This window comes from Cyanobium sp. Candia 9D4, assembly GCF_024346155.1.
Classification (GTDB): Bacteria; Cyanobacteriota; Cyanobacteriia; order PCC-6307; family Cyanobiaceae; genus Cyanobium; species Cyanobium minutissimum.
In genome coordinates, this window is the sequence record NZ_JAGQCK010000008.1 from 54,850 (window position 1) to 109,610 (window position 54,761).

The 54,761-nt window shown below is 66.4% G+C and carries 59 protein-coding genes, 1 tRNA gene and 1 pseudogene (2 of these 61 only partly in view); 33 read left to right on the plus strand and 28 right to left on the minus strand.

Features of this window, described 5'->3' with window-relative positions; genetic code table 11:
* The 4 genes from glyQ to hisF all read right to left on the minus strand — a co-directional run.
* Positions 1-758, minus strand: partial view of a glycine--tRNA ligase subunit alpha gene (glyQ, locus tag KBZ08_RS13785; RefSeq protein WP_254973707.1) — the 5' portion only. Its footprint begins 121 nt before the window's first position; only the first 758 of its 879 coding nucleotides appear in the window; its start codon is at positions 756-758; its stop codon lies off the left edge, out of view.
* A gap of 100 nt (positions 759-858) precedes the next feature.
* On the minus strand, positions 859-1,560 hold the full coding sequence (gene ubiE / locus KBZ08_RS13790) for a bifunctional demethylmenaquinone methyltransferase/2-methoxy-6-polyprenyl-1,4-benzoquinol methylase UbiE (RefSeq protein WP_254973709.1): 702 nt from the start codon (positions 1,558-1,560) through the stop codon (positions 859-861).
* A gap of 34 nt (positions 1,561-1,594) precedes the next feature.
* Positions 1,595-1,918 (minus strand): hypothetical protein, encoded by a 324-nt coding sequence (locus KBZ08_RS13795; protein WP_015109002.1) that lies wholly within the window; start codon positions 1,916-1,918, stop codon positions 1,595-1,597.
* A gap of 80 nt (positions 1,919-1,998) precedes the next feature.
* A complete protein-coding gene (gene hisF / locus KBZ08_RS13800) occupies positions 1,999-2,796 on the minus strand; it encodes an imidazole glycerol phosphate synthase subunit HisF (protein ID WP_106220569.1) in 798 nt (265 codons plus the stop codon).
* A 43-nt stretch (positions 2,797-2,839) separates the two neighbouring features.
* Here hisF and KBZ08_RS13805 point away from each other — a divergent pair, with 43 nt between their 5' ends.
* Genes KBZ08_RS13805 through KBZ08_RS13815 form a run of 3 tightly spaced genes read left to right on the plus strand, consistent with a single transcriptional unit; the run spans position 2,840 to position 6,268 of the window.
* Entirely contained in the window at positions 2,840-3,052 is a 213-nt protein-coding gene (locus tag KBZ08_RS13805) for a DUF2862 domain-containing protein (RefSeq protein ID WP_015109004.1), read from the plus strand.
* 13 nt (positions 3,053-3,065) lie between these two features.
* Positions 3,066-4,082, plus strand: coding sequence for a chlorophyll synthase ChlG (gene chlG / locus KBZ08_RS13810; protein ID WP_106220568.1), 1,017 nt, complete (start codon positions 3,066-3,068; stop codon positions 4,080-4,082).
* Positions 4,079-6,268 carry a transglycosylase domain-containing protein gene (locus KBZ08_RS13815; RefSeq protein WP_106220567.1) on the plus strand — a complete coding sequence of 730 codons (2,190 nt, stop codon included), beginning with the start codon at positions 4,079-4,081 and terminating at the stop codon, positions 6,266-6,268. Before chlG ends, KBZ08_RS13815 begins: the two co-directional genes overlap by 4 nt.
* Here the strand turns inward: KBZ08_RS13815 and KBZ08_RS13820 are convergent.
* Together KBZ08_RS13820 and KBZ08_RS13825 are read right to left on the minus strand one after the other, a co-directional pair.
* Entirely contained in the window at positions 6,265-7,683 is a 1,419-nt protein-coding gene (locus KBZ08_RS13820; protein ID WP_254973786.1) for a 16S rRNA (cytosine(967)-C(5))-methyltransferase, read from the minus strand. The genes KBZ08_RS13815 and KBZ08_RS13820 overlap by 4 nt on opposite strands.
* Positions 7,680-8,111 carry an MGMT family protein gene (locus tag KBZ08_RS13825; RefSeq protein WP_254973713.1) on the minus strand — a complete coding sequence of 144 codons (432 nt, stop codon included), beginning with the start codon at positions 8,109-8,111 and terminating at the stop codon, positions 7,680-7,682. Before KBZ08_RS13825 ends, KBZ08_RS13820 begins: the two co-directional genes overlap by 4 nt.
* Before the next feature lie 348 nt (positions 8,112-8,459).
* On the opposite strand from KBZ08_RS13825, the gene KBZ08_RS13830 reads away from it, so the two are divergent.
* The 4 genes from KBZ08_RS13830 (at position 8,460) to trmH (ending at position 11,390) form a co-directional block, all read left to right on the plus strand.
* Complete coding sequence (locus KBZ08_RS13830; RefSeq protein WP_254973714.1) at positions 8,460-9,158, plus strand: hypothetical protein; 699 nt, start codon at positions 8,460-8,462, stop codon at positions 9,156-9,158.
* Positions 9,159-9,280: 122 nt separating this feature from the next.
* Positions 9,281-9,832 carry a hypothetical protein gene (locus tag KBZ08_RS13835; RefSeq protein WP_254973716.1) on the plus strand — a complete coding sequence of 184 codons (552 nt, stop codon included), beginning with the start codon at positions 9,281-9,283 and terminating at the stop codon, positions 9,830-9,832.
* Positions 9,829-10,680, plus strand: coding sequence for a RimK family alpha-L-glutamate ligase (locus tag KBZ08_RS13840; protein WP_254973718.1), 852 nt, complete (start codon positions 9,829-9,831; stop codon positions 10,678-10,680). The genes KBZ08_RS13835 and KBZ08_RS13840 overlap by 4 nt, the downstream gene beginning before the upstream one ends.
* A gap of 20 nt (positions 10,681-10,700) precedes the next feature.
* Positions 10,701-11,390, plus strand: a complete 690-nt coding sequence (gene trmH / locus KBZ08_RS13845; protein WP_254973721.1) for a tRNA (guanosine(18)-2'-O)-methyltransferase TrmH — start codon at positions 10,701-10,703, stop codon at positions 11,388-11,390.
* Here the strand turns inward: trmH and KBZ08_RS13850 are convergent.
* Together KBZ08_RS13850 and KBZ08_RS13855 are read right to left on the minus strand one after the other, a co-directional pair.
* Positions 11,332-11,610 carry a hypothetical protein gene (locus tag KBZ08_RS13850; protein ID WP_106220560.1) on the minus strand — a complete coding sequence of 93 codons (279 nt, stop codon included), beginning with the start codon at positions 11,608-11,610 and terminating at the stop codon, positions 11,332-11,334. The genes trmH and KBZ08_RS13850 overlap by 59 nt on opposite strands.
* A gap of 60 nt (positions 11,611-11,670) precedes the next feature.
* On the minus strand, positions 11,671-12,489 hold the full coding sequence (locus KBZ08_RS13855) for an ABC transporter permease (protein WP_106220559.1): 819 nt from the start codon (positions 12,487-12,489) through the stop codon (positions 11,671-11,673).
* Between the two features lie 494 nt (positions 12,490-12,983).
* On the opposite strand from KBZ08_RS13855, the gene KBZ08_RS13860 reads away from it, so the two are divergent.
* On the plus strand, positions 12,984-13,679 hold the full coding sequence (locus KBZ08_RS13860) for a response regulator transcription factor (RefSeq protein ID WP_106220558.1): 696 nt from the start codon (positions 12,984-12,986) through the stop codon (positions 13,677-13,679).
* A gap of 2 nt (positions 13,680-13,681) precedes the next feature.
* A complete protein-coding gene (locus KBZ08_RS13865; protein WP_106220557.1) occupies positions 13,682-14,398 on the plus strand; it encodes a response regulator transcription factor in 717 nt (238 codons plus the stop codon).
* Here KBZ08_RS13865 and KBZ08_RS13870 read toward each other — a convergent pair.
* Positions 14,367-15,758 carry a sensor histidine kinase KdpD gene (locus KBZ08_RS13870; protein ID WP_254973723.1) on the minus strand — a complete coding sequence of 464 codons (1,392 nt, stop codon included), beginning with the start codon at positions 15,756-15,758 and terminating at the stop codon, positions 14,367-14,369. The genes KBZ08_RS13865 and KBZ08_RS13870 overlap by 32 nt on opposite strands.
* Positions 15,759-16,059: 301 nt before the next feature.
* On the opposite strand from KBZ08_RS13870, the gene KBZ08_RS16560 reads away from it, so the two are divergent.
* The 3 genes from KBZ08_RS16560 to KBZ08_RS13885 all read left to right on the plus strand — a co-directional run bounded on the left by KBZ08_RS16560 (position 16,060) and on the right by KBZ08_RS13885 (position 19,724).
* Positions 16,060-16,500 (plus strand): prepilin-type N-terminal cleavage/methylation domain-containing protein, encoded by a 441-nt coding sequence (locus KBZ08_RS16560; RefSeq protein WP_315861262.1) that lies wholly within the window; start codon positions 16,060-16,062, stop codon positions 16,498-16,500.
* A 264-nt stretch (positions 16,501-16,764) separates the two neighbouring features.
* Positions 16,765-18,945, plus strand: coding sequence for a hypothetical protein (locus tag KBZ08_RS13880; protein WP_254973724.1), 2,181 nt, complete (start codon positions 16,765-16,767; stop codon positions 18,943-18,945).
* Positions 18,942-19,724 carry a class I SAM-dependent methyltransferase gene (locus KBZ08_RS13885; protein WP_254973725.1) on the plus strand — a complete coding sequence of 261 codons (783 nt, stop codon included), beginning with the start codon at positions 18,942-18,944 and terminating at the stop codon, positions 19,722-19,724. Before KBZ08_RS13880 ends, KBZ08_RS13885 begins: the two co-directional genes overlap by 4 nt.
* Before the next feature lie 8 nt (positions 19,725-19,732).
* On the opposite strand, the gene KBZ08_RS13890 is transcribed toward KBZ08_RS13885, so the two are convergent.
* Genes KBZ08_RS13890 through KBZ08_RS16405 form a run of 4 tightly spaced genes read right to left on the minus strand, consistent with a single transcriptional unit; the run spans position 19,733 to position 21,726 of the window.
* A complete protein-coding gene (locus tag KBZ08_RS13890; RefSeq protein ID WP_254973727.1) occupies positions 19,733-20,308 on the minus strand; it encodes a type II secretion system protein J in 576 nt (191 codons plus the stop codon).
* A 32-nt stretch (positions 20,309-20,340) separates the two neighbouring features.
* Positions 20,341-20,835 (minus strand): GspH/FimT family protein, encoded by a 495-nt coding sequence (locus tag KBZ08_RS13895; RefSeq protein ID WP_254973728.1) that lies wholly within the window; start codon positions 20,833-20,835, stop codon positions 20,341-20,343.
* Positions 20,822-21,226 carry a hypothetical protein gene (locus tag KBZ08_RS13900; protein ID WP_254973729.1) on the minus strand — a complete coding sequence of 135 codons (405 nt, stop codon included), beginning with the start codon at positions 21,224-21,226 and terminating at the stop codon, positions 20,822-20,824. The genes KBZ08_RS13895 and KBZ08_RS13900 overlap by 14 nt, the downstream gene beginning before the upstream one ends.
* Entirely contained in the window at positions 21,223-21,726 is a 504-nt protein-coding gene (locus KBZ08_RS16405) for a hypothetical protein (protein ID WP_261359355.1), read from the minus strand. The genes KBZ08_RS13900 and KBZ08_RS16405 overlap by 4 nt, the downstream gene beginning before the upstream one ends.
* A 119-nt stretch (positions 21,727-21,845) precedes the next feature.
* Between KBZ08_RS16405 and KBZ08_RS13910 the strand changes: the two genes are divergently transcribed.
* From KBZ08_RS13910 to KBZ08_RS13920, 3 genes are read left to right on the plus strand one after another with little or no spacing between them, the layout of a single operon-like run.
* The gene (locus tag KBZ08_RS13910; RefSeq protein ID WP_106220549.1) at positions 21,846-22,448 is read left to right on the plus strand and encodes a hypothetical protein; all 603 of its coding nucleotides are present in this window, start codon (positions 21,846-21,848) and stop codon (positions 22,446-22,448) included.
* A gap of 36 nt (positions 22,449-22,484) precedes the next feature.
* Positions 22,485-22,715 (plus strand): DUF6364 family protein, encoded by a 231-nt coding sequence (locus KBZ08_RS13915; protein ID WP_254973732.1) that lies wholly within the window; start codon positions 22,485-22,487, stop codon positions 22,713-22,715.
* On the plus strand, positions 22,715-23,140 hold the full coding sequence (locus KBZ08_RS13920) for a PIN domain-containing protein (protein ID WP_254973733.1): 426 nt from the start codon (positions 22,715-22,717) through the stop codon (positions 23,138-23,140). Before KBZ08_RS13915 ends, KBZ08_RS13920 begins: the two co-directional genes overlap by 1 nt.
* On the opposite strand, the gene lepA is transcribed toward KBZ08_RS13920, so the two are convergent.
* Together lepA and KBZ08_RS13930 are read right to left on the minus strand one after the other, a co-directional pair.
* Positions 23,124-24,932 carry a translation elongation factor 4 gene (lepA, locus tag KBZ08_RS13925; protein WP_254973736.1) on the minus strand — a complete coding sequence of 603 codons (1,809 nt, stop codon included), beginning with the start codon at positions 24,930-24,932 and terminating at the stop codon, positions 23,124-23,126. The genes KBZ08_RS13920 and lepA overlap by 17 nt on opposite strands.
* 76 nt (positions 24,933-25,008) lie before the next feature.
* Entirely contained in the window at positions 25,009-26,574 is a 1,566-nt protein-coding gene (locus KBZ08_RS13930; protein WP_254973738.1) for a class I SAM-dependent methyltransferase, read from the minus strand.
* 120 nt (positions 26,575-26,694) lie between these two features.
* Here KBZ08_RS13930 and KBZ08_RS13935 point away from each other — a divergent pair, with 120 nt between their 5' ends.
* The 7 genes from KBZ08_RS13935 to serS all read left to right on the plus strand — a co-directional run bounded on the left by KBZ08_RS13935 (position 26,695) and on the right by serS (position 32,427).
* Positions 26,695-26,997, plus strand: a complete 303-nt coding sequence (locus KBZ08_RS13935) for a NifU family protein (RefSeq protein WP_219904102.1) — start codon at positions 26,695-26,697, stop codon at positions 26,995-26,997.
* Positions 26,998-27,198: 201 nt separating this feature from the next.
* Positions 27,199-28,809 (plus strand): hypothetical protein, encoded by a 1,611-nt coding sequence (locus KBZ08_RS13940; RefSeq protein WP_106220544.1) that lies wholly within the window; start codon positions 27,199-27,201, stop codon positions 28,807-28,809.
* Between the two features lie 6 nt (positions 28,810-28,815).
* Positions 28,816-29,421, plus strand: coding sequence for a prepilin-type N-terminal cleavage/methylation domain-containing protein (locus KBZ08_RS13945; RefSeq protein ID WP_254973740.1), 606 nt, complete (start codon positions 28,816-28,818; stop codon positions 29,419-29,421).
* Positions 29,421-30,008 (plus strand): Tfp pilus assembly protein FimT/FimU, encoded by a 588-nt coding sequence (locus KBZ08_RS13950; RefSeq protein WP_254973741.1) that lies wholly within the window; start codon positions 29,421-29,423, stop codon positions 30,006-30,008. The genes KBZ08_RS13945 and KBZ08_RS13950 overlap by 1 nt, the downstream gene beginning before the upstream one ends.
* 4 nt (positions 30,009-30,012) lie before the next feature.
* Positions 30,013-30,555 carry a type II secretion system protein J gene (locus KBZ08_RS13955; RefSeq protein WP_254973743.1) on the plus strand — a complete coding sequence of 181 codons (543 nt, stop codon included), beginning with the start codon at positions 30,013-30,015 and terminating at the stop codon, positions 30,553-30,555.
* Between the two features lie 11 nt (positions 30,556-30,566).
* Positions 30,567-31,115 carry a hypothetical protein gene (locus tag KBZ08_RS13960; RefSeq protein ID WP_254973745.1) on the plus strand — a complete coding sequence of 183 codons (549 nt, stop codon included), beginning with the start codon at positions 30,567-30,569 and terminating at the stop codon, positions 31,113-31,115.
* 25 nt (positions 31,116-31,140) lie between these two features.
* Positions 31,141-32,427 (plus strand): serine--tRNA ligase, encoded by a 1,287-nt coding sequence (gene serS / locus KBZ08_RS13965; protein WP_254973747.1) that lies wholly within the window; start codon positions 31,141-31,143, stop codon positions 32,425-32,427.
* On the opposite strand, the gene KBZ08_RS13970 is transcribed toward serS, so the two are convergent.
* The 6 genes from KBZ08_RS13970 to KBZ08_RS13995 form a co-directional block, all read right to left on the minus strand.
* On the minus strand, positions 32,369-34,018 hold the full coding sequence (locus tag KBZ08_RS13970) for a class I SAM-dependent methyltransferase (RefSeq protein WP_254973748.1): 1,650 nt from the start codon (positions 34,016-34,018) through the stop codon (positions 32,369-32,371). The two genes, serS and KBZ08_RS13970, sit on opposite strands and share 59 nt — an antisense overlap.
* A 1-nt stretch (position 34,019) precedes the next feature.
* Positions 34,020-34,673 (minus strand): prepilin-type N-terminal cleavage/methylation domain-containing protein, encoded by a 654-nt coding sequence (locus KBZ08_RS13975; protein ID WP_254973749.1) that lies wholly within the window; start codon positions 34,671-34,673, stop codon positions 34,020-34,022.
* The gene (locus KBZ08_RS13980) at positions 34,658-35,230 is read right to left on the minus strand and encodes a prepilin-type N-terminal cleavage/methylation domain-containing protein (protein WP_254973751.1); all 573 of its coding nucleotides are present in this window, start codon (positions 35,228-35,230) and stop codon (positions 34,658-34,660) included. Before KBZ08_RS13980 ends, KBZ08_RS13975 begins: the two co-directional genes overlap by 16 nt.
* The gene (locus KBZ08_RS13985; protein ID WP_254973754.1) at positions 35,227-35,805 is read right to left on the minus strand and encodes a hypothetical protein; all 579 of its coding nucleotides are present in this window, start codon (positions 35,803-35,805) and stop codon (positions 35,227-35,229) included. Before KBZ08_RS13985 ends, KBZ08_RS13980 begins: the two co-directional genes overlap by 4 nt.
* A 40-nt stretch (positions 35,806-35,845) precedes the next feature.
* The gene (locus KBZ08_RS13990; protein WP_254973755.1) at positions 35,846-39,067 is read right to left on the minus strand and encodes a hypothetical protein; all 3,222 of its coding nucleotides are present in this window, start codon (positions 39,065-39,067) and stop codon (positions 35,846-35,848) included.
* Between the two features lie 261 nt (positions 39,068-39,328).
* Positions 39,329-39,757 (minus strand): PilZ domain-containing protein, encoded by a 429-nt coding sequence (locus KBZ08_RS13995; protein WP_254973757.1) that lies wholly within the window; start codon positions 39,755-39,757, stop codon positions 39,329-39,331.
* 113 nt (positions 39,758-39,870) lie between these two features.
* Between KBZ08_RS13995 and rseP the strand changes: the two genes are divergently transcribed.
* The 6 genes from rseP to KBZ08_RS14025 all read left to right on the plus strand — a co-directional run bounded on the left by rseP (position 39,871) and on the right by KBZ08_RS14025 (position 44,970).
* Complete coding sequence (rseP, locus tag KBZ08_RS14000) at positions 39,871-40,959, plus strand: RIP metalloprotease RseP (RefSeq protein WP_254973759.1); 1,089 nt, start codon at positions 39,871-39,873, stop codon at positions 40,957-40,959.
* A gap of 1 nt (position 40,960) precedes the next feature.
* Positions 40,961-41,608, plus strand: a complete 648-nt coding sequence (gene nth / locus KBZ08_RS14005; protein WP_106220532.1) for an endonuclease III — start codon at positions 40,961-40,963, stop codon at positions 41,606-41,608.
* Positions 41,609-41,683: 75 nt separating this feature from the next.
* On the plus strand, positions 41,684-41,986 hold the full coding sequence (gene rpsN / locus KBZ08_RS14010; protein ID WP_043325519.1) for a 30S ribosomal protein S14: 303 nt from the start codon (positions 41,684-41,686) through the stop codon (positions 41,984-41,986).
* A 130-nt stretch (positions 41,987-42,116) separates the two neighbouring features.
* Positions 42,117-44,246 carry a polyribonucleotide nucleotidyltransferase gene (locus KBZ08_RS14015; protein WP_106220531.1) on the plus strand — a complete coding sequence of 710 codons (2,130 nt, stop codon included), beginning with the start codon at positions 42,117-42,119 and terminating at the stop codon, positions 44,244-44,246.
* Between the two features lie 71 nt (positions 44,247-44,317).
* A complete protein-coding gene (locus KBZ08_RS14020) occupies positions 44,318-44,560 on the plus strand; it encodes a type II toxin-antitoxin system Phd/YefM family antitoxin (RefSeq protein WP_254973760.1) in 243 nt (80 codons plus the stop codon).
* Complete coding sequence (locus KBZ08_RS14025) at positions 44,554-44,970, plus strand: type II toxin-antitoxin system VapC family toxin (RefSeq protein ID WP_254973761.1); 417 nt, start codon at positions 44,554-44,556, stop codon at positions 44,968-44,970. The genes KBZ08_RS14020 and KBZ08_RS14025 overlap by 7 nt, the downstream gene beginning before the upstream one ends.
* A gap of 16 nt (positions 44,971-44,986) precedes the next feature.
* Here KBZ08_RS14025 and KBZ08_RS14030 read toward each other — a convergent pair whose 3' ends face one another.
* Entirely contained in the window at positions 44,987-45,919 is a 933-nt protein-coding gene (locus tag KBZ08_RS14030) for a 3'(2'),5'-bisphosphate nucleotidase CysQ (protein ID WP_254973762.1), read from the minus strand.
* A 32-nt stretch (positions 45,920-45,951) separates the two neighbouring features.
* On the opposite strand from KBZ08_RS14030, the gene rsmI reads away from it, so the two are divergent.
* Positions 45,952-46,806: a 16S rRNA (cytidine(1402)-2'-O)-methyltransferase gene (gene rsmI / locus KBZ08_RS14035; protein ID WP_219904094.1), complete on the plus strand. Its 855-nt coding sequence runs from the start codon at positions 45,952-45,954 to the stop codon at positions 46,804-46,806.
* Between the two features lie 24 nt (positions 46,807-46,830).
* Positions 46,831-47,070 carry a hypothetical protein gene (locus KBZ08_RS14040; RefSeq protein WP_106220527.1) on the plus strand — a complete coding sequence of 80 codons (240 nt, stop codon included), beginning with the start codon at positions 46,831-46,833 and terminating at the stop codon, positions 47,068-47,070.
* Positions 47,071-47,074: 4 nt separating this feature from the next.
* On the opposite strand, the gene KBZ08_RS14045 is transcribed toward KBZ08_RS14040, so the two are convergent.
* The gene (locus KBZ08_RS14045; protein WP_254973766.1) at positions 47,075-48,013 is read right to left on the minus strand and encodes a hypothetical protein; all 939 of its coding nucleotides are present in this window, start codon (positions 48,011-48,013) and stop codon (positions 47,075-47,077) included.
* Positions 48,014-48,096: 83 nt separating this feature from the next.
* Between KBZ08_RS14045 and KBZ08_RS14050 the strand changes: the two genes are divergently transcribed.
* The 3 genes from KBZ08_RS14050 (at position 48,097) to KBZ08_RS14060 (ending at position 52,537) form a co-directional block, all read left to right on the plus strand.
* Positions 48,097-48,170 (plus strand) — tRNA-Arg (locus KBZ08_RS14050).
* A 1,853-nt stretch (positions 48,171-50,023) separates the two neighbouring features.
* Positions 50,024-51,187: a hypothetical protein gene (locus KBZ08_RS14055; RefSeq protein WP_254973768.1), complete on the plus strand. Its 1,164-nt coding sequence runs from the start codon at positions 50,024-50,026 to the stop codon at positions 51,185-51,187.
* A gap of 45 nt (positions 51,188-51,232) precedes the next feature.
* Positions 51,233-52,537: a hypothetical protein gene (locus KBZ08_RS14060; protein WP_254973770.1), complete on the plus strand. Its 1,305-nt coding sequence runs from the start codon at positions 51,233-51,235 to the stop codon at positions 52,535-52,537.
* 572 nt (positions 52,538-53,109) lie between these two features.
* Here the strand turns inward: KBZ08_RS14060 and KBZ08_RS14065 are convergent.
* The 5 genes and pseudogenes from KBZ08_RS14065 to KBZ08_RS14085 all read right to left on the minus strand — a co-directional run.
* A pseudogene (locus KBZ08_RS14065) lies at positions 53,110-53,247 on the minus strand (chlorophyll a/b-binding protein); the annotation flags it as partial.
* A 14-nt stretch (positions 53,248-53,261) separates the two neighbouring features.
* Positions 53,262-53,516, minus strand: a complete 255-nt coding sequence (locus KBZ08_RS14070; RefSeq protein WP_254973771.1) for a DUF1651 domain-containing protein — start codon at positions 53,514-53,516, stop codon at positions 53,262-53,264.
* Positions 53,513-54,025, minus strand: a complete 513-nt coding sequence (locus KBZ08_RS14075; RefSeq protein WP_315861263.1) for a hypothetical protein — start codon at positions 54,023-54,025, stop codon at positions 53,513-53,515. The genes KBZ08_RS14070 and KBZ08_RS14075 overlap by 4 nt, the downstream gene beginning before the upstream one ends.
* Complete coding sequence (locus tag KBZ08_RS14080) at positions 54,022-54,309, minus strand: galactose oxidase (RefSeq protein WP_254973772.1); 288 nt, start codon at positions 54,307-54,309, stop codon at positions 54,022-54,024. Before KBZ08_RS14080 ends, KBZ08_RS14075 begins: the two co-directional genes overlap by 4 nt.
* 26 nt (positions 54,310-54,335) lie before the next feature.
* Positions 54,336-54,761, minus strand: the 3' portion of a protein-coding gene (locus tag KBZ08_RS14085) for a hypothetical protein (protein ID WP_254973773.1). It continues 81 nt past the right edge of the window; 426 of the gene's 507 nt are visible here — the last part of the coding sequence; the start codon falls outside the window, past its right edge — the gene reads right to left on this strand; the stop codon is at positions 54,336-54,338.

Here is a 54,761-nt window from a genome sequence, read left to right on the forward strand (position 1 = left end):
GAGATCACGCCGCGGGCCTCCAGCAGGTTGAAGGTGTGGCTGCACTTCAGCACGTGGTCGAGGGCCGGGGCCGGCAGCCCGGCCGCCACCAGATCGGCGGCCTCGGCCTCATGCAGGGCGAACAGCTGCAGCAGGCGTTCGGGGTTGGAGGCCTCGAAGTTGTAGGTGCACTGCCCCTTCTCGAACGGCAGCCAGATGTCGCCGTAGCTGCGCTCGCCGTTCCAGCGCAGGTCCCAGATGCTCTCCACATCCTGGAGGTACATCGCCAGCCGCTCCAGGCCGTAGGTGATCTCGATCGACACCGGCCGGCAGTCGAGGCCGCCGCACTGCTGGAAGTAGGTGAACTGGGTCACCTCCATGCCGTCGAGCCACACCTCCCAGCCCACGCCCCAGGCCCCGAGGGTCGGGGACTCCCAGTTGTCCTCCACGAAGCGGATGTCGTGGTCGGCGGCGTGGATGCCCAGGGTTTCGAGGGAGGCCAGGTAGGTCTCCTGGATGGCGTTCGGCGAGGGCTTGATCAGCACCTGGTACTGGAAGTAGTGCTGGGCCCGGTTGGGGTTGTCGCCGTAGCGGCCGTCGGTGGGGCGCCGGCAGGGCTCGGGGTAGGCCACCGCCCAGGGCTCCGGGCCGATCGCCCGCAGCACGGTGTGGGGGCTCATGGTGCCGGCGCCCTTTTCCGTGTCGTAGGGCTGGAGGATCAGGCAACCCTGGTCGGCCCAGAACCGGTTGAGGCTGGCGATGATGTCCTGGAAGAGCATGGTGCGCCGGTCGGGTACGGGCCAGGACGGCAGGGAAGACGGCTTGATGCTGCCAGATCGGTGATCAGCGATCAGGGCGGCCAGGCCGCCGCAGGGGCCCTCAGGCCTGCAGCTCCAGCAACCCCATCAGGCCGCCGGCAAGGGGACGGTGGCGGGCCACGGCGAAGCCGGCGGCATGGGCCAGTTCCTCCTGGGCCGCTCCGGTGGGGAAGCGGGCCAGGCTCTCCTCCAGCCAGGCGTACTGCTCTGGCAGGCCCACGGCGCGGGCGGCGGGCACCACCAGGCGGCGCAGGTAGAAGCGCTGGAAAGCCGCCTGGGCTGAAGCGGGGTCGGGCCGGTTGAAATCCAGCACCGCCGCCCGCCCGCCGGGCCGCAGCAGGCGCCGCAGCTCCACCAGGCCCGCGGCGGGATCGGCCAGGTTGCGCAGGCCGTAGGCCATCACCGCCCCGTCCGCCCAGCTATCGGCCAGGCCGGTGGCCAGGGCATCGCCTTGCCGCCACTCCAGGGGCAGCCAGGGCTGGAGCGCCGCCCGGTGCTCGGCGATGGCCAGCGGGGCGGCGGCCGCATCCAGGCCCAGCACCTGCCCGCCGGGCCTGACCCGGGAGGCCAGCAGCAGGGCCAGGTCGCCGGTGCCGCAGCAGAGGTCGAGCAGGCGCTGGCCAGGGCGGGGGCGCAGCCAGAGGAGGGCCTGTCGCTTCCAGAGCCGGTGCAGCCCCAGGCTGAGCAGATCGTTCAGCTGGTCGTAACGGGGCGCGATGGTGTCGAACAGATCGCTGATCTGCCGGGGATCAACGGTGGCCAAAACGGAGCGGAACGGGGGACGGCGGAATCGGGCCTCAGCCCTCGCCCTGCAGGGTCAGGGAGTCGTCCCAGGGCAGCACGATCGCATCCAGGCTGACGCCGGAGAGCTCCGGCTCGGGGGCCGCCAGACCACGGGCCTCCAGCCGCACCGGGCTGGTGAAGGTGAGCACCATCACGGTGGCCAGGCCCACCGCCGCCGAGCAGACCATGCAGCCGGCGAGCATCAGGGAGAACTCGCGGCGGTCGGTGGCGGCCTGCATCAGCTGGAGGGCCCAGGCCACCAGCGCGATCACCACCACCACCACCACGAGCGCGATCACGGTGACCAGGGGCGTCGGCAGCAGCAGGAAGGCGTTCACCGATGCACCACGAACCACGAACGTTTCCCAATGTTACGGCGAGTGAAGCAAGCGGTGCGATCGCCGCGGCCCCGGGCTGCTCAACCCGCCGCCAGGCTCGTCAGCAGGGGCCGCAGCGGCAGGCCGCGGCGCAGCAGGTCGGTCTTGATCTCCTCGACGGTGAGCACCCCGTCATGGAGCAGGGAGGCCAGCAGGGCGGCCGAGGCGCCGGCGACCTCAAGGGCCTCGGCGATGTGATCGATGCAGCCGGCACCTCCGGAGGCGATCACCGGCACCTCCACCGCCTCGACCACCGCCCGGGTCAGGGCGAGATCGTATCCCGCCTGGGTGCCGTCGCCGTCCATGGAGGTGAGCAGGATCTCCCCGGCCCCGAGCGCCACCACCCGACGGGCCCAGGCCACCGCATCGAGGCCGGTGTTCTCCCGCCCCCCCTTGACGAACACATCCCAGCCGGGGGCTTCCCCGTCGGGGCAAGGCCGGCGGCGGGCATCAATGGCCACCACGATGCACTGGCAGCCGAAGCGGTCGGCGCCGGCCGTCACCAGCTCGGGGGTGCGGACCGCCGAGGAATTGAGACTCACCTTGTCGGCGCCGGCCCGCAGCAGCTCGGTGATGCCCTCGACGCTGACGATGCCGCCACCCACCGTGAAGGGGATCGTCACCGCCTCGGCGGTGCGGCGCACCATGTCGACGAGGGTGGCGCGGCCCTGGTGGCTGGCGGCGATGTCGAGGAAGACGAGCTCGTCGGCACCGGAAGCGCTGTAGCGACAGGCCAGTTCCACCGGGTCGCCGGCGTCGCGCAGCCCGACGAAATTCACCCCCTTCACCACCCTGCCGTCGGCCACGTCGAGACAGGGGATGATCCGCTTGGCTACCACGGGTTCGCTGTTAGGGTTGCGCGACTTTCTAATCGCGCCGGACATGGCCCAGGCTGGCATCACCATCGGTTCGAAGGTGCGGGTCACCCGCGTGCGCGATCGGATTCCGGCCGATCTGGTGGCCGCCCTCAAGGCCGATGCCACCGGCACGGTGAAGGATTTCCGTGTCACCGACGGCACCGGGATCGGTGTGGTGGTGGAGCTCAGCGGCGGAACCACCACCTGGTTCTTCGACGACGAGATCACCCCTGCCTGAGACGGCCCAACCCATGAGCCAGAGCCCCGAACCCAGCGCCGGCTCCCCAGGCGTCTCCGGTGGCGCCCGTCAGCTGCTCGGGATGAAGGGTGCCGCCGGCACCTCCAACATCTGGAAGATCCGGCTGCAGCTGATGAAGCCCGTCACCTGGATTCCCCTCATCTGGGGAGTCATCTGCGGCGCGGCAGCCTCCGGGAATTTCCACTGGACCCTGCCTGAAGTGGGGGCCTCCGTGGCCTGCATGCTGATGAGCGGTCCGCTGCTGGCCGGCTACACCCAGACCATCAACGACTACTACGACCGCGAGATCGACGCGATCAACGAGCCCTACCGGCCGATCCCGTCCGGGGCCATTCCCCTGGGCCAGGTGCGTCTCCAGATCGTGGTGCTGCTGCTGGCCGGGCTGGCCGTGGCCTGGGGTCTGGATGTCTGGGCTGGCCACAGCACCCCGGTGCTGCTGCTGCTGGCCCTGGGCGGCTCGTTCGTGAGCTACATCTATTCGGCGCCACCGCTGAAGCTCAAGCAGAACGGCTGGCTCGGCAACTACGCCCTCGGCGCCAGCTACATCGCCCTGCCCTGGTGGGCCGGCCAGGCCCTGTTCGGCCAGCTCACCTGGACCACGGCCCTGCTCACCCTGGCCTACAGCCTGGCGGGGCTCGGCATCGCCGTCGTCAACGACTTCAAGAGCGTCGAAGGGGACAGGGCCCTGGGGCTGCAATCGCTGCCGGTGGTGTTCGGCGTCCAGCGGGCCAGCTGGATCAGCGCCGGCATGATCGACCTTTTTCAGCTGGCGATGGTGGCGGTGCTGATCGCCATCGGCCAGCACTTCGCCGCCGTGCTCCTGGTGCTGCTGATCATCCCCCAGATCACCTTCCAGGACATCTGGCTGCTGCGTGATCCCGTCGCCTTCGATGTGAAGTACCAGGCCAGCGCCCAGCCGTTCCTCGTGCTGGGGATGCTTGTCACCGCCTTGGCGATCGGCCACAGTGACCTCACCCCTATCGCTGCGCTGACGGCACCGCTGCCATGACCAGGGTGGGCCTGTCCACGGCCACCACCGGCCCGCGGCAGCCCGGTGAGCCTCCGCCCAGCCGCCCATCCCGACGCTCCGGCTGGCGCCTGCTCGCCCCGGCCGTCGCGGCCACCGCCGTGGGCGGGCTCGTTGCCCTGGGGCAGACGACCGTGGTGCGCGCCCTCGACGGGATGCTGCCCGATGCGGCCCGCATCACCAGCTTCAACCGGCCGGGGACGATCACGATCCTCTCCTCCGACGGCCAGGTGGTGCTCAAGAAGGGGCCGGCCACCCGGGAGAAACTGCCCGCCGGCAAGATGCCGCTGCTGATCCAGCGCGCCTTCGTGGCCGCCGAGGACCGGCGCTTCTACCAGCACGACGGCATCGACCTGTTCGGCATCAGCCGCGCCGTGCTGCGCAACGTCCAGCAGGGGGCCGTGGAGGAGGGCGCCAGCACGATCACCCAGCAGCTGGCGCGCACCGTGTTCCTGAGCCAGGACCGCACGATCATGCGGAAGCTCAAGGAAGCGGCCCTGGCCGGAAAGATCGAGCGCCAGCTGAGCAAGGACCAGATCCTCGAGCAGTACCTCAACTACGTGTACCTGGGCTCCAGCGCCTACGGGGTCTCCGATGCGGCCTGGATCTACTTCTCCAAGCGTCCCGACCAGCTCACCCTGCCGGAGGCCGCCCTGATCGCCGGCCTGCCGCCGGCCCCTTCGGTGTATTCGCCGCTGGTGAATCCGGAGGTGGCGCTGCGGCGGCGCTCGATCGTGCTGCAGCGCATGCGGGAGGCGGGCTTCATCGACGATGAACAGCTGCAGCGGGCCGACGCCGCCCCCCTGGCGCTGAAGCCGGCGGAACCGAAGTTCTTCTTCAACCCGGCTCCCTGGTACACCAGCTGGCTGGAGCAGGAACTGCCCAAGGTGCTCAGCAAGGAGCAGCTGGAGGTGGGCGGGCTGACGATCCGCAGCGGCCTGAATGCGGCCTGGCAGGCGGAGGCCCAGAAAACGATCGACTCCTACGCCACCGGCAGCATGGAGGGGGCCCTGGTGGCCATGGAACCCGGCACCGGGCTGGTGCGGGCGATGGTGGGCGGCAAGGACTGGGAGAAGACCCAGTTCAACCGGGCCTCCCAGGCACTGCGTTCCCCGGGCTCCACCTTCAAGCTGTTCGTCTACCTGACGGCCCTCAAGCTGGGGATGAAGCCGGAGGACACGGTGCTGGATTCGGCCCGCTGCTTCGGCAGCTACTGCCCCAAGAACTTCGGCAACCGCTACATGGGCCGGGTGAGCCTGGCCACGGCCCTGCAGAACTCCCTCAACATCGTGGCGGTGGGGCTGCTGCAGAAACTGGGCTACGACCCGGTGATCGCCACCGCCAAGAGCCTCGGCATCCACCGGGAGCTGGGCCGCTACCTGTCGATGGCGATCGGGGCCAACGAGCAGACGGTGCTCGACATGACCGCCGCCTATGCGGCGCTGGTGAACCGCGGCGTGTACATCCAGCCGCTGGCCTTCGAGGAGATCTACGGGCCGGAGGGGGAACTGCTGTGGTCTCGCCGGGCCAACGGCCCCCGCGGCACCCGGGCGGTGAGCAGCGACATCGCCGATGCGATGGTCTGGATGCTGCAGCAGGTGGTGCGGGGCGGCACCGGCGGCGGCGCCGCCCTGGCCGACCGGGCGGTGGCCGGCAAGACGGGCACCTCCGAGGGGGGTCGGGACCTCTGGTTCATCGGCTCCATCCCCCAGCTCACCACCGGGGTCTGGCTGGGGTACGACAACAACCGGGAGACGGGCACCACCAGCGTGCTGGCCACCTACGCCTGGCGGACCTTCATGGAACCGGTCACCAAGGGGATGCCGGTGAAGGCGTTCCCCCCCAAGCCGACACTCACCGGCACCTTCAAACCGGTGCCGGGCAAGCGGACCACCGAGCGCGATGCCCGGCCCCAGGACAGCGGCAGCCGCGAAACCCCGAGCTGGCAGGCGCCGGATCAGGAGCCCAGCCGCATCACCCCCCCCGACCGGGAGCCCCCCACCGAGCAGCCGCCCTCCCAGGCCGATCCGACCCAGACGGCACCCCCGAACAATCCCGTCGCCGCCCCCCGCTCCCGCGATGCGGCCATTCCCCCGCCCCCACCGCCGGAACCCGCCGCCCCCCTGCCGCCACCGCCGCCCGTCGCCGCCCCGCCGCCACCGCCCTAGGCGGTGTCCGGCCCCCGCAGCAGGGCGGCGTAGAAGCCGTCGCCGCCGCCGCACTCCGCCGTGGCCGGTTTGGGCCACCACTGACGTTCCTCCAGCAGGGTCCAGTCCGGATGGGCCGCCAGCAACGCGGCGATCAGGGCGCCGTTCTCGCGCGGTTCCACCGTGCAGGTGGCATAGAGGAGCCGGCCACCGGGGGCCAGCAGCGGCAGCATCACCTCCAGCAACTGACGCTGCAGGATCACCAGCCCGTCGATGGCGTCGGGGGTGATCCGCCAGCGGGCATCGGGGTGGCGGGCCAGGGTGCCGAGTCCGGAGCAGGGGGCATCCAGCAGGATCCGCTCGAAATGGCCTCGCCAGTGGGGCTTCAGCTCCCCGAGGCCGGTGGCGTCGGCGGCCAGGGAACGGATCGTGGTGAGCCCCAGCCGCTCGGCGTTGCGGTCCACGCGCCGCAGCCGGGCTTCGGAGCGATCCAGGGCCCACACCTCGCCCCGGTCACCGATCAGCTCGGCCAGGTGGGTGCTCTTGCCCCCCGGGGCGGCGCAGGCATCGAGGATCCGCTGGCCGGGCCTCGGGTCGAGCAGGGGGGCGATGGCCTGGGCGCTGCGGTCCTGCACGCACCAGAGCCCCTCGCCGTAGCCCGGCAGCTCGCGGGGGTCCCCCACCCGCTCCAGCAGGGTGAGGCCATGGGGGGCCCCGGGCAGGGCGAGGGCGGCCACGCCGGCGTCGGTGAAACGCGCCAGCAGGGCCTCCCGGCTGGTGCGCAGGGCATTGACGCGCAGGTCGAGGGGCGGCACCGCGTTGCAGGCCAGGGCGAAGGCCTCGGCCCGCTCCGGCGGCAGCCAGTCGAGCAGCCCGGCGCTGAGCCAGGACGGCAGGGAGCGGCGCAGGGCCAGGGCGGCGGCGGGGTCGGCCGGCAGTGCCAGCCCGTCCCAGGGCTCCAGGCAGGCTCCGCCGCCGGGCTGCCGCTCCCGCCGCCGCAGCAGGGTGCGCAGCAGGCCGTTCACCACCGGCGCCAGCCGACCCAGGCCGGCGCGCTTGGCCAGGGCCACCGTGGTGCTCACCGCCGCCGCCGCCGGCACCCGGTCGCTGAACAGCAGCTGGTAGAGCCCCACGTGCAGCAGCCAGCGCAGGGCCGGGGGCTGACGCTGGGCGCTCACCTTGCCGAGGGCATCGATCCAGCCGTCGAGCAGGAGCCGCTGGCGGATGGCCCCGTAGGCGATCTCGGTGGCCAGGGCGCGGTCGGCCGGCGACAGGCCACCGCCGCCGCGGGCCAGGGAGGCCAGCTCCCGCTCCAGGGCCGCGTCGGCGTAGGCCCCGGCCGCGACCGCCTGCAGCACCTGCCAGGCCAGCTGCCGGGAGGCCAGGCCGGGGACGACGTCGCTGGCGTGAATCGGCGGGCTCCCGGGAGGAATCAATCCTTTGTACAGGACCGCAGGGGTGGGCACGGGGGCTCAGGGGGCCAGGCGTCCCCGGCCTCCGGCAGCAGCGCGGCGGGCGGATGCCAGCGGTGCCGGGCCAGGGGCAGGCGACCGTCGGGGGCCACGGCGATCCCCTCGGCCAGCAGCAGCTCCCGCTGCATCCAGTCGCTGCCCTCGCGGCCGGGGCTCATGGCGATCCGCCCCTGGGCATTCACCACCCGCTGCCAGGGGACCTCGGAGGGCAGGGGCAGGCGCCGCAGGGCCCAGCCCACCTGGCGGGCGCAGCCCCAGGCCCCGATCAGCTCGGCGACCTGGCCGTAGGTGGCCAGCTGCCCGGCGGGGATGAGGGCCACCATCGCGTAGACGCGCTGGTCGAAGGAAAGCGGCGCGGCGGGAGTGGCGGCTTCTGAAGGATGGGAGGACACGGCTTGCCGAAGCATGGAGCACAGACTAGTCGCCGTGGAATCCGGACTACGGACCCGTGGAACTCATCAGGCAACTTGATGTCACCCGAATCACAGTAAGGAATGCGGGCAAAGACAGGGGGCCTGAGTTCAACGACATACATTGCATCTGTCCACTCCTGGCAACGTTCGGCAGACGGCAGTTGTCAGCTCACTGTCTGGAATCCAACGATCATGCTTGTTTCCACTTTCGAGCTCCTCTTCAAGGCCACCACACCGGCCAACCCACCTCTGGTGCGCGTCCCCGGGGCAGCACGGGGAATCCTTCAGGGCTACTTTCTGACGATTGCGAACACGTCAACGACGACATTGACATTCCTGCTGACCTTCAATGCCACCACGCCCGCCCTCAATCTGGCGCAGACCGTTCAGGCCACCGACGTGACGGGAGGCAATTCCTTCGGCGATCTCACCCCAACCGCCGATCCCAATCGCTTCACCCTGAGCGTGAGGGTTCCAGGCAGGGACACCGCCCTGGTGATTCTTCAACCCGATGTGACGTTGGCGAATCTGCCTGACTCGGTGGAGTTCCGCGGCTTCGTGGAGATCGAGATCACCACCCGCACCTTCCAAGGGCAGACCTTCGATGTGCTGCTGACACCAGAGCACCGCGGCACGTTCCTGCCCAACAACTTCTCCTTCGTGCCCCCACCCCTGCCAGTCGCCAACAACAACGGCAGGGACTTCGACCAGTTGATCGTGGCCTTGCCCACGGCCACCGGCAGTGCGCTGTTCCGCCTGCCATCACCGGTGCGGGACCTCAAGCCCCTGATCGACAACACGAATCCGATTCCCTTCCCCGGACGCCCCCTGCCGTCCCTGCCGGAGGTGCTGCCGGGACCGGTGCCGCCCGGGCCGGTGCCGCCGATCGCCGGTGCGGGAACGGATCCTGAACTGAGGGCCACGCTGGCGCGTCTCCAGGACGGTCTGAGCCTGATGGCCCGCACCATCGATTCGCTCGCGGGTGAATCGGCCGGGGGCGATTCCTTCGTCTCCCCGGAACCCTGACGGGCCTGCGCGTCATCCTGGCGAGCGCGCACGACGGCGACGCTCGCCGCCTGCAGGCGGCCTGGGCCCCCCAGGCCGTTCTGCTGACCCCGCGCGACCTTTCCCAGCCGGGGTGGCATCTGGTGGTGGAGGAGACCGGGGAAGGGCGCTGGGCCTGTCAGGGGGTGGACCGGCCTGATGCCGCGATCACCGCGGTGCTGACGCGGCTGGTGCAGGTGGATCCGCTGGAACTCACCTGGATCCAGTCCCCCCGACGGCAGTTCGTTGCCGCCGAGATGACCGCCTTCCTGCTGGCCTGGCTGGAGGGGCTGGGCTGTCCGGTGATCGATCGGCCCAGTCCAGGCTGCCTCTGTGGCCGCAACTGGGGCTGGTCCCACTGGGCCGCCCACGCCTCCGGGCTCGGCATTCCCGTGCGGGACCAGGGCCCCGATCCAGGCAGAACCCGGCTCGTGACGATGGTCGGCGACACGGTGATCGGTGCAGGGGCTGACGAGGAGGCGGCCTGGGCGCGCCGGCTCGGTGCGGGGGCCGGGCAGGAGATGGCCAGTTTCCGCTTCCAGGGCGAGGGGCCGGCACGGGCGCTCGTGCAGGCGCGGGTGGGACTGGACAGAGTGGGCGCGGCGGAACTGGACGCGCTCGATCGGCTGCTGGAGCAGCGGCTGGAGGCCGGATGAGCGTGCTGTTGCTGGGGGCGGTGAACGATCCGGTCCTGCAGGGGGTGGCGGAGGCCCTGCGCCGCCGGGGTGTGGCGCCGCGGATCGGCCCCTGGAGCGCGGGACTCCGGCCCGCGGACCTGCGGCGCTGGCAGGCGGAGATCAGCGCGGTGCTGGTGCGGCCCACCGGTGCGGCGGCGGGCCTCGACCCCGTGGCCGAACATGCCCTGCAGAGCTGGCTGGATCTGACACCGGCCCTCGTCCTGAACCGCCCCGCGGCGGCGGCGATCTGCGCCTCGAAGCCCGCCCAGCTGCGCTGGCTGCGGCGCTGGGGCTGGGAGGTGCCGCCCACCCTGGTCACCACCTCGGCCGAAGAGGCCCTGGCCTTCCGCGAGCGGCACGGGGAGGTGATCGTGAAGGCCGTCGGCAGCAGCCGCAGCCGGGTGCGTCGCTTCGACGGGGAGAGCGACCCGCGGCTGGCGCTGCTGTCCTGGTGTCCGACCCAGTTCCAGCGGCGGATCGTGGGCGTCGACCACCGGGTCCACGTGGTGGGGGAGCGGGTCTTCGGCTGCCGGATCGAGAGCGAGGCGGTCGACTACCGCCTGCCGGCGTCCGGCTGCGCGGCGCCGCGGCTGATGCCGCAGCCGCTGCCGGAGGAGGTCGCGCAGCGCTGCCGCCAGACCTGCCGGCAGATGGGGCTGGGGCTGGCCGGCATCGACCTGCGGCTGACGCCGGACGGGCGCTGGGTGATCTTCGAGGTGAACGCCATGCCGGGGTTCACGGTCTTCGAGACCGGGACCGAGGGCACGGGTGAGGCACCGATCAGCGATGCGGTGGCGGAGCTGCTGACGGCGCAGGTGCTGAAGTGATGGTCCGCCGCTGTGCACCGATGCCGCTGCTGCCCCGTCGTTTCGAGCGCCTGCGCGCGGTGCTCGATCGCCGCATGGGGGATCTGACGCTGCTGCTGGAGCATGTGGACAAGCCCCACAACCTCTCGGCGATCCTGCGCAGCTGCGATGCGGTGGGGGTGCTCGAAGCCCACGCCGTCAGCCTCCCGGGGCGGACGCCCACCTTCAACAGCACGGCCCTGGGCAGCCAGAAGTGGGTGGCGCTGCACCGGCACGGGTGCAGCGGCGACGCCATCGCCCGGCTCAGGGCCGGCGGCTTCCGGCTCTACGGCACCCACCTGGGGGCGCAGGCTGTCGACTACCGCGACTGTGACTTCACCGGGCCCACGGCCTTCGTGCTGGGGGCGGAGAAGTGGGGGTTGAGCGAGGAGACGGCCGCGGCGATCGACCAGGCGATCGCGATTCCCATGGTGGGCATGGTGCAGTCGCTCAACGTGTCGGTGGCGACCGCGATCCTGCTGTTCGAGGCGCTGCGGCAGCGGCAGGCAAAGGGCTGCCTGCCGACCCGGGGCGAAGGGCTGCCGCCGGAGCAGTACGCCCGGCTGCTGTTCGAGTGGGCCTACCCGGAGGTGGCCGCCTGGTGCCGGCGCGAGGGGCGCCCCTACCCGGCCCTCAGCCCCGAAGGCGCCATCCTCGAGGAGCTTCCCCGGACCGTGCGACTTCGCTGTTGAGGGGGCCGCCATCGAAGCGGGAGGCGCTCGGCAGCCAGAAGGTGAGCGCGAGGGCCAGGATCTCCAGCAGCAGCTGGCGGCCGCCGAGCAGCACCACCACCACCGCCACGAAGGACAGGAACTTCTGGAAGACACTCCAGACATCGTCGGGCGTGTTGCCCGCCTTCTGCCAGAGGGCCACGGCCAGGGCCAGCAGGGCCAGATCCAACCACCAGGGCATCGCCGGAACCACGCTTCCCTGAAACGCTACCCCAGGCATTCGGTGCCGGCCCGGAGGCGTTCAGTCGCGCGCACCGGCCGGAACGCCGCTCAGCCAGTTCTCCAGACCCTCGCCCAAGAAGGACAGGCCGAGCACCAGGACGAACATGGCCAGCCCGGGGAACAGGGCGGTCCACCAGATGCCGGTGGGCAGGGCGGTCAGGGCCTGCTGCAGGTCGCTGCCCCACTCGGGGATCGTCTCCGGCAGGCCGAGGCCGAGGAACCCCAGACCCCCGAGCACCAGAACCGCGTCGGCGGCATTGAGGGTGAGCAGCACCGGCACGGAGGTGATCACGTTGCGGAACAGGTAGCGGCGCAGGATCCAGGCGGGGCCGGCCCCCAGGGAGCGGGCCGCCTCGATGAACAGCTCCGCCTTCACCTGGGCCGACTGGTTGCGCACCACCCGGAAGTACTGGGGCACGTAGACCACGCAGAGGGCGGCGGCGGCATTGGGCAGGCCCCGGCCCAGCAGGAAGGCGAGCACGACGGAGAGCAGCAGCACCGGCAGGGTGTAGAGGGTGTCCATCACCAGCACCAGCAGGCGGTCGACTCCGCCGCCGAGGTAGCCGCTCACCATCCCGAGGGGAACGCCGATGGCCAGGGCCAGCACCAGGGCGCTCAGCACCACCTGCAGGGCGACGCTGCTGCCGGAGAGCGTGCGCACGCAGACGTCACGGCCGAGGCGATCGGTGCCGCACCAGTGGCCGAAGGAGGGCGGCGCGTAGATCGGATTCTCCAGGCCCGCATTGGGATCGCTCAGCAGACCCCCGTGCACCAGCAGCGGGGTGGCCAGGGCGATCAGCCCGTAGACGACCACGATCACCAGGCCCCAGCGCGCCATGCGCTGCGCCAGGGTGGAACCACCGACTCCGGGGGGCGGTCCAATCCGGTCGGCCTTACCAGTGGACTTCCGTATCACAAGTTGACAGTCACGGCCAGGATTCGTGCGTATCTGCGCTGAAACAGACGCGGATCAGGTTCGCCAGAAGAGTAACCTCAGGGGTTGCCGATATGGCGACTGCGGGATCAGCGAGGCTGCCTTCCGTGGCCGCCGATCCGTGGGGCGGCCATCGTTGGCGGCCATGAAATCCGGCGGAATTTATGCCTCTGAAGGCGCGGGCGTCAAGCTGGGCCGCGGTTCCCGCTTCGGTCCGTACTCACCGGATCAACCGGAAGCTGGCAGCCAAGCAATGGATTTCCACCGAGTTGCAAGAGAGCCTGCAGGTGCGCTTGCAGGTGAATTCTCACGCTGGTATAATGTGCATCATATGCGCCACTCAACTCCAGAGTGCTGACTTCCATCGTGGCCGAGCGTCGTTCAGCCTTCCCGATCAGATGACCAGCGCCCGCCTCCTGATCGTCGACGACGACCCTGAAATGCGCGGCTTCCTCACCTCCGAGCTGGCGGTCGAGGGTTACGAGTGTGAAGAAGCGGCCTGCGGCCAGCAGGCCCTGGGCCGGATCCGCAGCCAGACCTGGGATCTGGTGCTCCTCGACTGGAACCTGCCCGATTTCAGTGGTGTCGAGGTGTGCCGGCGCATGCGCAAGGGCGGCATCTCCACCCCCGTGCTGATGCTCACCGCCCGGGATGAGGTTCAGCAACGGGTCGAAGCGCTCGATTCCGGCGCCGACGACTACCTGATCAAGCCGTTCTCGATCGAGGAACTGCTGGCCCGGGTGCGGGCCCGTCTGCGTCGCAGCGGCATCGATGAGCAGGAAGGCGGTGTGCTGCGGATGGCCGATCTGGAGGTGAATCCCGCCAGCCGGGAAGTGGCGCGGGGCGGTGAGTCGATTCACCTCACCGCCAAGGAGTTCGATCTGCTGATGCATCTGCTGCGCCACCCCAATCAGGTGCAGGAGCGGCGCGCCATCCTCGATGCCCTCTGGGGTGAAAACTGGCTGGGCGACGACAACCTCCTGGATGTCTACGTCCGCTACCTGCGCCGCAAGCTCGAGCCGGCCGGCCAGCCCACCCTGATCCAGACGGTGCGCGGTGTCGGCTTCATGCTGAAGGAAGGGCCGCCCCGCTGAGAATGGCGGAGGCCCCATCCAAGTCGCGGCTGCTGGTTGTCGAGGATGACCAGCGGATGCGCACGTTCCTGGCCGGGGAACTCAACTGCGAAGGCTACGACGTCACCGAAGCCGAAGACGGCCAGGGGGCGCTGATGCACCTGAGGGACGCCTGCACCGATCTGGTGCTGCTCGACTGGACCCTGCCCGATTTCAGCGGCGTCGAGATCTGCCGAAGGCTGCGCTCCAGCGGTGACATCACCCCCGTGCTGATGCTCACCTGCCACGACGACATCCGCGACCGGGTTGAGGCGCTCGATTCCGGGGCTGATGACTACATCCTCAAACCCTTCTCGATCGAGGAGTTGCTGGCCCGCATCCGCGCCCAGCTGCGCCGCACCGCCTACTGGCGCGGTGTGGCCGAATCCGATCTGCTGCGTTGCGCCGACCTCTCCGTGAACACCGCCACCCGGGAGGTGATGCGGGCGGGCCAGGCGATTTCCCTCTCCGTGCGCGAGTACGACCTGCTCCTCTGCCTGCTGCGCGGCACCGGCCGAGTGGTGGAACGGGAGGAGATCCTGCGCGAGGTGTGGGGCGAAAACCACTTCGGCGACGAAAACCTGCTGGGCGTCTACATCCGTTATCTGCGCCGCAAGCTCGAACCGGAGGGGCTTCCCACCCTCATCCAGACGGTGCGCGGCGTGGGCTTCATGCTCCGTGAAGGGGAGCCGCGCCCATGAGGCGCAGCTGGAAATCGGCTCCCCCCTCCGGCCCATCCGCCACCGTCACGCTCCCCCCCATCGCCTCCATCAGGGCCCTCACCACCGCCAGACCCACGCCGCTGCCGGGAATGGCGCCGGTGTGGCGACCCCGGCCGAAACGCTCGAAGATCAGCGTCTTCTCCCGGTCAGGCACACCGGGGCCGGTATCGATCACGTGCACCACCACCCGATCAAGGCTGGCATCAAGGCGCAGCTGAATCGGGCCACCGCCTGGATCGTATTTCTGGGCGTTCTCGATCAGGTTGCCCAGGCACTGCTCGAAGCGATCGGCATCACCGAGCGCGAAGGTGCGTGCCCCCTGGGTGGCCCCTGGGCAGATCCGCAGCCGGCCGTGGCAGCGCGAGCGCAGCCGCTCGGCCACCTGCTCGATCGCCTGGGCCACATCAAACGGCTCGAAGGGCATCAAGGTGCGGTTGGCATCGATGCGGGTGAGGGCCAGCAGATCCGTCACCAGCTTCCCCATCCGGCCCGCCTCCTCCTCGATCAGCGCCAGCTGGCCGGCCTCCTCCTCCGTGAGCCCGTGGGAGCGTCGCCGCAGGCGCCCGGCGTAGTTGCGGATCAGGCTGATGGGGGTGCGCAGTTCGTGGCTCACCCCATTGGCGAAGCCCCGCTGGCGCTCCCAGGAGGCGGAGAGACGATCCAGCAGATCGTTGAAGGCCACCGCGATCGGTGCGAGCTCCCGGGGCTGGGCGCCCACGAGCACCCGCTGGCTGTCGAGGGTGTCGGAACTGATCGCCTGCATGCGCAGCCCGAGATCATGGAGGGGGGCCAGGCCCCGCACCAGCACCGGCCGCAGCAGCAACCCCGTGAACAGTGTGGCCAGACCGGCGGCCACGATCAGAAGGGTCAGCAGCAGCCGCTGCTGGGCCAGCTTGTGGGTGATGTCCTCCAGGAAGCGGAGGCGCACCGTGCCCGTCCCGAGATGGATCTGCTCCGAGCTGGTGAGATAGGTGAGGTTCCCGAAGCGGAGCACAGCCACTTGACCGTAGCCGTTCCGCTGGGCCGGCAATCGCGTCAACGGCACGCCGGTGGGGATGGAGAACAGGCGGATCTGGTCGGCAGCGCCATAGGGGATGCCCTGGTCGGTCTCCACCCAGCCGAGAAAATTGGGGCTGATCAGCCGGGCCAGGGCTTCGCTGATCTCGTCGAGCGTGCGTGGCACGGGCCGGCGTGAGAGGAGCACCTGGCGGACGCTGGCGACCGTGGCACGGTGCTGATCCCGCCGCTCCTGGCTGGCCAGCAGGGCGGTGGACCCGATCAGAAGGGCGTAGCCCCCAAGAACGGCCAGCAGACTGAGCCCCAGGAGGCGCCGGCGCATCGAAAACGCCTTGGCAGGACGGAAAAACGAGCCCAGAGGCCGAGAAATACCGATCAATTCCATTAGAGGTTCATTAGGCCTCGACAAGATCCACTGCCAAATGAATCGTAATAGACAATGAAAAGGTCTCAGCGCTGCCAAACCAGAGCCGGGTTGGAAACCGGCAAAGCCCAGCCACGTCAAGGGTTCAGAGCCTTAGGGAATCAACAACTCCCCACCCACCACAACGACAGGGCCTGGATGGACGGGACTGCTTTCGGTGCATAAAATCGATTGAGTCAAGAGCTTCGCGGCTTTTCCAATGAACATTTCCCCCAAGACCAAGCTGGCGCTGATGCGCAGCCTGCGCGAGAAGAAGTCGAAGGTGGCCCAGGGCTTCACCTTGATTGAGCTGATGATCGTGGTTGCGATCGTGGGCATCCTTTCAGCTGTTGCTCTTCCCAACTTCCTGGGCGCTCGGGCAGCGGCTGACGCTGGTGCCAAAGTGGGTGAAGCCCTCGGGCTCGCCAAGGAATGCGCCACCTTTCTGGCCTCCGGCGGTGTCGGCCAACAGCCTGGAGCAACAAACGTGACCTGCGCCACAGGCGCCAACGGAACTGTCACCCGCACCTTCACCGCTGGAGCTGGGGGGGTTAATTGCTTGACAGACACTTCCGCTACAGGTGACACGACTGTCACCGTCACTATCACCGGTGGCTCGACTGCGACCAACATTGGCGCCATCAGTTGCGCCTTCAGCTGACCCTTAGGTAAGTTCTCGGATTATCTAGAGTTTGGCGGAGGGAAACCTCCGCCCTTTTTTATGTTGACTCGACCATACTGCTCGAAAAGATGATGTGCTGCTCAATAACGATCTGCTAAAAGGCTCTTATGCCTTCTCCCATTCATCGAGACAATCAGACCCCCATATGACTGAGCCTTCGACGAAGCTGATCCGACAGGCTAATTGGGGTTGAGACTATGCATCCGCTGATGATCCTTTCGAATACACCCATCACGACCAGCCATGGCTGATGATGCAAATTCACTTGCTAGGGATCGCCCTAAGGCCAACGAACTCTATCTTCAGGCAAAGGAGCATTTCCAGTCAGCGCGCTTTCGGGAGGCGATCCGATGCCTCTCCGTGCTCCGCTCCGATGCGATCTATGGTCTGAAAGCCAATGCGAACATCGGCAGCTGCCTCCTAATGATGGGACTGCCCCTTCCTTCGTTACGCTTTCTCGATCGTGCCCTGCGGCAGGATCCCGGATTCCTCCCAGCCCTGCTGAGCCGGCTCAAGGCACTCAGTGTGGAGCAGCGCCACGAGGACGTGATCGAACTCGCTGAGAAACTGGTCGGGAGCTGCCCGCAGGAGGAGGAAGAGGAGGTCTGGCGTCTATGGTCGGCTTCTCTGCGCGCCACTGGTCGGGAGGAGGATGCCCTTGAGGTGGTACGGCGCTGGCTGAGCCGGTTTCCCCTCAGCCTCAAAGGGCATCTGCTGGAAGCGGAACTACTTTCAGAGCTGGGAGACAACAAGCAGGCCGTGAGCAGCCTCGGCAGAGCCCTTCGTATCGCCCCTACTGCAGAGAAGGTGTACTCACATTTGAGCGTCGTGATGATCCGGATGCGGCGTCATGAGGAGGCTCTGAAGTATGTCGAAAAGGCGTTGGAATTTGATCCTGATTCGTTCATCTACCACTGCCGCCGGGGGAGGGTCCTGCAGCTGACTGGCGACTGGAGGGGCGCCGCGAAGTCCTACAGGAAGGTGGCATCGATGCGCCCAAGCTCCGCAATTTACCAACTTAATGATCATCTGATGCTGCCGAGCATCCCCGCATGCCGAGAGGACATCGAGGAGGCACGCCGGCGCTTCCTCAGTGGGCTCTTGGTGGTGGAGAGCAATCCTGAGCTGCGGCTGGATCTTGGTGATGAGGCAATCCCGCACACGTTTCCACTCGCTTACCACAACCACAACGACCGGAGGTTGCTGGAGCACTACATTGGCCTGATGCGCAACCTCTGCGAGCCTCTACTTTTAGAGGTCCGTCAGAGTCACGTCACCCCTGCGCAGGCCAAGTCGGCGGGTAGGGACAGGAAGCTGCGGATCGGTTTTCTCTCCCAGCACTTCTCCGGCCACAGCAATACGATCGCCTTCTCTGGCTTGATCCGCCATCTCGACCGCAGGCGGTTTGAGGTGATTTTGATTCACACAGCCGATTCCAAGCAAGACGAGGTCCGCGATAGCCTCAACGCCATCTGCGAGAAAGTCATCCAGTTGTCATCGGACCTTTCTGATTCCTACCAGAAACTGGTATCCGAGGGGCTGGACATCCTTTTCTTCACCGATCTTGGAATGAATGCCTATGAATTCATTCTGCCTTTTTTATGCACTGCACCCATCCAGATCACGGGCTGGGGGATCCCTCATACATCGGGTATCCATGAGATAGACTACTACATCTCTGCCGCGGAACTTGAGCCGGCCGGCGCAGAAGATCAGTACACCGAGACGCTCATCCGGCTCCCCGGTGGCCTGCCGTGTCACTTCGAGGACAGAGGCCTGAGTCTCACACCGTTGCCCCGTGAGTACTTTATTCTTCCTCCAGGCGATACCCTGGTGGGCTGCCTGCAGGGTCTACACAAGCTGCATCCTGATTTTGATCTGCTCTTGGAGAAGATTGCCCAGGCGAATCCGGAGGTTGCCTTTGTCTTCGTGGAGGACACGATACCATCGAGAACCAGGCTGTTTCTGGAGCGGCTCTCCAAGAACGCTCCCTCTGCAAGAGAGCGCTGCATCCCCTTAGCATTCATGGGTCGCGCTGAGTACCACGCCCTCTGCAACTGCCTCGATCTGCTGCTTGATCCCATTTATTATGGATCCGGGATCACCTTTTTCGAGGCCTGCTTCGTCGGTACCCCCATCGTTACCCTGGAAGGCTCGAATCTGCGCTCACGCGTGGTGGCCTGCGGCTACCGCGAAATGGGCATCGACGACCCGCCTATCGCCGCGAACGAAGCGGAGTACATCCGTCTGGTGAGTGAACTCTGCAACGATTCAGATCGTCGAATCAAACTAAAGTCCGCGATTCTTGCGAACAACTATCGAGTTTTTAATCGGATGGATTATGTTCGAAGTTTTGAAGAATTTTGCCTCGACGCCGTGAACACCATACGCCATAAACAAGACATCGGGCCTCACGGGCCTTGACGCCCGCCGATCTTCCCTTTGCAACATCAAGAGTCATGTCTGATCCCCCAGCCCCATTGCCGAATAATCCCTTCCTCCAGGCTTCGGCGAGGCGCGTGAACTCGTTGCTGTCTGCAATTCCCTCTCCAACTCGCTACCTGGAGGTGGGCGTTGAGACAGGACAGACCTTCTTTGAGATTTCGGCAGACTTCAAGACAGCCGTCGATCCCAAGTTCCTGTTTGACCGCGAGTCGGCGCCAAAGGGAGACTCCATTGAGTATTTCGAAACCACAAGCGACCGGTTCTTCTGCAATGTCAAGAGAGACTTCAAGTACGATCTCGTCTTTCTCGATGGCCTGCACACCTGGGAGCAGACCTACCGAGACTTCTGCAACACCCTTCTCATCACCCACAAGCGATCGATCATTCTTCTGGACGACATCTTCCCCAGCGATGTTTTCTCCTGCAACCGCGATCAAGTCGAAGCGGTGATGATGCGTCAATTCATGGCAGGCGATCCAAGCAATGCCTGGCATGGAGACACGTATAAGATCATTCCGCTGATCCGGACATTCCATCCTCTTCTCAGCTATTGCACCATCATCACTGACGGTAATCCACAGGCTCTGGTGTGGCGTTCCCCACAGCCAGCCATCGCATCACCGATCCTTAGGGAAGTCGGTGAACTGAACATGCCAGCATTGGATTATCTGTGGTTTCTTCGACATCAGGAGAGCTACAACCTGATGAATGAACAGGAGGCCTTAGCACTGGTCATCAGATCACTCCAGCTCGGCTGACCGCGCGATCAGGGTGTCTCCACCCGCACCTCCGTCTCGATCCGCTGGACTCCACCTCCTGAGGGCTCGAATTCCTGCCGCAGCCGCAGGTGCAGCAGGCCGTCGGGTTCCGCGGCGGCCTCCAGCCCCGGCTGGGTGAGCCCATCCAGCAGCACCCGGTTCTGGGCCGCTCCGGTGCTCGGTTCCCCATCCAGGCCGAAGGCCGGACCGCAGCGCATCAGCACCCGCCGGCGCCAGATGGGGCTCGGTGGGCTGCCGGCCGTGTAGGTGATCGGACCGGCCGGTGTCTGCAGCTGCAGCACCGGATCCCGGCCGCCCAGGGCGCAGGCAGCCCCGGTCCCCAGGCCCAGATCCACCCGGGTGGCCCGCTGCAGATCCCCCCGCAGCAGGGCCAGCACCCGCCGCTGCTGGCCCCGTTCCCGCACCTGCCGCACCATCCGCTCCACCTGCCGGCCCTCCGCCACCAGGGTCTGCAGCACCACCCCCCACAGCAGCAGCCCGACGCTCACCGCCACCAGCAGCTCCGCCAGCGAGAAGCCGGCCGGCCCCCTGACGGAACGGCCGTGGGAATGCAGCAAGGCCATGGCGCAGCTCCGGTGATAGAGAACAGGGCGACTCACGACTGGGGATCCGGCAGGCAGCCGCCCGGCCCCTGCCGTCCCAGGCGGGTCACCCCGAGGGGCAGGGCCACCACCACGCACCGCACCAGATCGGTGCCCTCGGTGCTCAGCTGCACGGTGCCGCCGTCGATGATCAGCCCGTTGCTGGTGAAGCGCACCGCCGCCGGCAGGTTGTGGCTGACGTTCACCGCCAGCCCGCCGATCCCCTCCCCCAGCTCCAGGGCCGCCCCCTCGCAGGCGGGCAGGCTGCCCGCCTGGGGCTCCCGCCAGCCCGTGGCCTCCAGGCTCAGGGCACAGGGACGGCCGCTGCGCAGGGCGGCATCCCGTCCCCGCTCCAGCCCCACCATCACCCGGCGGCTGGCCCCCTCCAGCCGGGCGGCGGCCAGGTCCCGGCTGGCGGAGGTGAACCCCAGCTGGGCCAGCAGTCCCACCAGCACCAAGGTCAGGAGGGCTTCCGGCAGGGTGAAGCCTCCCGCGTCAGATCGGGCCACCACCACCTCCCGGCGCAGGCCCACAGCGGCCGAAGGCCGCCGGCACGTACAGCCGCTGGCGTGGTTCGGCTTCGCCAGCCACCGCCAGCCGCAGCACCACCCCGTCTCCGCTGGCCGACACCTCCAGCTGGCGCGCCAGTCCCGGGGGCAGGGGCTGGGCCGCCAGGGCCTGCAGCAGCTGGGCCGTCGCCGTGGTGCAGTCGCCAGCCGATGGGGCCAGGCCGCGCAGGGTGGCTTCCGCCCGCGCCAGGGCCACTTCCGCCTGCTCCAGCCGCTCCTGCTGGCGCTGATCGGCCATGGATGCGGCGCCCGCCAGGGCCCAGAGCTGCAGGGAGGATCCCGCCGCGCTCAGGAACACCACCGACCCGGTCACCAGTTCGATCAGGCTCATGGCACCACCCCCCGCAGGCCCACCAGCCGCACGTCTGTGATCTGCGGCTGGGGCTGGGTTGGCGGCTGGGCCGGGGCCAGCTGCACCGTGAACGCCCCCTGGCGGGCCGGCTGGCCCCCGCCGGCGGCCAGTTCCAGCAGCAGTTCGGCCGGCTGCAGCTCCGGGCGCCAGGCGACCAGGCGGTAGGAGCCCCCCAGCACCTGGCCCTGGCGCAGGGCCGCGATCGCCGGGGCCGGGGCGCAGGCCAGGCCCTGGACGTCCCACTGGGGCAGCGGCAGCGCCAGCAGGCAGCGATGGCTGCGGTGCAGCTCCGCCAGCAGCTGCTGGCCCGCCGAGGCCAGCCGGTCCTCCGCCCGGCGCTGCTGCTGCTCCCGGATCCCCTGCAGACGCAGCTGCAGGCTGGCCGTGTGGGCCGAGAGGCTCCCCAGCAGCAGAACCATCGAGGCCCCCATGGCCAGGGGCAGGACGAACCCCTGCTCCCGGGCGCGGTGGCGGTGCAACGGGGGGCGGTGCAATGAGGGCATGACCATGGCAGCGAACACCTTTTCAACGTTCCCGCGCAGGGACACCATGGCTGGGGGAAACTGCCCCTAGTGACCGTGCCTTTCTCCAGCGGCCCATGAACCACAGCCGGCACAGGGACACCCGCGACGAGGTGGACGCCGTCGTGAATCGCCACCAGCTGGACTATTCCCTGGGCCAGCTGCGGCTGGTGGGATTGGTGCTACTGGTGCTGGAGCTGAGCACCCTGCTGCTGGCGGGGAGCTTCGCCAGCGTCGAGGCTCCCGCCGGCCGGCTCAACGGCCTGATCGGCCTTTCCCCTGCCCTGCCGCTGCTGCCCCTCGGTTTCGTCCTCTACCTGCTCGGCGGCGGCCACCGCCGCCACCGCCGCGAGCAGCCCTGGACCGGCGCCCTGCACCGCACCCTGCTGCCCCTGGGGCTGATCCTGCTGCTGCTGCTGCCGGCGGTCACCATCCATGACGCCGCCATCCTGTTCAGCCAGCGCCATCTGGCACCCCTCTCGCCCCTGCAGCAACATCTGCTCAACCCCGTGCGCCTGATCACGACCCTGCTGTTGCAGGCGGTCACCGGCGCCGGGCTGGTGCTGATGCAGCTGCGCGGCCGACACCAGATGCGGCGGGTGGGCCTCACCCCGAGCCTGTTCTTTCGCACCGACGCCACAGGGCCGGTCCACCTGCACCGAAGACGCTCGACGGATTAACGCCCGTGCTACACGGAACCCGTGTAGCCTATGCCGATGGCCAACCTCACCCTCGCCATCGATGACGCCCTGCTCCAGCGGGCCCGTGAGGCCGCCCTGCACCAGAACACCTCGGTGAATGCCCTGGTGAGGGAATTTCTCACCCGCTACGTCAATGCCCGCAGCCGGCGGCTGGAGGCTCTCTCCCAGTTTGAGGCCGTCGCCGCGTCCTGCGACAGCTCCAGCACCGAACCCTGGACCCGGGATTCGCTCCACGAGCGCCCCTGATGCGCGTCTTCATCGACACCAACCTGTGGGCTTACCGACTGGACCGGCGGGACCCCATGAAGTCCATGCACATCTCCTCCTGGCTGGCGGAAGTCACGCGAAACCATGAGGTGGTGATCAGCACCCAGGTCTTGATCGAACTGCGCTCCGTCGCGACACGCAAGTTGCGTCCACCGCTCAGTGATCGGCAAATCAGCGCGCTTCTGGAGGCCCTCAGCGGATTCGAGGTGGTGCCCACCGACAGCACCTTGGTGCTCGACGCCCATCAGCTGGCGATCAACGAACAACTCAGCTGGTTCGATGCCTTGATCGTGGAAGCCGCCATCCGCAGCCACTGCGATGTTCTCTTTTCAGAAGACCTGAGCCACGGGCGCCAGATGGACGGCCTCACGCTGTGCAATCCGCTGCTCACTGGTTCAGCTTGAGCACCGCCATGAAGGCCTCCTGTGGCACCTCCACCCGGCCCATGGCCTTCATGCGCTTCTTGCCCTTGGCCTGCTTCTTGAGCAGCTTCTTCTTGCGGGAGATGTCACCGCCGTAGCACTTGGCCAGCACGTCCTTGCGGATGGCGCTGATGCTTTCGCTGGCGATGATGCGGCTGCCGATCGAGGCCTGGATCGGGATCTTGAACTGCTGCCGGGGGATCAGCTCCTTGAGTTTCTCCACCAGGCTCTTGCCCACGTTGTAGGCCTTGTCCCGGTGAACGATGGTGGTGAGCGGATCGGCTTTCTCGCCGTTGATCAGGACATCGAGGCGCACCAGCTCATTTTTGCGGTAGCCGATCAGGCTGTACTCCATCGAGGCGTAGCCCTTGGTGCGGCTCTTCATCTGATCGAAGAAGTCGGTCACCACTTCCGCCAGGGGCAGTTCGTAGTGCAGCGTCACCCGGTCGGTGGTGATGTACTTCATGTCGATGAATTCGCCGCGCCGCTCCTGGCACAGCTCCATCAGGGCACCGTTGTACACGTTGGGGGTGTAGATCTCCAGCTTCACATAGGGCTCCTCGATCGATTCCCGCTTCTGGGGATCGGGGAGGGTGGCGGGGTTGTCCACCATCAGGGTGCTGCCGTCGATCATGTTCACCTGGTAGATCACCGAAGGCGCGGTGACGATCAGGTCGAGGTCGTACTCCCGCTCCAGCCGCTCCTGCACGATCTCCATGTGCAGCAGCCCCAGGAAGCCGCAGCGGAAGCCGAAGCCCATGGCGCTGCTGGTCTCCGGTTCGTACTGCAGCGCCGCATCGGAGAGCTGCAGCTTGTCGAGGGCCTCCCGCAGGTCGGGATACTGGTCGGCGTCGGTGGGGAACAGGCCGCAGAACACCATCGGCGTGGCCTCGGCGTAGCCGGGCAGCGGTTCGCTCGCCGGGTTGGCCGCCAGGGTGATGGTGTCGCCGACGCGGGCATCGGCCACCGCCTTGATCGAGGCGGACAGGTAGCCCACCTCACCGGCATGCAGGCTCTCCACTTGGCGCTGGTCCGGCGCCATCACCCCCACCTCGTCGAGCTCCACCACCTTGCCGCTGGCCATCAGCAGCACCTTGTCCTTGCGGGCGATGACGCCGCTGATCACCCGGAAGTAGACGATCACCCCCCGGTAGGGGTCGTAGTAGGAGTCGAAGATCAGGGCCCGCAGCGGTTCATCCGCCTGGTCCGGCGGCGCCGGCACCCGATCCACCACCGCCTGCAGGATCTCGGGCACCCCCAGGCCGGTCTTGGCGGAGCAGTTGATGGCCGTCGAGGTGTCGAGGCCGATGATCGCCTCGATCTCCGCCTTGATCCTGTCGGGGTCGGCCCCGGGCAGGTCGATCTTGTTGAGCACCGGGATGATCTCGAGATCGTTCTCCAGCGCCAGGTACACGTTGGCCAGCGTCTGGGCCTCCACCCCCTGGCTGGCATCCACCACCAGCAGGGCGCCCTCGCAGGCCAGCAGGCTGCGGCTCACCTCATAGGAGAAATCGACGTGCCCCGGCGTGTCGATCAGGTTGAGGATGTAGGTCTGGCCGTCGGCCGCCTTGTACTCCATGCGGGCGGCCTGGAGCTTGATCGTGATGCCCCGCTCCCGCTCCAGCTCCATGTTGTCGAGGAACTGGGCCTGCATGTCCCGGGCGGCCACGGTGCCGGTGTCCTGCAGCAGGCGGTCGGCCAGGGTCGATTTCCCGTGGTCGATGTGGGCGATGATGCAGAAGTTACGGATCCGCTGGGCGGGAACGTCGGTCATGGGCGCCCGGAGGCTCAGCCGCGAAGGGAACAAGGGCCCGATCCTAGGCAGCCCCCTCGGGTTCCCTCGGCGACGATCAGGCGCCGATGCCGAGGCGCCGCAGCACCGGCAGGCGCCCGGAGGCGAAGGACTCCCAGAACGCCTGGAGCTGGCCCAGGGCCTGGTCCGGGTCCTCGATCGTCCGCCCCTCAGCGTCATTCACGTTGCCGCCCGCCATGTCAATGCCCATCCACACCAAGGGCACCAGATCCTCCACGGGGAGATCGGCCCCGGCGGCCTGCAGGAAGAACGCTTCGAGCCGATGGATCGGGAACGGCTGCCGGAGCACTGGCGACAGCAGGGCCTCAATGTCCTCTCCCGCTGTCATCAGATCGAGGCAGCGCCGGTTGAATGCGGCGATCGAGCGAACATCCTGCTCGCCCTCCGCTCCGGCAAGAAACGCGCCAACGACCCCTCCCGACCAGAGCAGCACCGAGAGCCGCAGCACCAAATCTTCCAATTCCATGGAGAAAACCTCCATCAGTTCACCAAGACTGCGGGGCCCCTCCGCCAGCAGGTCTTTCAGCGCCGCCAGGAAGGCAGGCTCCATCCCCAGCTGGCCGAAGCTTGACCCGAACGTTTCCCAGTTATCGGGAACGGCGGAGAAGTGAAGAGTGACATCGGCCAGTGCCTGCCGGCGCCAGGGAGCGGGGGGCTGGCGGATCCCCTTCGCGAACAGATCGCGGCGGAAAGTCTGGTGGATCGCCAGGTCAAGCAGCACCTCCCTCATCGCCGCGTCGCTGCCCTGTTCCACCAAGGCACGCCTGCCGGGATCAAGCAGGTTCGGGAACATCTCCGGCAACGACGCCGAGCCAATGTGGCTAAGTCCAAAACCGTTGCAGAGACGGTGCATTGGCCCCACATAGAGCGGTTGGTGGGCCGCCTGATACTCCCCCGCCAGATAGTCCTCCGGCATCGGCCGCAACTGCTCCTCCAGCGTCCGCAGGGCCGGCAGTTCATTGCCCAACGGCCAGGAGCCCTCCGGTCCCGTCAGCCGGGTGAGGGTGGCGACCGCGGAGCGGATCCCCGCCACCGTGGTACTTCCGCCTGCACGCAGAGCCTCCTCCACGCTGAGCATCTGCAGTGGGCTGCGGGCCAGCCAGCCGGGATAGGTGTTGTAGGAGCAAAAGAAAAGTCCACCTGGCCGCAAAACGGAGCTGGCTGCGGCCACCAGGGCCTGGCGTACCTCGGGGCTCACCCAGCTGGCCAGTCCGTGGGACACCACCAAATCAAAGGCCTCCGGCCAGCCGCAGCAGGGACCGCCGCCAGGGCGGCCGGCAGCGAAAGTGGTGAGATCCGCCAGGGCGAAGTGCACGTTGGTCAGGCCCAGCGCTTCTGCCCGGGCCGTGGCTTCGGCGATATGGGTGGCATTCAGATCCAGTCCGTAGAAGCTGGCGCGGGGATGGGCCGCCGCATTGAAGAGCAGGTTGAGGCCGTGACCGCAGCCGAGATCGAGATAGGTGAAGCTTCTGTTGAGCAGGCCGGGATCCAGACGGTGGCGACCGCCCATGAGCGTGGCCAGCACGAGCCAGGAAACAGAAAGCTCCCTGTGCAGGAAGGCCCCATAGGTCTTCTCGATGGGGTAATCGGGCTTTGGGTCCATCCCGGCGGCGCAGGCGCTGTGCGCGCAGGATGCCTCAGGAACGGGGCCCTGCCACCCGGCGCAGGGTTCGTCGGCCCCACGTAGACGGCGCCTAAGCTCGTTCCAGTGCGTAACCGAGCCATGACCACCGACACCGCCAGCCCCGAGACCGTCGACGCCGGGACCGTGGCGCCCGCCGTGGACAGCGACCCCCGCGCCCTGACGATCGAGAACGTGGAGCGGGTCCTCGACGAGCTGCGCCCCTATCTGATGGCCGATGGCGGCAACGTGGAGATCGTCGAGATCGACGGGCCGGTGGTGAAGGTGCGCCTGCAGGGCGCCTGCGGGTCCTGCCCCAGCAGCACCATGACCCTGAAGATGGGCATCGAGCGCAAGCTGCGTGAGGCGATCCCCGAAGTGAGCGAAGTGGTGCAGGTGCTCTGAACCCTGCCGGAAGGAACCCGGAGACGCCCCCCATCCGGGGGGCTTTTTTTCATGGCCGATGATCAGCGGGCTCTTCCGGTCCCCCCAGCCGACGGCAGCCCGCTTCTCAAGGGCCCGGGGTTTCCCGGTCGTACGTTGAAGGGGCAGCAGAAGTGCTGCAGCGAAGAAGGTTCCGTTCCGTGATGGAGGAGGCCTGGAGCGATGACGAGCCGGCTGCTGATGCTGACGCTGGCGAGGTCGCGCAGGCCCCGCGATGGCAGCGGGTTCATGGTGGCCTGCTTTCTGATCGTGATGGCCGTGCTCCTGGGCGGGCTGGCCATGGCCAAGCGATCCAGCATGGCGGAGCTGGCCTCCGCCTACCAGAGCCAGGCCCGCGATGCCCGGGCCGCGGCCGACATCGGCATGGCGGCCGTGGTGAGTGAGCTGAACCGCCACCGCAACCGCCAGCTCCTGGTCAACGCCTGCCTGCTCGAGACGTCCACCCCCGCCGCGATCGCCGTCAACAACGCCGTCAAGGTGCCGGATGGCCGGGCCTTCGCCAACGTGGGCGTCACCTTCCCTACCGCCGGCACCCTCCCCACCGCCCAGACGATCAACGTCGGTGACGGATCGCAGCAGCGCTGGCGGCTGGTGGATGTGGACTGCTCCGCCGCCACCGCCGCCAGCGTGCGCCAGGGCACCCTGGCCAACCCCATGACCGGGGTCGCGGCCGTAGCCCCCTCCGCCGGCCAGCTCACCCTCACCGTGCGCGGCTTCGCCCTCCGCGGCGGCTCCGTCGTGGCCGCCAGCACCCTGCAGCAGACCCTGGAGGTGGTGCCCAAATGCCTCGACCGCAGCCTGCGCGGCCTCGGCTTCGCCTTCGGCAACGACATCCGCCGCTGCAGCCTGGCCCCGGGCTTCGGCTTCGTGGCCGGCGCCGCCGACGACAACACCGGCGATCTGGTCATCTCCGGCGGCGCCTACAACCTCAACGTCGACCCTGTCACCTGCATCGCCTCCAGCCCCTCGGGCTGTGTCGACGGCCTGGCCCACACCAGCGTCAACGTGGTGGACGTCAACCTGCCGCCACCGCTGCCCACGGCCAACACCACCTGCCGCAGCGCCTCGCCACCGGCCAGCTGCAACGTGACGGTGAGCAGCGACCTGACCCTGGCCAGCCGCAACTTCGCCAGCTGGCCCGCCCCCTGGAACAGCCTCTGCACCCGGGAGGACGCCAACGGCGGGGCCTCACCGCCGGGCACGTTCGCCACCATCTCCTGCAGCCTCAACCGCCTCAGCACCGGCAACAACGTCGAGCTGTTCTTCGACACCAGCGGCACGACCGCCGCCAGCACGATTCCGGTGCGGCTGCACTTCCCCAACGCCTCCACCAGCGGTCAGAAGAGCGTCACCCGGGGCAACGGCTCCTCCGGCATCTTCCAGTGCGATTCCGATGCCGGTGCCATCACCTGCAGCACCAGCACCCAGGGCGCCCCCCGCGCCGCCGACCTGGCCCTGTTCGGCTGCCGCCCCGGAGCACCCGCCCCCTGCGGCGCCCAGTTCCTCGACCTGGGCAACGGCAACGGCGCCTCCCAGAGCATGTTCCTGTACTTCCCCCTCGGCAGCATCGAGATGGGCGGCACCCCGGATTTCAAGGGGGTGATCTGGACCAACGATTTCCGGGCCAACGGCAACATCACCGTCACGATCTCCCCGAGCGATCTCGAGAGCGTCTGCGGCCTGATGAAGTTCTGCGGCGGGGACGACTCCCTTTATGAATCCTTTTCGATTGATTACGTCACCAGAGCCGTGCTTCGCCTCACCTACTCCTGAGCCACCGTGAACCCCTCTCTTGCCACCGTTTCCCCCGCGCCCCGCCGCTGCCACGGCGCCGCTGGCTTCTCCCTGGTGGAGCTGATGGTGTCGTCGGTGCTGCTGGTGCTGGCCCTCACCGGCACCTCGGTGCTGTTCGTGGAATCGAACCGTTCCTCGGCGGCTGCCGAGACGCGCTACCGCCAGCAGGCCCTGGTGGACACCGATCTGGCCCGGGTGCGGCGGCTCAACGATCGCTACACCTGCAGCACCGGCAGCTGCACCAGCCTCGGCAGCGTGGAGCTCGGCAAGCACGATTTCTTTCCGCCGCCCGTCTCCACCGCCGCCAACGGCAACAGCAGCGCCGGCCAGCTCTTCGAGGCCCTGTGCAACTCCACCGGCCTGATCACCCAGCTGGTGGCCGATATCGGCGCTCCCCCGGCCGCCCTCACGGGCGCCGGCATCACCTACAGCATCGACACCGCCAACCAGGGGCAGCAGACCGTCAGCGAATTCGGCACCAACGTGGTGCGCAATCTTCACCGCTACACGATCACCTACACCAACGGCACCAGCGGCGAACTGCTGCGCCGGGTCACGCTCGTGCCCACCACCGTCGCCTGGTGCCCGTGATGAAACACTCCGCCAACGCCGGCTTCACCATGATCGAACTCACCGTGGTGGTGGTGATCGTGGGCATCCTCTCCGCCGTCGGGCTGAGCGCCTCCGGCAATGAATGGCGGCGGGAGCGGGTCAATGCGGTGGCCACCGAACTGGCGGGCTGGCTGGAGGCGGTGCGGCGCACCTCCCTGAAGGGCAATGCCTGCCAGGTGACGATCAGCGGCGGCAACCTGGCCGGCGGCGCCACCCTCGCCACCGCCTCGGAGCTGATCGCCGGCACGGCCATCGCCAACCCCACCATCGCCAACAACTGCCTCACCGGCCAGCCGATGCAGATCAGCGAAACCCTCGGGTCCTCCACTTACACGATCGTCCCGGGCGGCGCCACCAGCTTCAAGTTCACCCCCCGCGGCACGGTGAACGCCGCGGCCGCCAACACCCAGCTCACCGCCCCGGTGGTGATCCAGATCTCCCTGGCGGGCAGCGGCGGGCCGATGCGCTGTGTGCGCATCTCCGAAGGCCTCGGCCTGATCAGTGTGGGCGCCAGCAACTCCAGCGGCGGGGACTGCCCGGAGAGCAGCTACGGAGGCACCCTCTGACGCCATGAACCACCCCAGCTCCCACCTTCAACGCCAACGGCGCCCCCGGCAGCGGGGCTTCACCATGGTCGAACTGCTGATCACCTCCGTGATCATGGGCGTGATCTTCGCCACCGGCAGCAACGTGATGGTGAGCCAGATCCGGGTGTCCGCCCAGCAGGAATCGCTGCGGCGGCTGCAGGACCACTGGGGCCGCATCAACCACCTGCTCGACAGCGAGATCACCGAATCGGCCTCCGCCGCGGCCGTCCCCGGCACGTCCCTTACCCTCACCCTCGCGGGTGGGCAGACGATCACCTACGCCTATGACGGCGGCACCCGGACCCTGACCCGGACGGGCCCGCCCATCAACGACAACGGCACCCTCAACCTCACGGGCGGCACGGCCAACGTGTCCTCCGTGCTGCTCACCAACGTCGACGCCTTCACGCCCACCCTCACCAACAGCCGCGAACCGGCCTACACCCTGGCCCTCAGCGACCGGCTGGGGGCGTCGTTCACCGGGTTGTCGAGCTCCACGCGCTCGCGCACCTCCAGTTACCCCTGACCGCCGCCCCCATGCGTCCCCGCCCCCCGGCCCCGCGGCCGGTGCCGCTGCTGATCCTGCTGCTGCCGCTGCTGCTGCTGCCGGGTTGCGGGCGGCCCGCGCGGGAGGTGAGCGAGCGCCAGCGGGCCGCCTGCCGCGGTGAGGCCGAGAGCGCCGCCACCCCCGAGGAGGCGCTGCGGCGCAACGCCGACTGCCTGGCCGCCGCCCTCCGGGAGCCGCCCACGTCACCGGCCCCAGTTCGCCCGGCGCCGGTGGCGACGGCGCCGCCGGCCCCGGCGCCGATCGATCGCTACCGCTACTGCCGGGTGCACCAGGAGGAGGTGCAGGCGGCGTCGGCCAGGCTCACCAACGCCGCCAAGCCCTGGATGGTGGCCCAGAAGCACAGCGACCACGGCAGTGAGGCGTACCGCGACGCCCAGCAGGGCTACGACGCGGCGGTGGCGGAGCTGGAACGGCTGCTGCCCCCGGAGATCCGCAACGGCATGGATCTGCTGCCCACCGCCACCGAGGCCTACAGCCGCTGCGATCGCCAGGTGTTGGAGGGAACCTCCGGTCCGTAGGCTGCCCCAAGACGATGGCCCTCCCGTGCTGGATCAGCGCCTGCTGCGCAACGACCCGACGCTGATCACCGGCCCCCTGGCACGGCGCGGCATGGCCACCGACCTGTCCGGGCTGCGCCAGCTGGCCCTGGAGGCCCGCGACCTGGAGCAGCGGCGCAGTGAGCTGCAGGCGGAGGGCAACCGCATCGGCAAGGAGGTGGGCGAGCGGATCCGGGGCGGCGCCGCCCCGGGCGGGGAGGAGGTGAAGGAGCTGCGGGAGCAGGGCAACCGGATCAAACGCCAGGTGGCTGAGCTCGAAGAGCAGGAGAAGGGGATCGAGGCCCAGCTGCTCGAGCAGCTGATGGTGCTGCCGAACCTGCCCTCCCCCCTCTGCCCCAGCGGCCGCAGCGAGGCCGACAACGTGGAGGTGAAGCGCTGGGGCACGCCGCGGCTTGCCGCCGGGGGCGAGGAACTCCAGGAGCACTGGCAGATCGCCGAGCGACTCGGCATCGTCGACACCGAGCGCTCGGTGCGCATCGCCCAGAGCCGCTTCGTCACCCTGCTGGGCCAGGGCGCGCGGCTGGAGCGGGCCCTGATCAGCTTCATGCTCGATCGCCACGGCCAGCGGGGCTACACCGAGGTGCTGCCGCCGGTGCTGGTGAACACCGCCAGCCTCACCGGCTCCGGCCAGCTGCCCAAGTTCGCCGAGGAGAGCTTCCGCTGCGCCGACGACGACCTCTGGCTCACCCCCACCGCCGAGGTGCCGGTCACGTCCCTGCATCGCGGCGAGGTGCTGGGCGCCGAGCAGCTGCCGCTCAGGTACGCCGCCTACACCCCCTGCTTCCGCCGCGAGGCCGGCTCCTACGGCCGCGACACCCGCGGTCTGATCCGCCTGCACCAGTTCAACAAGGTGGAGCTGTACTGGTTCGTGGCCCCGGAGGAATCGGAGGCGGCCCACGAGCAGCTCACCCTCGATGCCGAGGCGATCCTGGAGGCCCTGGAGCTGCCCTACCGCCGCATCGAGCTGTGCACGGGCGATCTGGGGTTCTCCGCCGCCCGCACCTACGACCTGGAGGTGTGGCTGGCGGGCGCCGGCACCTACCGGGAGATCTCCAGCTGCAGCACCTGCGGCGACTTCCAGGCCCGGCGGGCCTCGATCCGCTTCCGGGACGGCAAGACCACCCGCCTGCTGCACACCCTCAACGGCAGCGGCCTGGCCGTGAGCCGCACCATGGCCGCCCTGCTGGAGGCGGGCCAGCAGCCGGACGGCAGCGTCAGGCTGCCGGGGGCCCTGGTGCCTTACTTCGGCGCCGACCGGATCGGGGCGGGCTGAGGGGGATGCCGGGGAGGCCACCCAGTCGCTGCAGCAGCGGCTGCTTGGTGGCCACGACGGAAGCCGTGATGGCCTTGATCCTGTCGATCTGGGCCTGAGGGTCGGTGATCACCTGGTTGTCCTGGCTGAGCAGTTGCACGTCCAGCTCCTGAAGCCACAGGAGCACGCAGCTGCTCAGCATTGGTTCCTCCAGACGGTCGAGCAGGGCCTTGTGAATCAATGCCTCCAGGATCGAGAAGGGCAGGGCGGACGCTGCCGCCGGCAAGGCCAGCTGGGTGTAGGAGCGTCCCTCCTGCATGCGGTCCAGCAGCACCTGATTGAGGCGCTGCACCAGGGGGGCCGCCGTCACCCCCGCGGGACCACGGTCGAAGCCGATGCTCCCCGCCTCCAGCAACAGCGCCAGCATGACCACCAGCTCGCCCTGGCTCTGCTGGCCGGAGCTCAGCAGGGAAGCCAAGGACATCGGAGCCGCCGTGAGGGCAGCGATCACGGGTGCGTAAGCCTTCGGGTCACCCTGGATTTCCCCGAAGCTGGATCGGAAATGCAGCGTGTCCCGTGGGGTGGGGGCCCATTCATCCGGGAGGAGCAGCAGGCGAAACGACAGCGAAGCCAGGCGCTGCCCCCATTCCTGCTGGGTGAGCTGCACATGCCCCCGGACCAGGAGATCCCTTCGAAACGCCTTGTTGGTGGCAAGGTCAATCAGGAGCTCTCGGACCACGGGCCTGGTTTCCCTCATCGCCAGATCGCGCACGGATGGCGGCAGGAGTTCGACCAGGCACTCGGAATAGGTGGCCGACCCGAGAAAGGAGAGCTTGTGCCTCTCGCAGCGCGCCAGCATCTCTGAGACGTACAGCGGCGACCAGCCGGCATTGGCAAATTCACCACAGAGATAATCCACTGGGGCGAACTGCAACGACTGCAACTCTCGGCGGAACCCCGGCAAGGCCGATCCCAGGGGAGAAGGCTGGGAGTCCTCACCGAGAAGTTGGCTCAGGAGGCCCGCGGATTCACGGAAGCAGCGGCCCAGCTCACCCGGCCTGGCCGTTGGCAGTTCAAGGCTCAGCAGCTGCTGAAAGCCGCTGCGGGCCAGCCAGCCCGGATAGGTGTTGTAGGAGCAGTAGAACAGACCCCCGGGACGCAGGGAGGCCGTTGCCACCGAAAGCATGGCGCTCTGAACGGGCTCGGTGACCCAGGTGGCGATCCCGTGGGCCGCCACGTAATGACAGCCACCAGCCGTCCATGGCCATGGCTCAGCGGTTCCGGCCAGATCCAGAAAGTCGGCCTCGTGGATGGCCACATTCTTCAACCCGGCGCGGCGAACCAGATCAAGGGCGTGGGCCACATGATCCGGATGAAAGTCAACGCCATAGAAGCGGCCCTCCGGGTAGAGGGCTGCCAACATCACCAGCGAAAAGCCCGTGCCACAACCGAGGTCGAGAAAGGTGAACGGTTCTCCCTCAGAATCCCTGGGCGGAAGATGTCCCTTGAGCAGGGCGGCGAAATCCAGCCAGCTGGGGCTCAGTTCACGAAAAAAGGCGCTCGTGTAGGAGGTCGACGAGTGATACCCATGGTCCCAGGAGGCCTCGCCCAAATCAGTTGATGCTCTCCGCGGCCCCAGAGTAGAGAGTGAGCGTGCGGGTCACCACATCGGCGGAGCCAGGCACGCTCAGGCCAAGATCGAGGCTGACCCAGGTGCAATCGGCCGACACGGTGGGAGTGAACGTGGACACGTTGCTGAGGACCCTGCTGCCGGTGGCCGCGGTGGCCGTCAACAGGCCATTGGCATCGACCTGAGGACCATCGCGCAGCAGCTCGTTGCCACTGCGGTAAAACCTGACGATGCTGTAGGTAATGGTATTGGAGCCCGAGGTCTGGATCGGAATCAGCAGTCGCAGGTCTGTGGAGGCGGCAGCTGGGGCGCAGACGGAAGGATCTTGAGGCTTGCAGGGGGTGTCCGGCAGGGTGGCCGTGGTACGCGGATTGGCGCCGCCGCGCAACAGGCAGGCCTCACCCACTTCCACCTTCAACAGATCCGAAATCCGCCGGAAGTTGCGGTTGATCGTGGTGAGGGCATAGACGCGGTCAGCGATCCGGATCTGATGCACAGAGAGCACAGCCACCGATCCCAGGGCGATGGCTGTGAGCACGCCACCAATCAGCAACTCGATCAGGGTGAACCCAGCGGCAGTTCTCCTCTGGTTCACGATGGATGGCCTCCGGTTCGCTCCCATCAGGTTCGCTCCCATACCGTGCACGTCTGATTGACATCACCGGTCGTATTGTTGAGGCCAGTGCTCAGGGTTCCGAAGGAGATTCTCACGCATCGCAGGGGCAACTGATTATTCACGGAGATCTTGACGACGGCCTCCACACCATTGGCCACGACACCTCCTCTGGGGGTGAAGGTGAGGGAGGTCGCCGAGTTCGGTGTATACGTCACTGCCACGTTGTAGGTGCGGTTGCCATCGGTCGTTGGGAGCCTCAAGGTGGCCTCCGGGGTGCAACGGGCATTACTGGCGACGTTCTGCAGGGATGCCAAGGTGGTACCGGGAGCCACGTTGGTTCCGGTGGTGAACTGGACCACACAGGGCCCGAAGGCGCCGGATCGCCCAGAGATGCCCTCCAGCCAACCCATGAGCTCGGCAACCGCGCCATTGGCCTGGTCACGGCGCAAAAACACCTGCGAAGAAGCGAAGGCAACAGATCCAAGGATGCCGATGACCGCCACCGTGACCAGCAACTCGACGACGGTAAAAGCCTGGGAATGGCCCCGGCGTGGGAAGAAGGACAAAAGATGTCTCACGGGCAGAAATACGCCATATGGGGAATGATGTTTTCCACCCTGGTGACTCGGTTATTGCTGTTGTTATCCGTGAAGGTCACCCGGAGGATCCGCTCGGGCTGAATCGCCGTGGTGCGGGTGGCGTTGACCGGCTGCGGCAGTGCATTGACGGCCGTCTGGAAGGGACTCAGAAAGGCCGTGTTATTCGCACAGAGCTGCTCGACGGCAATCTGTTCAGATGAAGTGGTTGTATTGGGAAAGTTAGCCGTTGTCGAAGCCAAGTCAACCTGGGGGAAGTAATAGCGATCATCCAGGGGATTATTGGTGGCACACGGCTGGGTGGTCCCGCTGACCACACCGAATGTGGTGGGGATGGTGGTGGTGCAGACACCGGAGCAGCAGGTGTACCTGCGCGCCAGCGTCTTGATCTGACGCAGGTTGTCGTCAATTGAAGCCTGCATCACCACCTGTTGCTGGGTAGAGATCGTTCGCCGATTGATGCTGTTGAAGACCAGGGCGGTGGAGCCGATCACAATCGCTAGCATGACCGTGAGCACCAGGGGCTCAACGATGCCGATCCCTTGCTCTGCTGGCACGGATCGACGGGATTGCGGTCGGCATGTTCTCTGCATCTGCCTAATCAAGAGAGAACCCCTTGCGCGCCGCCGTTGGAGAGCGAGCCACCCAATCGATGCCTTCCCAGCCGATGTAACTCACATCCGCTGAGTTGGCGACCCCTACCAACTGGGTGAGGCTGGAGGACGCCGAGGGCGGAACCCGGAAGTGGTTCTGGCCACCAGCCAAAATCGTGCGCACCCAGATCCTGCCACCGAAGTTCCAACTGTCATCCTGGGCAAGCTCAGCCGGCGTCAAACCTGGCAAGTCGCCGCAACCGTTGACGCAGAAGGAAACCAATCCCCACGGCAGGTAGAACCACGCCCCGGCGATGCGTGAGCGGTTGGCCGCCGAGGCCGAGGAGTCGGCACCGATGATGATCACCTGATTGCAGGGCTGGTTGGTGCGTCCCGCATCGATGCAACCGGTCCCCGGGGACGTGTCTCTGCCGAAGATATTGAACCTATCGTACTCAGCGACCGGATTGAATTCATTTTCAGGAACGAGTGTTTTGCAATTCTCCACCGGCGCCACGCTTAGGTAAGGCCGGCCAGCTCCACGGCCCGTGGGACAGGCCACGTTCGACATCGTCCCTCCTTGGACAAGGTTAATGAGGGGATTGGCCGCCGTAATGCCGCGGGAATCGGTGGCGCGGTTGTAATAGAAGCTGACAGAATGGTCAGTGGTGTCGATCCATAGGTTGTTACCCAGAGCCCGGAGATCAATGCTGGGCCCGAGGCAGTGGAAGCCACCGGAGAAGCCTGTGGTAACCGGGAACGAAGAACTGTATTCGCACCAGTTGAGGTAGGTGGCATCGCCAACGGAGTTCGAGGAGGGAACCCGCGACTTGATCTCCACGTTGGTGAGATTGATCTCACTGATATTGCTGGCTGTACTGACCGGGCCCAAGTCGCTGTTGGCCCGCAGCCGAAACTTCACGTAGTGACTGAAGCGGTTGGTGGCGGCGGTCGCCTGTGGAGGCAGCTGGATGCGGCAGGTGTAGAGCGGATTGGTGGAGGAATAGGGAGCCGACGTCGTGGTCGCACATTGACCACTGCTGCCGGCGCTGAGGTTCACTGCACCATTGCTCAGATTGTTCCCAATGTTGATGTTAGAGCCGCCGATCGTGGTGCCGTTCTGGGTTCTGACACCCCCATCCGCAGTCACCGAGGCGAGGCTGGTCCAGCCGGTGTCGTTGGATTGGTTGACAGGCCTGTCGGTGGTGATGGTGCCGTCAAAGGAGTAGTCGAGCCGGAGGGCGGCCGTGTTGGCCGCACTGGTGCCGCGGGTCCGGGTGAAGCTGAACTCCAGCACCGGCGCCCTGAGGGCATACAGATTCACCGCCCTGGCGAGCGCGGGGCGGTTGGTGAGGGTTGCGCCTTGGTTGTTACCCACATCACGGAACGTGACCACCCGGCCAATGCCGGTGAGGGTCCGAACGATCAGATCCCCGGTGCTGAGATTACCTGCGCTGGCAAAATCCTGGTTACTCACCTGCCAGAGGGAGGGCCAGCGTGGTGTGGAGCCGGCGGTATAACCGCTGAAGGTGAATGTGGTTGATGAAGCTGAAGATACATAGGCAGCGTTGGTGAATTCATCGCTGATCCCACCATCAACCGGACCTGGCCTAGAAACGACGGCCCAGGTATGGATGTTGGAACCCGAACCATCGAACACGGAGGCGCAGGCGTTGCCGGGCAGATAGCGGGTGTTGCAGTACTCGAGGAAAGGGCCAGGGGTGACTTGACTTACGTTGGTGGCCCCATTGCCCCGAATCCAGATGTCCACCCCATTTACATTGACGCCATTCTGATCCCCGGCAAATGCACTGATCTGGGGGTAATCACCAGGGCTGGCGGACGTGACCGTCTGCTGGCTGACGGTATCCGGGTGGCCACCGGACGTCCAGTTATGGGTGTACTTGGAGGCGATGCTTGGAAGGCCCGCCGAGAGGAAGAGAGGAACGATCGGAATACAGGAAGCAGCACGGCCTTCGATCGAGGCCGCGTTTCCAAGAGCCTGCGAGAGTGGCGAGAGGGAGGCGGGCGGGCAGACGTTCGGGGTGGTGGTACCGGTGAATGGCTGGTAATAGGTGACGAGAGTGTTCCCGCTCGTATCACCCGGGATGATTTCTGCTGCGGTATTGCAGGGGCTTGGAACCGTTCGGCAACCCACTTGAATGTTGCTGACGACCTGCTTGGTATTGCGATCCCACACGTAAGTGGGATCGTCAATGATCCCGAGAATGGCACCGATATTCACCACCTGCCCTGCGGAGTTTCGCCTGGTGTAGCGATCGTTGGCCGCCTGGGAGAGGAAGCGACCTCCGTTGATGCCGGTGATCATGCCGAATTCAATGCCGCAGAAGCGGCTGTCGGCACCGAGATCGCCGGCAGCGGTGGCTCCCGTGGTCGAACCTCCGGAGGCATTACTGCCGAAAGAGCCGCCACAGCATTTAGGCACAACCTCGAACTCCCTGGTGACGGTAGAAGTGGAGAAGGTGCCGTCGGGCCGATACAACCGACCCTCCACCGTCACAGCGATGTATCCCGTATGGGTGCCCGGTCGTAGGGCTCCACCGCCATCGGGGTCATCCAGGTTCAGCAGGCTGTTGAACCTGGTCCCCGTGGGAATGGTCCCGGCCTGACTGCGCACGGTTCCGTCCGCGTCGAAGGTTCTGTAGACGGCGCGACGGTCCGTGCTTCCGTTGTTCCCTGCTGAGTAGCGGATACTTTTTAAAACGAAACGCCTGTTACCCTGGTTGACCTGATCAACATTCTCAAGGTTGCGAAACTGGCCATTGGCAAAATTGACAGCTCTGGCGGAAGGCATGCCGTTACCATTCGGGCCGGGCCGCACATTGGTGGTGGAGACGCATGGACTTTGCAGGTCCATGTTGGTGGTGCTCCACTGGTCGGGAGGTGTACTCCCAGCGACGAGCAGCTGACGATTCTCCGGCTGGTTGAACGTGGCAATGATCTGGTCAGCACCGGCTTCTGCCACCTGCTGGGCATCGCGGCCCTCGCCGCTCCCCAGCGACGCCAGATTGGACCCGTTGACGATCGCCACCAGACCTAAGGTCCCCACAAGGAGAGCAAGGATCACCAAAACACCGGCCAGCATGGTGGAACCCGCTTGCTGCTCGTTTCGAGCGGGTTTCGTCAACAGGTGCAGCAACAACCTGGCTTTGGTGAGCCGAGCTTGGAGGGGCAGGCCAAAAGGCACTCGACTGCGCAACTTCATCGCTGCACGCTCGCTCCCAGGAAAATCTTTATGAAACTTTAGCAAGGATCCTGGCCGTTTCTCCTGCTGCCGATGGATCGGGCCGAACTGACAGGTGTGGCGGTTCGATCTGCGGTTTGATCTCTCCATCTCGGCGCCCGAGCGTCCTTAAAGCGTGAGCTCAAGCCTAAGCACGGGGCGGACCCCATGGCCAGACAGGGAACCTTGGAGGGACGCGCTTTGCGGGACTACCCAGCGCAGCGATCACCTCAGGCTTCCAGATCAGCCTTCGAAGTTGCCCCGCATCTGCAGGGTCTGGTCGAAGTATTGGTCGAGCATGGTGCCGGGCAACAGCGGGCCGTCGCTGAAGGCCAGGCCGACGAGGGTGTTGTAGCTGCGGCTGTTCACCCACTGGACCCGCGCCGGCAGGGAGACGCTCTGGTGCTTCTCGTAATCGCTGATGTCGAGCAGCACCTCCTCATCGGCCGTCACCTCAAGGGATCCCCGGCGCACCACGCAGGCGCCCGTGCGACTCACATCCCCCACCGTCACGTAGACCGTGCGGCCCGTCGACAGCCGGATGCTGGCGGAGACACCACCGGGCAGGGCGTGGCGGAGGGAGGTGCGCAGTTCCTGAGGCTCTTCACCGGCTGGTTGCTCAGCGGCTGGTTGCTCAGCGGCTGGTTGCCCACTGGTCTGTTGCTCGGCCATGCAGGCAGACCCGCCCATCAACGAAACCATGCTATCGGTCCCCTCCGGCAGCGCCAGCGGCCCGGTGCCGGGTCGGTTCCCGCAGAATGGGGTCAATGGAGCCGGGAAACTGAATGGGTGTACTGACGGCGCTGGCGATCCTGGCGGGCCTGATCGTGGTGCATGAGGCCGGCCACTTCTTCGCCGCCACCTGGCAGGGCATCCGGGTCAGCGGTTTTTCGATCGGCTTCGGGCCCGCCCTGATCCAGCGGAAGCGCCGCGGCGTCCTGTTCGCCCTGCGGGCCATCCCCCTGGGCGGTTTCGTGGCCTTCCCCGACGACGAGGAGGACAGCAGCATCGCCGCCGACGATCCCGACCTGATGGGCAACCGCCCCCTGCCCCAGCGGGCCCTGGTGATCGCCGCCGGCGTCATCGCCAACCTGCTGCTGGCCTGGAGCGTGCTGCTGGCCCAGGGCCTGGTGCTCGGCATCCCGTCGGGCTTCAGCGCCACCCCCGGTGTGGTGGTGGCCGCGGTCCAGCCCGGCCAGGCGGCCGCCGGCTCCGGCCTGCAGCCGGGCGATCGCATCGTGGCGGTCGACGGCACCCTCCTGGCCGGCGGCCAGGACGCGGTGATGGCCCTGGTGGAGCGCATCAAGGACGCCCCCGGCCGCACCCTGCGCCTGCAGGCCGACCGCAACGGCACCCTCCTGCGGCTGCCCCTCACCCCCACGGACAGCGGCGGCATCGGCCGCATCGGCGCCCAGCTGCAGCCCAACGGCACCGAGTCCTTCCGGCCGGCCACCAGCCCGCTGGAGCCGGTCCTGCAGGCCAACCACGACTTCATCGTGCTGACCCGCCGCACCGTGGAGGGTTTCGGCACCCTGCTCACCCACTTCGGCGAAACCGCCCCCCAGGTCTCGGGGCCGGTGAAGATCGTCGAGATGGGGGCCTCCCTGGCCAGCCAGGGGGGCAGCAGCCTGTTCCTGTTCACCGCCCTGATCTCGATCAACCTGGCGGTGCTCAACGCCCTGCCCCTGCCCCTGCTCGACGGCGGCCAGTTCGCCCTGCTGCTGCTGGAGGGGGTGCGGGGCCGCCCCCTCTCCGACCGCTACCAGATGGCCTTCATGCAATCGGGCTTCGTCTTCCTGGTGGGCCTCTCCCTGGTGCTGATCGTCAAGGACACCAGCCAGCTGCCCGCCATCCAGCAGCTGCTCAGCCGCTGAGGTGCCCCGCTTCCCCAGCCCCCGCACCCGGGCCCCGCTGATCCTCGAGCGCCTCGGCGTCCTCTACCCGGAGGCCACCTGCTCCCTCGACTGGCGCACCCCCTGGGAGCTGCTGGTGGCCACCATGCTCTCGGCCCAGTGCACCGACGAACGGGTCAACAAGGTGACCCCGGCCCTGTTCGAGCGCTTCCCCGATGCCGCCGCCGCCGCCGCCGTCGAGAGCGACGCGGTGGAACCCTATGTGCAGTCGACCGGCTTCTACCGCAACAAGGCGAAGCACATCGTGGCCGCCTCCCGCCTGCTGATGGAACGCCACGGCGGGGCCGTGCCGGCCTCGATGGAGGAGCTGCTTCCCCTGCCGGGGGTGGCCCGCAAGACCGCCAACGTGGTGCTGGCCCACGCCTTCGGCATCAACGCCGGCGTCACCGTCGACACCCACGTGAAGCGGCTGGCCAACCGCCTGCGCCTCACCCGCCACAGCGACCCGAAGAAGATCGAACCCGATCTGATGAAGCTGGTGCCGCGGCCGGAGTGGGAGACCCTCTCGATCCGGCTGATCTTCCACGGCCGGGCGGTCTGCGTGGCCCGCAAGCCCCGCTGCGCCGGCTGCGGCCTGGCCGATCTCTGCCCCAGCCATCCCGGCCCCTGAGCCCGGTGGGCCGGACCGAAGGGGGCGGGCCAGACGGTACGATGGCGGGCTGAAGTTTCCCCCTCCTCCGGCCGCATGGCGAAGAAGTCGATGATCGCGCGTGACGTGAAGCGCCGCAAGATCGTGGAGCGCTTCGCGGCGCGCCGTGCCGCCCTCAAGGAGGCCTTCGATGCGGCCGGCGATCCGATGGAGCGGCTGGAGATCCACCGCAAGCTGCAGTCGCTGCCCCGCAACAGCGCCCCCAACCGCATCCGCAACCGCTGCTGGGCCACCGGCAAGCCCCGCGGCTACTACCGCGATTTCGGCCTCTGCCGCAACCAGCTGCGCGAGCGGGCCCACAAGGGCGAGCTTCCCGGCGTGGTCAAGTCCAGCTGGTGAGCAGCGGGCTTCGGCCCTGCCACCGCAACGGCTTTCCGTCGCAGAAGGCGCCCCGGGAGGGCGCCTTCTTCATGGCCTGGAACGGCGGATGCGAGAATGGTCGGCGACAACAAAACGGACATAACGCCCAGTGCAAGGACACACTCAGTCGATCTCCTTCGATGGTCGGGAGATCCGGCTGACCAGCGGCCGATTTGCGCCCCAGGCCGGGGGCTCGGTGATGGTGGAATGCGGTGATACGGCAATTCTGGTCACCGCCACCCGCTCGAAAGGCCGGGAGGGCATCGATTTCCTCCCCCTGATCTGCGACTACGAAGAACGCCTCTACGCCGCCGGCCGCATCCCCGGTAGCTTCATGCGCCGGGAGGCGCGCCCCCCCGAACGGGCCACCCTCACCTGCCGCCTGATCGACCGGCCGATGCGGCCCCTGTTCCCGGGCTGGCTGCGGGACGACCTGCAGATCGTCGCCACCTGCATGTCCCTCGATGAGCGGGTTCCCCCCGACGTGCTCGCCGTCACCGGCGCCTCGATGGCCACCCTGCTGGCGAAGATCCCCTTCATGGGCCCGATGGCCGCCGTGCGCGTCGGCCTGCTCGGCGACGACTTCGTCCTCAACCCCAGCTTCCGCGAGATCGAGCGCAGCGAGCTCGACCTGGTGGTGGCCGGAACCCCCTCCGGCGTGGTGATGGTGGAGGCGGGTGCCAACCAGCTGCCCGAGCAGGACGTGATCGAGGCCATCGACTTCGGCTACGAGGCCGTCGGTGAGCTGATCCGCGCCCAGCTGGCCCTGCTCAAGGAGCTCGGCATCGAGCAGGTGCTGCCCGAGGAGCGCAGCGAAGACCCCGCCCTCCCCTCCTTCCTGGAGAAGGAATGCGCCAAGGGCATCGGTGAGGTGCTCAAGCACTTCGAGCAGACCAAGTCCGAGCGGGACGAGAAGCTCGATGCCATCAAGGCCGAGGTGGCCGAGAAGATCGCCTCCCTCGACGGCGAGGATCCGATCAAGGTGGCCGTGAGCAGCAACGGCAAGCTGCTGGGCAACACCTACAAGAGCCTCACCAAGAAGCTGATGCGCCAGCAGATCCTCGTCGAGGGCAAGCGGGTGGATGGCCGCAGCCTCGACGAGGTGCGCCCCATCCAGGCCGCCGCCGGCGTGCTGCCCAAGCGCGTCCACGGCTCGGGCCTGTTCCAGCGCGGGCTGACCCAGGTGCTCTCCTGCGCCACCCTCGGCACCCCGAGCGACGCCCAGGAGATGGACGACCTCAACCCCAACAGCGAGAAGACCTACCTCCACCACTACAACTTCCCCCCCTACTCGGTCGGTGAGACCCGGCCGATGCGTTCCCCCGGTCGCCGCGAGATCGGCCACGGCGCCCTGGCCGAGCGTGCCCTGATCCCCGTGCTGCCCTCCAAGGAGAGCTTCCCCTACGTGCTGCGGGTGGTGTCGGAGTGCCTCAGCTCCAACGGCTCCACCTCGATGGGCTCGGTCTGCGGCAGCACCCTGGCCCTGATGGACGCCGGCGTCCCCCTGGCGGCCCCGGTGAGCGGTGCGGCCATGGGCCTGATCAAGGAGGGGGAGGAGGTGCGCATCCTCACCGACATCCAGGGCATCGAGGACTTCCTCGGCGACATGGACTTCAAGGTGGCCGGCACCGAGAAGGGCATCACCGCCCTGCAGATGGACATGAAGATCACCGGCCTGGCGGTGAAAACGATCGCCGAAGCGATCAACCAGGCCCGCCCGGCCCGGCTGCACATCCTCGGCAAGATGCTCGAGGCCATCGACAAGCCCCGCGACGTCCTCTCCCCCCACGCCCCGCGCCTGCTCAGCTTCCGCATCGATCCGGAACTGATCGGCACCGTGATCGGCCCCGGCGGCCGCACCATCAAGGGCATCACCGAGCGCACCAACACCAAGATCGACATCGAGGACGGCGGCATCGTCACGATCGCCAGCCATGACGGCGCCGCCGCCGAGGAGGCCCAGCGCATCATCGAGGGCCTCACCCGTCGCGTCAGCGAAGGGGAGGTGTTCAACGGTTCGGTCACCCGGGTGATCCCGATCGGCGCCTTCGTGGAGATCCTGCCCGGCAAGGAGGGAATGATCCACATCTCCCAGCTCTCCGAAGCACGGGTGGAAAAGGTGGAGGACGTGGTCAACGTCGGCGACCAGGTGACGGTGCGGGTGCGGGAGATCGACAACCGCGGCCGCATCAACCTCACCCTGCGGGGCGTTCCCCAGCAGGAGCCGGCGGCGGTCTGACCGCCACGGGGGCCTGGCCCTACGGCCGGGCCCCAGCCCTAAACTGGTTGGCAACTGGTTGGAATCGGGCGATGAAGACAGTCGGGGCCTTCGAGGCCAAGACCCACCTCTCCAGCCTGCTGGAGGAGGTGGCCGGTGGCGAGGAGATCCTGATCACCCGCCACGGCAATCCCCTGGCACGGCTGGTTCCGGTCAACGCCCATGGCCGCGAGCGCCGCATCGAGGCCATCGAGCGTCTGCGCAGCTTCGCCACCGGCCGGCGCCTCAACGGCCCCTCGATTCAGGAGTTGCGGGACGAAGGCCGCCGGTGCTGAGCTTCGTCGCCGACATGTCCGCGGTCTGCGCCTGGTGTTTCGAGGACGAGCGCTCCGCGGCCTCAGAGGCGCTCCTGGCGCGGTTGCCGGCGTCCGAACTCTGTGTGCCGGCGCTGTTTCTCTGGGAGCTGGCCAACGTGCTGCTGATGGCCGAACGACGCGGCCGGATCAGCGCAGCGGATCGGAGCCAGTTCCTCACCCTTGTGGTTCAGCTCGATCTGGCCATCGATCCCGCCGACCCGGCCGTCGTCTGGCATGACGTCCTGAGCCTGGCGGCCCAGCACCGTCTCACCAGCTACGACGCCGCCTATCTGGAACTGGCGATGCGCGCAGGTCTCCCCCTCGCCAGCCGCGACAACGCGCTCATCGGGGCCGCCAGGGCCTGCGGGCTGGAGCTGCTTGCCTGCTGAATCGGCTGATTCCCGTTCAGACGGGGAAACCCGGATCGATCAGCGCCATCGCCGCCGCCGCCCGGCGGCAGAGATCGGCATGGGCCGGGCCGTGGCTGGCGATCAGGCAACCCGCCTGGCGCACATCGCCGCTGTTGTAGGTGAGGGGCCGGCCATCGGCATGGCTGAAGGCGCCGCCGGCGGCGACCAGCACCGCCTCGGGGGCGGCCATGTCCCAGTCCTTGGGGGCACTGCGGCCCGACAGGGAGATGTAGAGGTCGGCCTCCCCGCGCAGGATCGTGGCCACCTTCCCGCCGACGCTGCCGATCGCCGTGCTGCGGGCCGGCCGCAGCTCGGCCAGCAGCTGCTCCAGCCGGTCGTCGCGGTGGTTGCGGCTGGCCACCAGCACCAGCTCCTCGCCGCGGCCGCTGAGGGTGGCCGGGGTGCGCTCACCGGCCCGGTTCTCGCGCCAGGCCTCGCCCGCCGTGCCGGCCTCGCCCGCCCCCACCAGCCCGAACCAGAGCTCCTCCGGCTCCGGCAGCAGCACCACCCCCAGCACCGGCCGCTGGCCATGCACCAGGGCCAGGTGGACGGCGTACTCGCCGGTGCCCTGCAGGAAGTCCTTGGTGCCATCGAGGGGATCGAGGATCCACAGCCACTCGGCCTCCAGGGGCTGGCCCGGCACCAGCACCTCAGCGGCGGTCTCCTCGCTCAGCAGCGTCCAGCCGGCGGCCGGGAACGCCGCCGCCAGGCCGTCCAGCAGCCAGCGGTTCACCGCCAGATCCGCCGCCGAAACGGGCCCCTCGCCGCCGTGGTCGACGCTCATGGCCGGCGGGAAGCCGTAGGGGGGCTGCTCGCCGCGGGCGTAGGCCCGCAGGATGTCGGCCGCCCCCCAGGCCAGCCGGCGCAGCTCCGCCAGCAGGGGCTCACGGCCGATGCCGTCGGGCAGGGCGAAGGAAGACGGCATCATGGGGACCGGAAAACGGCATTGTGCAGGACCCGGTGCAGGAGCACGAACCCGCCGCCGGCGTCCTCTATCTGGTGGGCACCCCCATCGGCAACCTCGACGACCTCTCCCCCCGGGCCCGGCGGGTGCTGGCGGGGGCCGACCGGGTCGCCTGCGAGGACACCCGCCGCAGCGGCCTGCTGCTGCACCACCTCGGCATCCGGGCGCCCCTGCTGAGCTTCCACCAGCACAACCAGACGGCCCGCATTCCCCAGCTGCTGGCGGCCCTGGAGGCGGGCGAGGCGATCGCCGTGATCAGTGATGCCGGCCTGCCGGGGGTGTCGGACCCCGGCCAGGAGCTGGCGGCCGCCGCCCGCGCCGCCGGCCGCCAGGTGATCTGCGTGCCCGGCCCCAGCGCCGTCACCACCGCCCTGGTGAGCAGCGGCCTGCCCATGGGCCGCTTCTGCTTCGAGGGCTTCCTGCCGCCGAAGGGCGGCCCCCGGCGCCAGCGGCTGGAGGCCCTGGCCGGCGAGGAGCGCACCCTCGTGCTGTTCGAAGCACCCCACCGGCTGCTGGCCCTGCTCGAAGACCTGCTGGCGGTGCTCGGCGACCGGCCCCTGCAGGTGGCGCGGGAGCTCACCAAGCGCCACGAGGAGCAGGTGGGCCCCACGGTGGCGGCGGCGCTGGAGCATTTCCGCCGCACCCCGCCCCAGGGGGAGTGCACCCTGGTGCTGGGCGGTGCCCCGCCGGCGGCGGCCCCCGTCTGGGACGAGGCCGATCTGCGCCGCGCCCTCGATGCGCTGGTGGCGGGGGGCCTCAGCAACCGGGAGGCCGCCCGCACCCTGGCCGAGCGCAGCGGCCACAGCCGCCGCGACCTCTATGCCCTGCTGCACCGCGAGCCGTCAGACTGAGGCAGCTGGTCCTGCAACGCCCCGATGCTTCTGCGCCTGCGCCTCCTGTGCGGCAGCCTGCTGGGCGGCACCCTGCTGCTGACCCTGCTGTGCCTCGGCGCCCAGAACCTGGAGGTGCGACCCCAGCTGCGCTTCGGCTTCGCCCGCAGCGCCCCGCTGCCGGCCGGCTTCATCGTGGGGGTGGCCCTGGTGCTGGGGGTGATCAGCGGCGGTGCCAGCGCGGCCCTGCTGCTGCCCGGCAGCTCCCCGGGCGACGAGGGCTGAGACCTCAGCTGCCGGGCAGGGCGTAGAGGGCACCCTCGATCACCACCCGGCTGATGCCCTGGGCCAGCAGGTAGGGGGCGGTGAGCTCGAACACCTTGAGGTCGGGCAGCTTGATCACCCGCTGGGTGCGGCCGCACTGGCGCTTGGCCTGGCGGGGATTGAGGAACACCACCAGCGCCTGGCGCTCCAGCTCGGCGGCCGGCAGCCGGCCCAGTTCGGGGAACTCGCTCAGGGGCCGGGCCTGCAGTTCCACGGTCTTGTCGACCAGCATGTAGGCGCTGGAGGGCAGGGCGGCGCTGGCCAGGGGCTGGAGCCGCCCGTCGGCGGCCGCCGGGGCGCCGTCGTCGAGCAGCACCACGGGGATCGGCTGGAACGGATTGATCGCCCCGTCGGTGCCGTCATCGGAGCCCTCGTCGTCGCCGTCGTCGCTGGTGAGCAGGTCGTCGTCATCGGCGCCGAAATCGTCGGCATCCTCGATGGCCAGCACCGCAGGGCCGTCCTCCGCCACCACCTCGCTCCGCGCCGGGGACGGCACCGACAGACGGCGGGGCGGTGCAGGGATGACCCTGCGAGTGGTGGTGGTCGGCGCGGGGACGGCCTCGGACTCCGACAGCGCCTCCGGCCGGGGATCCGGCTCAGCCGGCGCCTCAGGCCCGGGGGCGGGCTCGGGCTCCGGTTCGGGGGTGGGGATGGCGAGGGCCGTCTGCAGGGCTTCCGGGGCAGCGGCCGGCTCGGCATCGCCGGTCGTCGTCCGGCTGCGGCGGCGGGAGCGCTCCGCCTTGAGACGTTCGTACTCCTCTTCGCCGAGCTCCGTGCGAACGACGCGGATGACCGTGTTGGCGCTGCAGCCGTAGCTGTCCGCGAGCTGCTGGCTGCTGGAGCCCTCCCGGAATCGCCCAACCAGCTCGGTTTTCTGGCTGTCGCTGAGCCGGGTGGCGGCCATGGAACGGTTCAAGCGCGGTCGTCCACTGTAGGGGGGGCTACCGGAGTGGCCTGGCCGCCGAACGCTGGCACAATGCGCTCCGTGCTCCCTTAGCTCAGCTGGATAGAGCAGCTGCCTTCTAAGCAGCCGGTCGATGGTTCGAATCCATCAGGGGGCGTTGGCAGAAACGGCCGGGGATCTGGGGTTTGGGCAAGTCGGAACAGGCCTTTTAGGCTGCAAGTCTCATCCGTCAAGACACGTCAGAACCCAGCCGGAGCGGTCAGCATCCGCCAGAATTTCACGCAGATTTCACGCGAGCTGCAACCGTTGGTCCGAGCTCGCCCCCAGTGGCTGGCCGATCTGAGCCGGGGCTTCAAGCGCCATCGAGGTGGTCGGCCAGGCTGGTCGGTCGAGGTGATGCGGGACCGGCTGAGAGTCGTGAGTGCCGAGCTGCCCCGAGGCCCCTCAGGAGGAAGGAGGGAAGCGCCGAGCCATCACCCTCAGCACCCCGCCAGGTCCGGCAACGTATGCAGCGGCCCTGGCGGAGTGCTGCAGCCTTTATGACGCGGTGGTGGCGGGGGAGTGGCAGTGGCCGGATCCGGCATCGGAGCCCACCAGCGACGACCCACAGAGGCTCAGCAGCGCCAACCTCCAACGGCTGACGATGAAGCTTCGGGCGGCCCTGGTGGGAGAGAAGATCCAGGAGGGCTCCTGGGAGCGGGCCTATCTGCCCTACTTGCAGAGGCTTGTTGACGTCGCCAGTGAACGGCGTTGGGAGGATGACTTCAGGCTGCTGGAAACGGTGCTGCGCCAGTGGGAGCCGAACAGCCGATCGAGGCAGATGGCACACGACAGGTGCCGTCGTCTTTGGAAGGAGGCTGGATGGACATGGCCCAGCGAGCTGGGGACCTTACGCGGGAACGGCAAAGTAGCCGCCAATCCCGATGGAGTCCGGGCCTTCACAGCTGAAGAGCTCGCTGAGCTGAGGGCACGGATTAATAGGAGCCAGAAGCTCACCCCAGCCGATCTGGTGGCCTGGGATTGCGTGATCTGCTTCGGCCTTCGGCCTGCTGAGCTGAAAGGGCTGGTACTACAGGCAGATGACGGGCTGCCAATGGCACAGGTCAACTGGCTGAAGAAGAGCAGCAAGGGATCCAGTAGTTCTCGGACGGTCCCAGCTGTACCACCAAAAGGCTGGCCGGATGATTGCTTCGACTTGGTGCAGCGATGGAAGCAGCATGGCCTTCCTGCAGGGATGGTGGCAGCTCGTAGTCCTGGGGAAGTCCTGACACAACAACTACGAAGGCTCAGAGCGCAGATACCGGAGCAGATGGACTTAGATCAAGAACTGACGGCCTATAGCTGCAGACACGCCTTTGCACTAAGACTTGCCCAGCGTCTTGGACTACACGTTCGTGAAGCAGCTGAACTTATGGGCCACAGCCCACAAGTACATCTCAACGCTTACGGGCGCCGACTGGATCAGCCCAAGCTTTTGGCTCGGGTAAGGCAACGGCTTGACGAATCAAGAGATTAGAATAGTTGATTAGTCGAAGCGAGAGTTCGGGGCGAGGCTTATGAATTGAACCGGAAAATGGCTCAGGATGTCCGAGATGTCCGAGAACTTCCGGAAGTCGTGAAAAACTGTCAGTCTCATCAGGTAATTGGAGCTGGGCGCGACTAAAAGCGACCCGCCAGAATCGTCCAGGAAGGGTGATTCTCTGCTGAGACGCAGCAGTCCCATGCCGAGACCATGTTTCCAAGAGGCACAGAAGCAACCACGCTTTACGCACACAACAAGAGAGCTAGCGACTCAGCTACGTATCTCCGAGTCGACTCTTCGACGGCTCCGCAAAGAGAGAGTACTTAAAGCAGGCATTCACTACAGGGCCATCGGGATGGGCTTGGTACGCCCAGCACTGCTTTGGAATCCAGTCGAGACGGATGTAGTCCTCGCTCGTCGCAGCAAAACTGAGCTCAACTGAGATGGACAACATTATGGAACTACAGCCGGCGACTACAGGACCAATCGTGGACTGGACTGAACTGAGCAGGTTTCTCACTGCACTGGGGCGCAGCGCACACGACTCTCCGCTTGTCTTTGCGCTCTATCCCAGGGATGTAAACCTGCCATGCATCCACTATGCATGCACTGCAGGAAGCATCCCTAAGCGCAGGATCGAGGACATGCTGAGGAAGAAACCGGATCTGTCACTAGGACTGGTGATCAATCCTCCATCAGTGCGACCCGATGACTGGGGATGCGATCCCAGTCACTTCAGTGGGAAGTCGGAGCAAGAGAAGAAGCGAAGGTGCTGGGAGTGGAACCGAGGTAGAACCAGGTATGAACATGCCTGCCCTCCAAAAGCATGGGGATCAAAGTCCGAGCTGATCGACCATGCCTCCTCCATATGGCTTGAATGCGATGGCGGTCTGTCTCTCAAGGAGCAGGAGGTGTTGGCTTGCAAAGTCGGACTTCCAGAACCATCTCTCACTGTATGGAGTGGTGGAAAGTCACTTCATACCTATTGTTGTCTGTCTGAGTCGATATCGAAGGAGAAGTATAGGGAGTTGATGGAGCGTCTCTGTCTGACGATCAATGCGACAGCGCCTGAGGCTGGAGCAGACGGTTCTCTGAAGAATGCAAACCGAGTCATGAGGGTTCCGGGCAGCCTCCACGCTTCTACTAAGGAAAGGTGCAGGATCAATAAGCATACCGGGACACAATACACTCTCGAAGAGCTTGAAAAGCATCTACTGCCACTTCTGGGCAATACTGATACCAACGACATTGAATATGCAGGTACACAGACTCCAAACAACAATTGGTTCAATGATCTAGCGCCTCCAGCACAAGAAAAGATGGCGGTGGAGATGCTTCAATACATCCCAAAGAGGAAAAAGCCTTCAGCCCAAGGAGGTCCATTGGGCACTCGCGCCCCCGCAATCAAAGTGCTCCACGGGCTTGTAGGCCATTTTGGCCAAACCAAAGCTGCTGAGATTTGCGCCAAGGCTGGATGGAGGAATGAGTACTGGTCTCCAGAAGCAGAGATGCAGTCTATCAGCGATCCATACTGTGGAATTGGGGTAGTGATCAAAGCTGCGAGAGAGAGCGGCTGGGAAGGTGGAGGGAGATACCCAAGCCTTGACGAGCAGCTTGAGCAATATTTCGGAAGATCAGCAAGAAAACGCTGACGCACTAAAGGCTTCAACTCTGCCCAACCATCACCTTATCGACAAATGACGAGCAAAGACGTTGCTGAGTATTACAAAACTCAGGACTATCATCTTCATGACACCACTACCGTTGAACAGATTGTAGAAGCCGCCGTAAAAATGCGGGCGGAAGAGCAAAGCTGCCCTCTGAACTACTGCAAAGGAAGCTTCTGGCGATACGATCCAGATCTCGGATACTACAAAAGGACCTGCCATTCAATCATTCAGCTAGAGATAAGCGAGATCCTTCCACGAATTTACACAGAATCCGGCGCCCGTGAGCCAAGACGGATTAGGCAGAAGGCAACAAGTCAAAAGATCAAAGCCACAATATCATGGCTTGAAACACGTTTAGGTTTGCAGGAAATGGACGCCAATACGGCGATTGCCTTCAAGAATGGAACTCTATATTTCCGTAATATTTGCTGGGAGTTAGGTGAGCATAGCCCAAGCAACAACCTTACTTATGGAATTGAAGCAGACTGGGTTGAAGATGCAGATTGCCCCCCCATGTTCAACGAGTTCGTCAGAACAAGCTACGGCTTGGCATGGCTAAATATGCTAAGGGGGGTGTTTGCCTATCACGCGGATCCTCGCTACGGCTGTAGCGTGATTACCATGATCATCGGAAACAGTGGCACTGGCAAGGGGGTAACTGAGCGGCTTCTCGAAAAGATGTATTCAAAGGAATCGATTGGTGTCATCACCAGTGGGTTTAGAGATCTCAATAGTCCTGAGAAGGTATCGCAACTAGTTGTAGGAAAGAGATTAATCGCTCTTCCAGACTTACAGGGACATCAAGACGGCCTTGGGGCAATCTTAAGTCTTACTGATGGGGGAATCCTGACCGCCCGAGCACTGTACTCGAACATAACGCGTCAATTTGTGTTTGATGGAAGAGTCGTTGCCTGTTCGACTCAGGCACCCGCCATGGATAACGCAGGTGTTGGAATGACGCGTCGACTCCTAACCCTAAAAACACTAGACAGAAGGCTGGAATCAGGCTTACTGCCAAGCGATGGGGTGGCTCTCGAAATGATGCTCCACAATGAGATAGGAGCTCTTCTCTCTTGGTCTCTGCAGATGCCGGAACAAGAAGTTAAAGATATCCTCAAGCTAAAGGACCCAGCAGGGCTACTGCAGGAGGTAAGCCTAGGATATGAATCACAAATGGATTCAGTTCGAATATTTATCGACTGTAGTTTGGTTCCGAGTGAATCGACTTGCGTACCAGACACAGACTATCTCTATAAAGCTTACAAGCTACTGTGCATGCACTTGGGTGACAAAGCCTGTCATCGCGATAACTTTGTCAAACGCATGAGGTAGGCGTTGCCACAGCTGTGGTGCGAAAGGTATGTCGTGCCAGGGAGTAACTCGCATAAAAGAACAAAGCGCATATTCTTTGGATTCCGACTAGCGCCTGATCTATGGCACTTGGATCATCAATCTGCTAAGAATGCATTTAATAGCTATCTAGATACACTGAGTGACTTCAAGAAGAAGGGGGAAGATCCAGATGGCTCATGCGCAGAAGAAATCAATATATTCGAGGGGGCTAGATTTGAACAACTCGGATATCTTATCACTCCTTTACTTAAGGAAGGCCAGTATGCCGAAATGAAAGCACGCCAGCCGGAGGCGCCTACATACGAGCAACTGGTAGATGCAGGAGTCTTCCAAGGAGGTGCTAATCGCAGTCCAGCGCAAATAAGTTGACCCCTAGTGCGAGGCAGCAAGCATCGAAGGGTGATTCCATGAAAGAAACTCAGTACGATCAGGGGTAAATCAAGATATCCGATTGGGCAGGAGAGGATTGACTATGGAAGTCAACTGGCTGATATCACTAATGTCTAGCTTAAAGAAAATAGGGCCAAACGGAAATACTTGTTTCGGGATCTTCCCTGATCGATCCAGTAAAGGATACCCTGCCCAGTCAGCAGCTCTGGGCAAACGCCGATCACGAAGCCGAGCATGGCAAGGCGACCATTCCAGGTTTCGGCGAAGTCGACGAAGCCAAAACGAGAGGTAGATCGGATTGGGTGGTAGGCGCTCACCACTTGGGCCTACAGGGCGTCCAGCCCGCCTTGCGCGTCTCACCCCAGAGCTTGAGAGCCTCCGTCCGAGTCAACTCCTGGCGTGATTTCAGCAACGGGATCTCCTGATCGGGGAGCATCTCCCCGGTAGTGATCTCCAACCGCTGGTTGGTGCGCTCCCAGATGGTCGGGCGGAAACGCAGCACCTGGCGGCCATGGATGAGCCAGCCTTCCTTCGGTGTCCGGGGGACACGCGGTGCAGGCTGGCTCATGCCTCAATGAGGCATGCCTCGATCAATCGACAGCACTCCTCCACATCGCCCGCGCTCTCCACCCCCTCGCCAAGCGAGCAGAAGAAGTCCCGCCATAACAGCGGAACCGCCAGCAGGACCAGCGGCCTGCCGCCGTTGAGCGCATGGGCGGCTTCCGAGCCTGTGCCGGGGCCTCCGCCGCCGCAGACCACCACCACAACGGCGCTGAGAACGTTGATGACGTTGCGGGCCTTGCCCATGCCGGTGAAAACGGCCAGATCCAGTTCCGCCGTGTTTTTCCTGTCGTCACCGCTCCCTTCCTCGGGCAGCACCCCCACCACCAGGTGCCCCTCCACCCGCGCTGCCCCTCGGCTGGCCGCCGCCATCACCCCCGCCGGGCGGCCACCGGTGAGCAGCACCCAACCCATGGCGCTGATGCGCTCCCCGAGCGCCTCGGCCAGGGCCACAGCCTCAGCGGAGGCGCCCTCTCCAGCCCCCATCACTCCAACCACAGCGCGTCGTTTGCTCATGCCACCTCCGGGCACCAGCCACGCTGGCGCGTCATGTCCTCCGTCCAACCCTGGCAGCGGCGGGTGAGGTGTTCACCATGGGCCAGCAGGCCCTGGTGCAGCTGGCAGGTGAGCACAGGGATGCAGTTCACCCCGGCGTGGTGGCGAAACCAGTGGCAGGTCATGCAGACCTTGCCGCTGCGGCTGCTCTGCAGGACCTCCAGATCCAGATAGGGCCACTCCTCAATGGGCTGCTCCAGGGAGCCACCGGCTCCCGTGGTGGAACGGCGTAGGTGGTATCCCATGGCAGCCCCCTGCAAGTACGCCTGTACTAGCATGGAAGGCCCATCTCTGCTGCTGCACGGGATCCCTCCGGAAGGGCTGGGCGGAGCGCCTCAATGCGGCTCGCAAGCTCCTCGAAACGGAGCCCTTCTCCATAGGTCCGAATGAGGGGTTGGAGACCGATCGAACGGCGGTCGCGATGGAACTTGGCTGTGGGCACCACCCAGAAGAGCCACTGACTCAGCTCCTGAGGGTTAACCAGCTCGGGGTCATCCTCCACCAGCAGACAGAAAACGTAGGCAGTGGCCACACGCTGCTCAATCGGGAAGCTGATCGTGCTCGGGCGTGCCTGCTGCCAGGACTGCACGAAGGCCGCCGACTTCACTTCCAAAGTGATGGAGCCGAACGTCACGTCCATCTCGGCCCACTCGACACGATGCTGCCCAGGGTCGAGGCCAAGAGCCCGGTGCACAAG

Coding starts and splice junctions, on each gene's coding strand:
- KBZ08_RS13805 (WP_015109004.1), top strand. CDS start 2,840: ATGGCCCAGGCTGGCATCACCATCGGTTCGAAGGTGCGGGTCACCCGC.
- chlG (WP_106220568.1), top strand. CDS start 3,066: ATGAGCCAGAGCCCCGAACCCAGCGCCGGCTCCCCAGGCGTCTCCGGT.
- KBZ08_RS13815 (WP_106220567.1), top strand. CDS start 4,079: ATGACCAGGGTGGGCCTGTCCACGGCCACCACCGGCCCGCGGCAGCCC.
- KBZ08_RS13840 (WP_254973718.1), top strand. CDS start 9,829: ATGAGCGTGCTGTTGCTGGGGGCGGTGAACGATCCGGTCCTGCAGGGG.
- trmH (WP_254973721.1), top strand. CDS start 10,701: ATGCCGCTGCTGCCCCGTCGTTTCGAGCGCCTGCGCGCGGTGCTCGAT.
- KBZ08_RS13850 (WP_106220560.1), bottom strand. CDS start 11,610: ATGCCCTGGTGGTTGGATCTGGCCCTGCTGGCCCTGGCCGTGGCCCTC.
- KBZ08_RS13855 (WP_106220559.1), bottom strand. CDS start 12,489: ATGGCGCGCTGGGGCCTGGTGATCGTGGTCGTCTACGGGCTGATCGCC.
- KBZ08_RS13860 (WP_106220558.1), top strand. CDS start 12,984: ATGACCAGCGCCCGCCTCCTGATCGTCGACGACGACCCTGAAATGCGC.
- KBZ08_RS13865 (WP_106220557.1), top strand. CDS start 13,682: ATGGCGGAGGCCCCATCCAAGTCGCGGCTGCTGGTTGTCGAGGATGAC.
- KBZ08_RS13870 (WP_254973723.1), bottom strand. CDS start 15,758: ATGCGCCGGCGCCTCCTGGGGCTCAGTCTGCTGGCCGTTCTTGGGGGC.
- KBZ08_RS16560 (WP_315861262.1), top strand. CDS start 16,060: ATGAACATTTCCCCCAAGACCAAGCTGGCGCTGATGCGCAGCCTGCGC.
- KBZ08_RS13880 (WP_254973724.1), top strand. CDS start 16,765: ATGGCTGATGATGCAAATTCACTTGCTAGGGATCGCCCTAAGGCCAAC.
- KBZ08_RS13890 (WP_254973727.1), bottom strand. CDS start 20,308: ATGGCCTTGCTGCATTCCCACGGCCGTTCCGTCAGGGGGCCGGCCGGC.
- KBZ08_RS13900 (WP_254973729.1), bottom strand. CDS start 21,226: ATGAGCCTGATCGAACTGGTGACCGGGTCGGTGGTGTTCCTGAGCGCG.
- KBZ08_RS13910 (WP_106220549.1), top strand. CDS start 21,846: ATGAACCACAGCCGGCACAGGGACACCCGCGACGAGGTGGACGCCGTC.
- KBZ08_RS13915 (WP_254973732.1), top strand. CDS start 22,485: ATGGCCAACCTCACCCTCGCCATCGATGACGCCCTGCTCCAGCGGGCC.
- KBZ08_RS13920 (WP_254973733.1), top strand. CDS start 22,715: ATGCGCGTCTTCATCGACACCAACCTGTGGGCTTACCGACTGGACCGG.
- lepA (WP_254973736.1), bottom strand. CDS start 24,932: ATGACCGACGTTCCCGCCCAGCGGATCCGTAACTTCTGCATCATCGCC.
- KBZ08_RS13930 (WP_254973738.1), bottom strand. CDS start 26,574: ATGGACCCAAAGCCCGATTACCCCATCGAGAAGACCTATGGGGCCTTC.
- KBZ08_RS13935 (WP_219904102.1), top strand. CDS start 26,695: ATGACCACCGACACCGCCAGCCCCGAGACCGTCGACGCCGGGACCGTG.
- KBZ08_RS13940 (WP_106220544.1), top strand. CDS start 27,199: ATGACGAGCCGGCTGCTGATGCTGACGCTGGCGAGGTCGCGCAGGCCC.
- KBZ08_RS13950 (WP_254973741.1), top strand. CDS start 29,421: ATGAAACACTCCGCCAACGCCGGCTTCACCATGATCGAACTCACCGTG.
- KBZ08_RS13955 (WP_254973743.1), top strand. CDS start 30,013: ATGAACCACCCCAGCTCCCACCTTCAACGCCAACGGCGCCCCCGGCAG.
- KBZ08_RS13960 (WP_254973745.1), top strand. CDS start 30,567: ATGCGTCCCCGCCCCCCGGCCCCGCGGCCGGTGCCGCTGCTGATCCTG.
- KBZ08_RS13975 (WP_254973749.1), bottom strand. CDS start 34,673: ATGGGAGCGAACCTGATGGGAGCGAACCGGAGGCCATCCATCGTGAAC.
- KBZ08_RS13990 (WP_254973755.1), bottom strand. CDS start 39,067: ATGAAGTTGCGCAGTCGAGTGCCTTTTGGCCTGCCCCTCCAAGCTCGG.
- KBZ08_RS13995 (WP_254973757.1), bottom strand. CDS start 39,757: ATGGCCGAGCAACAGACCAGTGGGCAACCAGCCGCTGAGCAACCAGCC.
- rseP (WP_254973759.1), top strand. CDS start 39,871: ATGGGTGTACTGACGGCGCTGGCGATCCTGGCGGGCCTGATCGTGGTG.
- rpsN (WP_043325519.1), top strand. CDS start 41,684: ATGGCGAAGAAGTCGATGATCGCGCGTGACGTGAAGCGCCGCAAGATC.
- KBZ08_RS14020 (WP_254973760.1), top strand. CDS start 44,318: ATGAAGACAGTCGGGGCCTTCGAGGCCAAGACCCACCTCTCCAGCCTG.
- KBZ08_RS14030 (WP_254973762.1), bottom strand. CDS start 45,919: ATGATGCCGTCTTCCTTCGCCCTGCCCGACGGCATCGGCCGTGAGCCC.
- KBZ08_RS14040 (WP_106220527.1), top strand. CDS start 46,831: ATGCTTCTGCGCCTGCGCCTCCTGTGCGGCAGCCTGCTGGGCGGCACC.
- KBZ08_RS14045 (WP_254973766.1), bottom strand. CDS start 48,013: ATGGCCGCCACCCGGCTCAGCGACAGCCAGAAAACCGAGCTGGTTGGG.
- KBZ08_RS14060 (WP_254973770.1), top strand. CDS start 51,233: ATGACGAGCAAAGACGTTGCTGAGTATTACAAAACTCAGGACTATCAT.
- KBZ08_RS14070 (WP_254973771.1), bottom strand. CDS start 53,516: ATGAGCCAGCCTGCACCGCGTGTCCCCCGGACACCGAAGGAAGGCTGG.
- KBZ08_RS14075 (WP_315861263.1), bottom strand. CDS start 54,025: ATGAGCAAACGACGCGCTGTGGTTGGAGTGATGGGGGCTGGAGAGGGC.
- KBZ08_RS14080 (WP_254973772.1), bottom strand. CDS start 54,309: ATGGGATACCACCTACGCCGTTCCACCACGGGAGCCGGTGGCTCCCTG.